Source organism: Paracoccus isoporae (assembly GCF_900101865.1).
In the GTDB taxonomy this organism is placed as follows: domain Bacteria; phylum Pseudomonadota; class Alphaproteobacteria; order Rhodobacterales; family Rhodobacteraceae; genus Paracoccus; species Paracoccus isoporae.
Genome location: NZ_FNAH01000011.1, coordinates 53,109 through 97,519, shown reverse-complemented (window position 1 = coordinate 97,519; position 44,411 = coordinate 53,109). Strand labels below are relative to the sequence as shown.

Sequence of the window (44,411 nt, the reverse complement as noted above, 5' to 3'; positions counted from 1 at the left end):
TCTCTTTCCAAAATCCAACACCTCCGCCGCACGTGTGCGTGCAGAATGCCCAGATCAAATCAGAAATGGCAGGAGGTGGTCGGCGTAGCGCTTACTTCTTTATGAGGAATGGGTTGGCGCTACGTTCCGCAAGGAAGGGTGGAAAGTGGTGGTTCCCTGCGTATTAGTTAAAGTGGCAGAGAAACGCGGAAGCAAACTTGATTATACTGAGATCCCGATACGTTCGAAGAATGCTCGGTTGCGTGACTTAGCGGACTCGAGAACGTCTTTGAAAGACGAGACCTCGATAAAAATCGAATAGGACGCGTCCCACGAATAGTATGTGTTTGAACCCGCCTTTCGGTGGAAGTTCCCGAGAGCCTTCATGACATCACGTAGCTTGGGTGTTATATCCGCGATGATGTGACACATGAACGGCGTAGTTTCTTCGATTGAGCGTATGGGAGTCCCGTCATACTTGATCGCCTCACCAGACTTCCGCATGTCTTCAACATATTTTCGGACTTGCGTGATGGGGTTTTTCTCCAAAGTGTAGTTGTCGATTTTCGGACGCTTGAATTCTACAATAGTGATTGGGGAAGACTTGTCTTCATTTTCAAAGCCAAGGCCAAGGTCGAAAATGGAGACGTCTGGCCTATCTTTTGGGTGAGTGGGATCTGACACTTGCTTTTCCATGCGGGTGTCAGAGTTGAAATATGAGTAGAATGCCAGTCGGTCGTCAACGATCCATAAATTGTGATCGTCGTAATCCAAATCCGAGGAAGTGGATTTCAGAGGGCAGATTATGTCGTGGAGAACGTCCTCATACTCGGAATCTTGATCTGTATTAGGCTTGAATTTCAAGCTCTCTTCGAACACATCGAGAACCAACTTGCGCTTCATGACATATTCAGCAAGCGACGACACCGACTCTTGCTTGAGTTCTGCGACATACTCTTTGGCCTTCGCCTCCACGTCAGGCAACTTCTTCTCAATTGACCGTTTGAAAGCATTCTTACGGCGTTCATATTGACGCAGCGACTGACGGGACATTTCCACAAATATGTCCTCTTTCCGGTTCGTGCCGTAATGGAGCGTTTCCGCGACTTCAGCATCCGTACCTTGAATACTAAGGAAACGAGGATGCTCGATGCGGAGGGCGCTGACAATGCCTGTCTGCTTCTCTCGAATCTCAGCGAGTTCGGGGGCGAGGAACTCCTTGACGCGCTCTTTCGCCTGATCGACGATGCTCTCAATCTCATCTTCTGACAAAGAGAAGTCCGTTCTTGTGTCATTCACAGATTCATCGAGGGCCGCACTTTCAATATACCCAAGGAATGCGAATTTACTATCAATAGCCTTAAGGCCAATCACCCCGTCCATGTCGAACCGTTTTACAGCACGTCCGTTTGCTCCAAGGTAAAGTGCGTTCGTGCTTCTTTCGTCGTCAGAGATTGCTTTGGGAAGCAGAAAACAGTGGCAGACAAAATCTTCGGACCCGCCAGAAGCGGATAAAGTGAACCGATAATCTGCATCGCGCTCAACTGATTCTGAGAATGCCTCGAACAGGTCTATCTCGGCATCAACATCACAGACCGTAATTTTTGGATGACTGATATTGATGAAGTAACTTATGAAATGAGCCAAAAGCCGATTTGTGATCGTGCTTGCCTTCTTCGGTATGTGCAGAGCGTAGTCACGTTTGTAGGGAGTCAACTGAATAATTGAGCCTGGAGTGCTTTGATCCGCTGGCGCAAGGGTCAGATTGTCCGTTGGGTTGGAAACCTTGAAATCAAAAGAAATAGAACGACCGATGGACCCGTCATCGTAAACACTTTGAATACGCACCTCGTCCAGCACCTTGAGCCAAACAAGGCGCCCTACGCCTTTTCCGCCAATCTTTTCTTTGGCACGTGAGTCCATTCGGCGAAAAGACTCGAGATTGCTTTCGTTAAAGCCAATTCCATTGTCAGAAATAGTAAAGCCTTCCATCTCCCCAGATTCAGTGCGGTGCAGTTCGATTGTGACTTCGCCCTTGCTGAGATTATCCTTGCCAAATCTGTCTTCGACGGCGTGAATGGAGTTCATCACAGCTTCAAAAAGTGGGAAAAGTGAGTTCTTGGCATTCGGAGCAAGCGATAAGTTTCGAATGCGCCCTGCGGGGTCGTTGTCCCAGCCGGTTTGAATTCGAACGTCCATGCTATTTGCTACCGCCTGCCCTCAGTGGCACTATGACTGCGTAGCTGCTAGGGCGCAATCCGACACTTTTCCTTGGCCCTGACCTGCGAGCCCACTTGCCGAGCAAGTTCTGGTCCTCTCCACCTCTTCTCTGTTTACGAGAGGAGAGAACAACAACGTGGGCCATTTCCATCTTTCGAGAAGTCACGGCAACCGTTCAGAGCACTTTCTTGGCAAGATCATGAAGCATACGCTGCACCAAACGAGGTCGATCGGCAGCTTAGGCCCGATTGCACTGTTTCAGTTCAGATCGACGCCGCCGAGGCGCGGCGCATGGACATGCGTTCGGATTAGGAACGCAGCGCCCGCGCCCGCGATAGCGCCGAAGAGATGCGCCTCCCACGACACGCCGGGTTGGCCCGGAAGAACGCCCCAGAGAATAGAGCCATAGAGGACACCGACCACCAGCGCCGCGCCCAGCGTGATCGGAGAGCGATCCACAAGACCGCGCGCGATGAGGAAGCCAAACCAGCCGAAGATCAGCCCCGACGCACCGATATGGATCGCCGAGCCGCCGAACAACCACACGAGACCGCCCCCTAGGCCGATCACCACGGCGTTCACCGACAGCAAGCCTCGCGTGGTCGTTGCCACCAGCAGCCCACCCATCACCAGGAGCGGCGGCGTATTGGCCATCAGGTGCGAGAAACTCCCATGCAGGAGGGGCATAGCGATGACACCATCCAACCCGCTGCCGTGCCTGGGGATCAGGCCGAAGGCCGGGTTCAGGCCGTAGCCGGTGATCCAATTGACGACTTGGATCGCCCAGAGCAGCGCGACAAAAGCGGCAAGCGCCGCGGTGCGCCGGAAGAAGACGCGCATGTGATCCCAGTTCATCATGTTGGCGACAGTAGTCGTCCCCACAGCGCCTTCAACGGCTTTCGCGCGCTGCACAGGGTGCCACCTCCGGGAAAGGGGATTCGCGGCGGCCAACCTCGGTAGGGCTCAAGCCAAGAGAATGGCTCCGATCTTACACGGTGTTCCCAGGCCGCAGCGGCATGATTTCACGCTCGGGGCGCTTCAACGCTTCGGCATATTTGCGGGCATTGTCATCGATCGTGCTGTGCCAGAGCTTCGAGACGAACGCCCGGGCGTCTTGCACCGTCATGTCCTTCAGCGAAGAGGACAGCGCCATGAAGAGCTCATCCTCGCTGATCGCGGCGGCATAGTGCATGGCGTCCGCGTAAAATGAAGGGTCGTTCAGGACCTGTTGGCTTAGCGGCATCAGCGCGAGGTTCTCTTCCGGGATCGCCATGAAGATCGTGTCCTGCAGGTCGGTCAGATACGCACGCCGCGAGGTGGACACCGGCTTTCCTGCTGCCTGGGGTCTGCTCCGGCTCAGTGCAAAATCCTACGTTAAGAAATATTTTTCCCTGACGCTGGCACCCTTTGCGGAATTTACATTGAGACACGAGCTGAGATGCACGAGTTCGCTATCTGAGAGCCTATTTTACATCCGTTTTACAAACCTGCGTTTGTGAAAGCCGCCATTCGCTGCGCTGCGCATAAAATCACACAGTGCGGGACTTTTCGGGCTTTCGCTGCGCCGTTCACGAAGGTCCGTTGCCCCCTCTTCTTTAGGGTGGACTAAGCATCGAGTAACGCATCGATCACCGCGCATTCTGGGGCAGCATCGCCGGTGCATCGCGCAACAGTGTCCGACAGGACGCGCTCGATGCGCTGCAGATCGGCAATCTTGGCCTGAACGTCAGTCAGATGATCTTCGGCGATGATCTGCACCTCGGCGCATGTCCGGGATCGGTCATCGACCAGCCCAAGCAGCCCGCGAACCTCTTCGAGAGAAAAGCCTAGATCGCGGGACCGCATGACGAATTTCAGCCGCTTGACGTGGGCATCGTCGTAGCTTCGGTAGCCCTTCGTACTGCGCGGCGGGTCCGGCATGATCCCGATTTTCTCGTAATAGCGAATGGTTTCCAGGTTGCAGCCCGTTGCGCGGGCCAAATCGCCCCGCCGAATTGATCTCACGCTTGTGTTACTCATTGTGCCGAAAAATCCCTTGAGCCTGTATCAACTACAGACCCTAGAACGGTGGAAACATCTGTTCAAGGAAGATTCGATGGAACAACATTTGGCGGAACTTCCGCAATCTCAGTCGCAGAAAATTGGCGACGAAACCACCAAGGGATGGGGCGTGACCGGCCTCGGCGTCCTCGGTGCGCTGGCGATGACTTCTTGCTGCATCCTTCCATTGGTGCTGGTCAGCTTTGGCGTGACAGGCGTGTTCATCGCGCAGCTCGGGGCGCTCTATGCCTACAAATGGTACACCTTCGCGCTGAGCGCCGCGTTTTTGGGATACGGCTTCTACAAGGCTTACAAGCCTGTAGATGCCGAGGCCTGTGCCGATGGCACCTGCGCCCGCCCCATCGACCGCCGCATCATGCGCGCAACCCTCTGGGCCGCTTCCGCGATTGTCGCTGTCGCCATGATCTTTCCCTACATCACCCCCTTCATCCTGAAATTCTGAACGAGGACCATGACCATGAAGCATCTCCTGTTATCCGCCCTGGCCATCGTCGCACTCTCGACCCCGGCCCTCGCTGAAGAGCGCCAGGTCGAGATCGCCGTCAGCGAACTGACATGCCCGTCCTGTTCGTTCATTGTTGCCAGCTCGATGCGCGGTGTTCCGTCGGTCGAGATCGCCGCATTCGAGGACGGCCCCGAATACGGGCAGGGTGTTTACAGCGTGACCTACGATGACGCCGAAACTTCCATCGAAAGCATCATCGGCGCGGTGACGGCCAATGGCTATCCGGCGCAGGTGCTGCCCGACACAGCCTCCTGAGCCGCCTGCAATGCGTGACAATCTGATGGGTGGCCTGCTGGCCTTCGGAATAGCAGCTCCGGTCGTGGTCGTCTGCTGCGGCGGCGGAACTGCCGTGCTTGCAGCGTTGTTCGGCGGCGTTGGGGCTTGGCTCTCTGGAATGAGTGGCATTGCCGTGCTGGTTTTGGCGGGTCTGACCTACCTGATCGTCCGCGCACTGCGTCGTTCGCAAATGAAACGCGCCTCCGGCCCCGACCCATCACAAAGAAAGACGGCTCCTTGACTGACACACCTGAAAATTCCGACCGTCTGCTGAAATGGGGGCTTGGCGGTGCGCTCTTCGCCGCGCTCTGCTGCTTTACACCGCTTCTGGTCGTCATCGTCGCTGGCGTCGGATTGTCGGCCCTCACGGGCTGGCTCGATTACGCCCTGTTCCCGCTGCTGTTTTTCAGCCTCGCCGTGGTGGCACAGGCCCTTTGGCTGCGCGCTGGCAAACCGGGACCGGCCCCGAAACTTTGGGCCACCGGCCTCGCGGTGGCCCTGTCGATCCTGATCATTCTTCTCGAATTCAGGTTCGCAATACGGATCACAATCGGCGTTTTCGCCGCCACAGCACTCTACGCGGTTCTCCTGAACCGTGCGCAAAAGAAAGGATCGCTCTTATGATGATGGGATGTTGCACCGCCACCGGCATGGTCTTCGGCCTCCTCGGCATGTTGACACCGCTGATCGCCATCGGCGCGGTCATATATCTGCTCGCCGCCAGACCAAAAGACCCCGAACATGGCGAGGCGCGCTGAGATGAAAGACCTGAACAAAAACGACGATGAACAGGGCGGCTATGACCTGATCGTTCTTGGGGCCGGATCGGCGGGGTTCTCCGCCGCAATTACCGGCGCGGATGCCGGAAAGCGTGTCGCCCTCGTAGGACATGGCACCATCGGCGGAACTTGCGTCAACGTGGGATGCGTGCCCTCCAAGGCGATGATCCGTGCGGCAGAGGCCGTGCACTGTGCGGGGGCTGCCAAGCGGTTCCCCGGCCTGTCGGGACGGGCACAAGTGGATGATTGGCAGACGCTCGTTCAGTCCAAGGACGATCTGGTCACGACCCTGCGCCAGAAGAAATACGCGGACCTTCTGCCGGAATATGAGGATGTCGATTACATCGACGCCGGTCCCGCGCGGCTGATCGAAGGTGGCGTGACAGTCGGTGAGCGAACCCTGAAAGCACCGAGGACCATCATCGCCACGGGCGGGCGTCCCGTTCGGCCGACCATCGACGGCATCGAGGAAATCGGCGCGCTCAACAGCACCAGTCTTCTGGAACTCGAAGTACTGCCGAAAAGCCTGATCTTCATCGGCGCGGGCTACATCGGCGCGGAGCTGGCCCAGATGATGAGCCGCATGGGCGTGAAGGTCACGCTTGTCGCCCGTTCGCATCTGTTGCCCGGCGCGGAACCAGAGGTCTCGGAGGCATTGGCGGCGGCGTTCGAGGCCGAAGGCATCACCCTTCTGACCGGGTTAAGCTACGACACTGTGCGCCGCGACGACGCGGGCGTGACACTGCGCGTGATCCAGAACGGAAAGCCTGTCGAAGTGACGGCGGATCACCTCGTTTCGACCGCTGGCAGGCGGGCCAATACCAAAGATATGGGCCTGGACGCAATCGGCGTGGAAACCGACGCGCGTGGGTCCATCGTCGTCGGCGAGGACATGCAGACATCGGTGCGCGGCATCTATGCCGCAGGCGATGTGACCGACCGCGACCAGTTCGTCTATATGGCGGCCTATGGTGCAAAGCTCGCGGCCAAAAATGCGGTTCTCGGCGAAGACCATCGCTACGACAACGCCGCGATGCCCTGGGTGGTGTTTTCCGACCCGCAGGTCGCGGGCGTCGGTCTCGGTGAAGCCCAGGCGCGGGACGCGGGCCTCGACGTCAAGACGTCCATCGTACCGCTCGATCAGGTGCCGCGCGCACTGGCCGCACGCGACACGCGCGGATTGATCAAGCTGGTGGCGGACAGAAAGTCCGACCGGCTGCTTGGCGGCCAGATCATCGCGCCCGAGGGGTCCGATACGATCCAGACCCTCGTTATGGCGCTGAAGTTTGGCATGACCACAAAGGCGCTCGGGGAGACGATCTTCCCCTATCTGACGACCGTGGAAGGGCTGAAGCTGGCGGCGCAAACCTTCGATATGGACGTGGCAAAGTTGAGCTGCTGCGCCGGATGAAGATCAGGACAAGGACCGGAGAATGAATGAAGACTACGACCTGATCGTCATCGGGGCGGGCATGGCGGGCGTGGCCGCGGCCAACAAATGTGGCGCGGCAGGATGGCGTGTCGCCATTGTCGATGCGCTGCCCTACGGCGGCACCTGCGCATTGCGCGGCTGCGATCCAAAGAAAATCCTGCGGCGCGGTGCGGAAATCATGGACGCGGCACGGCTCATGCAGGGCAAGGGGATCGATCCCGGTGATCTGTCGATCAACTGGGCCGATCTGATGGCACACAAGCGTGGCTTCACCGATCCCGTGCCGGACAAGATGGAAAAGGGCCTGTCGGGCAACGGCGTCGAAACCCTGCATGGAGCCGCGCGGTTCACGGGAAGCAACACGCTGGAGGTCGATGGAACGGCATATCAGTCGGAACGGTTCCTCGTGGCCGCCGGTGCCATGCCCAGGCCGCTGAGCTTCACAGGGGCCGATCTCGTGATCGACAGCACGGATTTCCTCAACCTGGAGGCCCTTCCCAATCGGGTTCTTTTTATCGGTGGCGGCTTCGTGTCCTTCGAGTTTGCGCATATCGCCGCACGGGCCGGAGCCAACCCGATCATCGTGGATCGTGGCGCCCGGCCCTTACGCGGCTTCGATCCCGATCTGGTCGAAATGCTGATCGACCGCAGCGGCGGTATCGGCGTGGACCTGATGCGCGAAACCGAAATCGTGTCGGTCTCGGAAGCCAGTAGAGCATTCACTGTCGAGGTGAAGTCGGGCGATGAAACCCGAACAATCGAAACCGATCTGGTCGTGCATGGCGCGGGCCGTGTGGCAGCCCTGGCCGATCTGAATCTTGAGGCGGCTGGTGTTGATTACAGCGACAAGGGCATCGTTGTAGCCCCGCATCTGCAAAGCACGACAAACAGCGCGGTCTTTGCCGCCGGAGATTCCGCCGACACCGATGGCATGCCGCTGACGCCAGTCGCAGTGATCGAAGGGAAGGTCGCGGCCTCCAACATGCTCAAAGACACTCAGACCGCACCGGATTATGCCGGTATTCCTACAGCCGTCTTCACAGTCCCGGAAGTGGCGCGTGTCGGCATGTTGGAAAGTGAGGCAAGGGACGCCGGGTATGATGTCGATGTTCGGTTCACCGACACTGGCGATTGGTATTCGAACTACCGGATCGGCGAGACCTCTGCTGCCGCGAAGGTCCTCGTGGACAAGTCGAACGGCAAGATCCTCGGCGCGCACCTGTTCGGCCCGGAATACGGCGAACTGATCAATTTCTTCGGGCTGGCAATCAAGCTGGGCCTGGCGGCCAAGCAACTTAAGTCGATGACGGCGGCCTATCCAAGTGTTGGATCGGATTTGGGCTCGCTTCTCTGAATTTGAAAGATTTTTCGCAATAGACCCGATCCTCCTCGGAACGTATGTCTGGCCCGATGAAGACGGTTCTTATCTACTTCGCCGCTGCGCTGGCCGAAATTGCCGGATGCTTTGCTTTCTGGGCCTGGTTCCGGCTGGACAAGAGCGTGTTTTGGTTGGCACCGGGCATGCTGTCCCTTGCCGCTTTCGCCTGGCTACTGGCGCTCAGCCCCGCCGATCAGGCGGGCCGCGCCTATGCAGTCTACGGTGGCGTTTACATCGTATCGTCCCTGCTGTGGCTATGGGGCGTAGAAGGGCATCGCCCGGATCAATGGGATGTAGTTGGAGCGGTCATTTGCCTTGTCGGTGCGGGTATTATTCTCTGGGCACCGCGCAGTATTTGAGAGGCAGCCGCAGACGGGGTGAAGCGCTGAATCGTTCGATTAGATCGCCTTTTGGTTCACGCGTTCCGACAACTCGGCGCTGCTTTCCCTCCGCATCGCGGCTGCGATCAAGCAGGTTTTCTACCGCCCTCGAAAGCAGCGATACATCCTTTACGCAGCATCGGTCAAAGTGGGCTCTGAACTGCCGTTCGCTGTATCGAGAAGGAACGACCGGTTTTGCTTAACGTAGGATTTAGCACTGAGCCGGAGCAGACCCCTGCCTTGGCGTCCAGATATGCCTGCCTTGTCCTGTCGAGCTTCGACCTTGCATGGGTCATGATGACATCACGCTGTCGTTCAGGCAGCGCAAATCCGGTGCAACGCACGATATGAGCAAGAAGCTCTTCAACCTCGGCGTCTACATCAAAGCTCTCGAACCACGGAGCTTTTCCCAGTCTCGCCACCATGTGCCTACCCTCGTCCTCTCAATAATATATTATCGTATATCATATTCAGCAGATCGCAAGCAGATGTGTGCGTCGTACCGCCAGACATGGAAAAAGGGGAACCGTGGTCCCACGGCTCCCCTTTCGGTTCGTATCGTTTTATCTCGCGCGCCGATTAGGCGACCAACGACAGCCCCGTGCCTGCATCCTGCGGCTGCTCACCGCTGTCGATGAACGGGATGATCGAGAAGGTCTGCCCACCGCGCTGTTCTTCGTTCTGCACGGCGTTCACGCGCAGGTCGCCATCGGGCGTGTTGATCAGCAGCGACAGGTAGTCATTGCCCGTGCGGCTGCTTTTCGCCATCCAGGCCGAGCCGACGCGGATCGGTGTGCCCCGGGGCGAGCTGACCTCGATCCGGTAATCGGGGTGAGTCTCCTCGGATTTATAGCTGTTCTCGATCAGCATGAATTCCAGATCGAACATCATGTTGGCGATGTAGCCGGTGAAGGCGTTGTCGGCGTCCATAGCGGTGAGCTCGCCCGAGATCGAGCCGGATTTCATCAGGCCGTTCGAGACCAGCGGGATGATCTCGAATTCGCCGCTCTGGGCCGCGCGCGCCTCTTTCGTCTGCACCGCATTGACCCGGAACGGGCCCAAGCCGACATCGATCTGCATCGAGATGTAAGGGTTTCCGCTGGTATTGCCGGTCTCGTTCCAGGCCGTGCCGATGCGCACCTTGCGGCCTGATTTGTTGACTGCCGTTACGTCAAAATCCGGGCTGCGTTCGGACATCTTCGGGCGGTTTTCAAGCTGGATGGCGATATCGAAACGTGTCGAATGGATCATGCCGGTGTACTGAGCGGCTGCGGTCTCGACGTTGCGGGTGAGGGTTCCTGCGAACATGGGATGGTTCCTTTTGGATTGGCCGGTGCCTGACGTTTTTGCCAACGCATCCGGGATTGCTTTCTCGACCCCTTGAGGGATCACAAATCAGAAAGCCTGCTTTCCTTTCAGCCCCGCCCACGGGTCAAAGCTGCCGTCCGAGTGGGAATGCCCCCGCGCCTCCGGGTGCTACGCCCCTCCCCTGCCCGTCTGGTCTTGATTGGTTGCCCGGATTTTCTGCGGCGTCCTTCGATTGCGCGACGAAAAACTCCGTTTCTTTTCCGTTCAACCGGTGCCCGCCCCGGTCGGTCAGACCGATGCAGCTACCATTCGGCACATAGGTGATGAGGTACTGACCGAGCCGGTCCTTGTGGACGACGTAGCCGGTATTGGCCCAATGCACGGTCTGGCCCGCATCGACGGCCGCCTTGATATCATTGAGTGTCATGCGATCCTCCTTAAGAAGAATGGTGGGGAAACGACGCAAGAAGCCCGATCTTCCAACCGGGCTTCCATACAGTATTCGTTTGGCAAACGGCCGAGAGCTGTCAGGCGCTTTGCGTGGCCCGCGTCGCGCGCGCCGCCATCCAATCTTTCAGGCCAAGAACCGTTCGTCCGGCGGCGACCTCGGAGGCCCAGGCAACCCTTGGGTCGCCGCAGGGCTCATCGCCGGAATGCCGGTCGATGTGGCCATTGGCCATCCATGGCTCAGGCTGTATCCGTCGCAGCCAGTCCGCCATGCTCGGGATGCGGCCCTGGCAGTCTTCACGGATATGCTGCTCGCCGATCCAGCGCACGGGGATGTCGCGGCCCGCACTATTGGTCAGTGTCAGGCCAAAAACCCGTTCGGCCTCAAAAAGGCCTTGCGCATGGTGACGCATGGCTCTGTGCGTGAAGAGCGCGAGGTGCTCTTTGGAAGCGTCGAACCAGTCGTGGACGGCTTGATAGTCGGACGGCACCCCGCCGAATTTCCGGGCAGAGCTTTCGGCATGATGAAGCGGATGGGCCATCTCACAGCCCCTCGTCATAGCTGTGCGAGCATTCGACATAGCGGTCGGCATGATCCAAGGTGACACTGTCGGCGGTGATGTCCCAGGTCAGCGTGCCGTAGCCGCCCTCGTTGTTTTCGAACCCCGGGTGATGGTGATAGGCGAGCGACCAGGCGAAGTCGCCAACCTCTGTGGCAAGCGGCTCCGGCAGTTGGACCTCTGCAGGCTGCACCGTCACATCCTCGACATTGCCGGAGTCGCCATAGCCTTCGTATTCGACAGCGACCTCGCTGATGCCAAGCGCACGTAGTTGCGCGAGCAGCTCCACTCTGGATGCCTTCAAGGTGGTTTCGCGCTCTGCACGCCACTGAGCCGCCATTGCGGCATAGTCGATCTGGGGATTGGTCATGGGTCTGTCCTCTTATCTGAATTTGGGGGGGCCGGGCCTGGCATTGGTCAGCGCGCGCCCGGAAAGCGCAGATCGGCCAAATCCCATCCACGCCGCCCGACCGGAAGCTCGCTTTGACTTTTCAGGCGGCTTGTTCTGCCACCTTGGCGACTCGCTGCCCCACGATCCGGGCCAGAATGCTTCCCGTGTCGATCCCGTCCCCATGCGGCAGGAACACACGCAACTGGAAGGCGATGATCTCGGTGAAGCAGCCGAGCGCCTTGAGGCCATCGATCATGCCCCGATCCGCACCGCCCAACTCAAGGCGCATCTCGCCTGCGACCCGGCGACGGGTCAGGGTCAGACCCCGGCCCAGATCGACAGGTGCGGTGGTGCCGAGGGCGGCGGTCAACATCTCCTGTGGCGTTTGCGGATTGGAGACGAGGAAGCGGGCGCGCAGCGAGGCCGCCCCTTCCTCACTCAGCGTCCGCCCGATCATGGCCGTCGCCCCGTCTGGCGTGACACGGTAGATCCGCTCATTGGTGGTCGGAATGTCCTTCCAGATCGGCAGCAGCAGCCCGGTCAGCAGGTAGAGCTTGGTCGTGGTGGTTTTTGGCAGGGACGCAGCCTCGGCCTCCCAAATCTGCGCAAATTCGGGCCTGTCGATCTCTTCCCGAGCCGAGGACTCAAACCGTGCCTCTTCGAGATAGCTCGACCCGTTTGGCCGCACCGCCTTGCGCATCAGCGTGACAATGTCCTCGTCATACATCTGCATGGGCCGCGCCGAGATGAGCGCCGCGCGACCGGAGGCGCGATTCACCATCGGCAGCTTGTCGGGATTGCGCGATATGGCCTCTTCGGCGACCAGGACATACACTGGGTCCGTCACCTCAAGTCCGATAATCCGCGTCACGGCGCCGGATTTCGGGCAGGTCCAGAGATCCTCGGTGGAGACCTGCTCGATCTTTTCGCCACGTAGGGTTTCCACGCCGAGATCGAGCGTGCCCGCCGCGCGCGCCCGCTCAGACTGATCGGCAATCCGGCGCATGAACTCGGCAAAGAGCGCGTTCTGCATGTGGATGGGAAGGGCAAGCACCCGGTTGAGAAACCGCTGGATCGGGGGAAGCTCTTCGAGCAGCACCCCGTCCTTGTCGATCAGCCGCAGGGCCGTCCAGTCGGTGAAGCTCTCGTAGCTCATCGCCTCGGCGCGCCCGGCGGCAAGATCGGCGAAATACCCACGCAGCGCCGCTCGCGCGATCGGGCTTTCGAGATTGTCCTCCTCGCGGAACATGCCTTGCGAGCCGGTCTCGCGCTGGCCCTTGGTCAGGGCCCCCAGCTGGTCGAGGCGTTTGGCGATCGTCGAGGTGAAACGTTTCTCGCCATGCACATCGGAGGTGCAGACCCGAAAGAACGGTGCGCTGACCTGGGCCGAGCGATGCGTGCGGCCGAGCCCCTGGATGGCTGCATCCGCGCGCCAGCCGGGCTCCAGAAGATAGTGCCGCCGCCGTTTCTGGTTCTTCGCGGTTTGCGCCGCATGGTAGGACCGGCCCGTACCGCCCGCGTCGGAGAAGATCAGGATATCCTTTTCGCCGTCCATGAAGGCTTGGGTCTCGGACGAATTGCTGCTGGCGCTGCGCTTCTCGATGAAGAGATGGCCATCCTCGGCCTTGAGTGGCCGGATGAACCGCCCCGTGACTTCTGCCACGGCCTCATCGCCAAATGCCCAGAGGATCTGATCGAGCGCCGAGGGGATCGGCGCCAGCGTCATCAATTCCATCATGGCCGCGTCACGCAAAGCGAGCGCCTCGCGCGAGACAACGAGCGCCCCGGTCTCATCCCGCAAGGGTTCCGCCACCATATTGCCGTCGATCTCCACGAGCTTTTGCGCATGGATCGGGAAGGCCTGTTCGAGGTAGCCCAGAACATAGTCGCGCGGCGTCAAGGCACCCTCGACGAGTTCATCCTCCGGGTCCATCGCCTCAAGCCGACGCTTCAGCAGGCTCTCGCCTGTCGAGACAACCTGGATGACGCAAGCATTGCCTGCCGCCAGGTCGTCCTTGATCGCACGGATGATGGTCGGGGCTTTCATGCCCATCAGGAGATGGTTGAAGAAGCGCTGCTTCGTGCTCTCGAAGCGGGACTTGGCCGAGGCGCGTGCGGCCGACGCATTAGTTTCCCCCGAGGCGTCGTTGACGCCGGTCGCAGTCAGCGCCGCTTCGAGATTGTGGTGGATCATCCGAAAAGCACCCGCGTATGCGTCGTAGATCTCGATCTGGGCCGGGGTCAGCGCGTGTTCGAGCACGTCATACTCCACCCCATCAAAACTGAGGGCACGCGCCGTGTAGAGCCCGAGCGTCTTGAGATCGCGCGCGACCACCTCCATGGCAGCCACGCCGCCGGCTTCCATCGCAGAAACGAAGCTCTCGCGGCTTGGGAAGGGGTATTCGGGGCCCTGCCCCCAGAGCCCCAGCCGCGCGGCATAGGCGAGGTTGTGGACGCTCGTCGCACCCGTGGCCGAGATGTAGAAGACGCGAGCGCGGGGTGCTGCCAGTTGCAGCCGGAGGCCAGCAAGGCCCTGCTGGGAGGGTTTGACCCCCCTGCCCTGCTCGGACCCGGCCGCGTTCTGCATGGCATGGGCCTCATCAAAGGCCAGCACGCCTTCAAAGTCTTCGCCCATCCAGGCGAGGATCTGGCTCAGTCGCGTGGTGCCGCATTTGCCCGCGGACCGCAGCGTGGCGTAGGTGACAAATAGGATGCCGTCGCCCATCGGGATGGACTGGTCCGGTTTCCATTTGGAGACCGGCTGGATGTCGGCGGGCGAGCCGCCGAGATCGGTCCAGTCGCGGATGGCGTCCTCGATGAGCGTGGCGGATTTGGAGACCCAGATCGCCTTCCTGCGCCCGGCCAGCCAGTTGACAAGGATGAGCCCCGCGCATTCGCGCCCCTTGCCGCAACCGGTGCCGTCGCCGAGGAAATAGCCAAGGCGATAGGCACGTGCATCCGGGTCATCATCGGCGCGCGTCAGCTTGGTCTGGTCGTCATCGATGGTAAACCGACCGGGCAGGTCGCGCCCATGGGCGTCATGCGCCATGATGATGGTTTCCAGCTGCGCCTCGGAGAGGTGACCCTCCTCGACCAACCGTGCGGGCAGGCGCAAGTCATCACGACCCGTATTTGAGGGCATGGGCGGGGCAACCGAGGCCATGGCGATGCTCTCGACGAGCGGGGTGGGATGTTCCTGCGCACCCGCGATCTCGATCCGTTGCGGACGGTAGCGCGCATAGATGTCCGAGATGGGCGTGTTGTCGCGCGGGATATCAAAGCTCGTGAAAGTTAGCGGGACAACGGCATTGGCCCGAGGCTTGGAGGCGGCGACAGGCGCAGCGGCGGTCTTGCGCGGAGCAGAGGATGGAACGGTCGGCCGAATGTGCGGGATCGCTGCTGCCCGTTGGGCGGGGTGCATCTCAGGCCGGGTTGCGGCCACGGCGTCGACAAAAGGAAGGGCTTCATCCAGATCGCACACAACGGCGCGGATCATCTCGCAATCCTCCTGCACCTTGTCGAAGATCATGAGCTGGGTTTCCACAGTTGTGCCGAGCTTGCGGTAGACCTGCCCCGGCATCGTCAACGCCAGTCGCGGCGTCAGGAGGCTGCAGGCGCGGGACCAATGCGCGGCATCGCGTTCGGGCGTGAACCCCGGCGGCATGATCGCCACCAGGCGCCCACCCGGCGCGAGACGCTTTGCAGCCGCGATGAGATGTTTGGCGGCGATGTGCTTGTCCCGCGACCGATCGACCGAGGCGGCGAAGGGCGGATTCATCACCACGACGTCGGGTAGAACCGGCCTCTGCAGCAGATCATCGATATGCTCGCCGTCATGGCCTGTGACCTCGCCGCCGAAAACCGCGCGCAGGAGGCGCTGGCGAAAGGGGTCGATCTCGTTGAGCAGAAGCGTGGCACCGGCCCGGGCGGCGAAAGCAGCCAGGGCACCGGTGCCAGCCGAGGGCTCCAGCAAAGTCTCGCCCTTGCGAACGGCTGCCGCCCGCACGACCATTGCCGCGAAAGACAACGGCGTGGAAAACTGCTGCAGCCGGATCTGCTGCTCTGACCGGCGGGTTTCCGTCAGCAGCCGCGAGGCAAGCAGCTTTGCAGCGGCGATGTCACCTGCCACGCCGTTCCCACGCAGCAGCACCTGGACAGCCGCGGCCTGCATCAGGTCATATGCCATGCGCCAGTCCCAGGCACCGCCGGCATTGCTGCCAAGAAACGTCTCGCGCATGACGCGCGCGAGCGCTGAGCTGCGCAGGGGTTGGTGGTCGATCTCTGTGCCGATAAGCGCTAGCGCAGAGGCGAGATCGGCTTCGGAGATTGCGAGAGCCGGGTTGGCCGTTCTGGGTTTGGACATGGGGATTTTCCTTTGGATCAGGGTCTGAGTTCCAAAGGACAAAAAGCCCGCTCTACACTTTGAAGGCGTAGAGCGGGCAATTTCTTAGCGGGGGGCCTGCACCCCGATCATGGCCACTGCTGCGCAGCATGAAGAACGCGCAAAATGGTCACCATCTCAGGGCTTTCAGCATAAACCACGATGTAGTTCGGCCGAACAACCATCTCCCTAGTCCCGTCCACACGGCCCGCGCGGTACATCTGAGGGCGTTCTGGAAGGAGGGACGTCTTGTGTTCAATCTCGTCTTTGAGAACTTGGGCGGCATCCGGGTTGTCGTCAGAGATGTAGTCAATGATTGCCAGCAAGTCGGCTATGGCCGTGGCTTTCCATTCAAGATTTGGCAAGGCGCTTCCCGTCAATCAATGCCTGGGCGTCTTGCATCGCCTTGGCATGGGGCGTTGTGGGCCTTGGATCGTCCAGCGCTTCCTGTACCTTCGCCCTGAACCAGGCGTCATAGGCATCCGGATCAGCGGTCAATCCGGCAGGCAAGCCGCCTTCTGCGGCCACGCGGGTCAGAAGAATACGCACCGCGTCGGAGAGCGTCAGACCGACGCCCGCAAGTGCGTCCGAAGCCTGTGCTTTCAGCTGATCGTCAACACGGACATGAAGCATGGATGTTTGGGCAGGCATGGATGGTCCTCCAGTTGATGGAAGTGTTGTATCTCATTTGAGATACGAATTCAAGTCGGCAGTATGTGCGCGCGTGGTCCCGTGGTGTTGTCTCAGCGGGAAACTCAGCCACCCTGCCCCGCCAGGAACTCCGCCAGCACAGGACTGGCCTCGCCTTTTGCGGAGCTGAGCAGCTCCGAGCCCGCAAGCGAGGCCTTCGACAGGCGTACGAGCCCACCGGTTTCCTCGATGCGGTAGCAGCGGCGTTTTTGCCGCCCCCGCTTGTAGTACGTCGCGGTGACGATCTGGCATGTACTGCCATCGGTGAGCGTCACGGGCGTGGCGAGCCTGATCTTGTCGCCTTCCTCGTAGTCCGGGATCGCAGCCCAATTCCGGCAGCGCTGACGCCAGTCCTGGGCGTAGCTGTCCGGGTCTTTCAGGTCGGAGAGAAGCTCGATCAGCCCAAGCGGAGCACGAGATTCGTTCGGGCCAGCACTTTCCTCCATGTCCTTGTAGCCCCAGCAGCCGTCATCGTATCGGGTGAGGAAGACAGCCCCGAAAGTGATGGAGCCATCCGCATCGGTGACATAGGTCGTGTCTTCGACAGGGGTGCCGTCGAGATTGGTGACCTTTGCCGCCGCATACCAGGTTGAGCCGACCTTGCAGGCCTTGACCAGTTCAGTTTTGCGCGTGTCGCCATGAGAGGTGCAGAGCCTGGCGATTTCCGCTTTCTCATCCGCGTAGGTCTGAACGCGGCGATCGGTGTAGAAAAGCCAACCCATCACGCCACCCTCCGGTCATCGAGTTCCATTAGGGCATCAAGCGGCACGCGGTAGGGCTGCATGGCGTCGAAATCCTCGCAATTGCCGCAGTTCTGCACGATCGCGAAGGTGTCGCAGGCATCCTTGAGGATAACCCGGAAGGTGCCGCCGAGGCCCGAGGGCACTTCGTAGGTTCCGCCGATGAGATAATCCGAGGCCCGGCGCACGAAGACGCGGATGCTGTGGCCATCGGTGGCGAGCCGGATGGCCCCTCGCCCCCGGTCGATGAGCACCTGCACGTCATCCAGGATGTCGGTGTAGAACTGGCCGGTCAGATCACGAAACGCCATGCGGCGCTGCGCCATCCAGTCGGTGTCCCGAAACGGGTTCATGCCGTCGGCGAAGGCGAAGGAAGGATCGGCCTGCTCGGTGGTAACGATACGGGTGGTCGTGCCATCGATGCCGTTCGAGCGCAGATGCACACCATTGCCGACGATGAGGATCAGGGCGGGCCTGTCCACGGGCCCGTTCCAGTTGGGCAGGAAGGTCTTGCAGGCGCGCGCATGCGCGATTTGCGCCGCAACAGCGGAGGCAGAGAACTTGAGAATAGCCATGGGGATGTCTTTCCGTTGGGTGTGGGAGGGGTCGACCCGCGCGGGGAATGCCTCGCGCGGGTCGCGTGAGGACTCAGGCCGCTTGCGCGACCTCGCTGTCAGGCTCCGGAGATTCCTCGATGGGCTCCGCCTCATCACAGGCGACACCGGCCGTCTGCATCATCGGCGGGCACCAGGCGACCACGGCAGCGCGCTGCGCGTCCGTGAGCGTGGCGAAGGGCTCGGCGAAGAGCTTGTCGCAGAAGGCGACGATCTCTTTCTTGCTCGACGAGGCCAGCGTCACCGCCTCCTGGGCCAATCCCAGATCCTCGCCGAGGATCTTCAGGAGCCAAGCCTTCTTGAAGCGGTTGAAGAGCGCCGCATTCGGCGTCCAGTGGGCGCGGATGTCGGGCATGATCTCGATCTCGAACGCATGCATCAGGCTGTCGCGCTGGCGGTCCCGCGCGAAGCAGGACTGCGTGGTGCTGGCCGTGGCATAGGCCACGAGCTTGGCCTTCTCGCCGGCCTCCAGCGCGCGAAACGCCGCGAACTGATCGGCGGGCGCGCGGGTGTCATCGAGCCAGGAGAGATCAAGCGCATCATGCGCCGCCGCCACCTGCTCGAGCGAGGTCTCGTCGATCTCGTCCATCTTGGCATGGCTGCGGTATTCCTTGCGGGCATCGATCTTGATCGCCTGCGTCACGGCCATGCCGCTGGCCAGAACGTCGCTCACCAGCTTGAAGAGCGTCAGATCGAGCGTGGCTTCCGGATGCAGCGCCATCGCGGCCCCCAATGCCATGGCCCGCTCGGTCTTGAGATCGTCGGCCAGCGAGGCCGGGTAGGTGATTTCGCCGGCGTCGGGGGCTTCCTCCCCGGTCGTGTTGGCTGAGGCGGCGCGCGCGCCCTCTTCTTTCACGATGTCCTCCGGGCGCAAGAGGCCCACATGGAGCGTCACCTGCCCGCCCGACCAGGACGCGATCACGCCTGCACGGGCGAGATCCTCGGCGCTATAGGCCTCCTGCAGGTCGCGGGCTTCCTCTTCCAGAGCGTCGACGCGGTCGTAAAGGGCGTTGTAGGCACCGTCGTCGAGCCCCTCATCTTCCATCTCGAGTTGCAGTTGCTCAAGCTCGGCGGTGATCTCATCGATGCGCTTCTGGGCAGCCTCATCCGGCTCGATCGGGCCGGGATAGACCCGGCCATAGTCCGCCATGGTCGCGTAATCGTAGCGGACCATCGCATCCGCCCAGGCAAAGCCCAGTTTCGCGCGAGCCTCCTCGGCAGCGACCCCGAGCTTCTCGAGCAGGATGGTCTCGACCAGCGCCGCATCCTCGAGCACGGAATGCTCTTCCAGAAGGTCAGCCGCGACGGCACCGCCACGCGCCTCGTAGTCCGCGCGCACGAAGGCTCCGATATCGTCGCTGACCTGCACGCCGCGGGATTTGAGCGCTTGCCGGACGGTATAGGCCTGCAGATAGCTGTCTTCCTTGGTGAGCGCCTCGTAGACCTCGCGCTGAACCTCCTGGCTCGGGTGCTCGGCAAAGGCCTTCATCGTGTCGAGCGTGATCGTCTTCGCCCGAGCGGCGGCGCGGATATCGGGGTGGATCAGCCCGTAGCGCAACCGGCCTTTCACGGCGGCAACGGTCGTGCCGAAAGTCTTTGCGATGGTCTCAGGCGTCTGACCGTCGACCTCCATCATCCGCGCGAAGGCCTCGAACTCGTCAATCGCATTCATGGGGGCCTGCGTGATGTTCTCGGCGAGCGACAGCGCCGTGGTGACGTCGCAATCGTCCGGCACGAGGCGGCAGTCGATCTTGGTTTTCGCGGTGAACCCCTTCGCGACCTTGTCGGCGACCAGCTCCTTCAGCGCGGCATGGCGCCGGCCACCAGCGAGGACGGCGTATTTGCCGTCAAGCTTCTGGACCAGGAGCGGCTGGAGCAGGCCCAGAACGGCGATGCTGGCTTTGAGATGCGCGATGTTCTCGGGGTCATAGGTTTCCGGGGAGTTGCTGCGCACGTTGGCGGGATGGGCGGTCAGATCGCCGATAGCGACGGAGACGGGTTTGAAACTTGCGGTCATAGGATGTCCTTTTCGATGGGTATGGTGCGGCCCGCGCTCGCGCGCGACCAATCCCCGGCTTCGGGGATCAAAACGACAGAAGGCCCGCTTTGCCTTTTGAGGGGCAGCGGGCCTTCATCGTCTGAGATGTCAGGGGGGGGGGCGTCCCCTGCCCCTTTACCAGTCGCGCGCCAGCATGATGGTCAGCACGCGCATGGTGGTGGCGGGGTTGTCCGGGGTCTCGGCCCCGTAGCGGAAATCCGAGCCTGCTTCATACAGATCCAGTTTCCAGAACACGGTCTCGCCCCGGATCTCGACCGCCCCGAAATCGTGCCAGCCTTCCGGGTCATTCTCAGGCTCGAACGTGGCAAACTCACCGGTTGCCTTCACCGCCTCGGCCATGAAGCCGTCACCGGCCTCCATGAGCGAGCGAGTCACATGCATGCGGCCTTGTATGGGCGCCTCTGGCGCTATCCCGAGGCAGGCGAGCTTGCGGAAGGCATCGTTCTGATCGGCGATTACGGCGGGGTCTGGGCGGTCTGTCAGAGGGTGTGCTACGGAGGTCATGGGTCTGTCCTTTGAGAAGTTTGAAATACCCTTCCCAAAGCCTGCTTTCCCTTTGCCGAGACACATTCCCTCAAGCGGCCTGGTCGACCTCCCCTGCCCTGCCCGCCTCCGATCTGGCGATCAGATAATCACAGGCGCGCTGCGCATCGGCGGCGTGCCGGAAGATCGCGCCCTTGTCGGAGCGCAGGACACGCAACCAGTTGTGGAGGTAGGCGGCATTCATCTCGAGCGTATGCGCCGTGAAGCCGAGCGTCTGCCCCAGAAACACCGAGGTCAGTTCCGCGACGATCTCCTCGCGCGCATAGGACGTGTTGCCAAACTTCGAGAACCCGAAATCACGGTTCAATCGATGGGGGGCTTTCGTCGCATGGGCCAACTCATGCGCCCAGACCCCGTAGAAATTGCGCGGGTCCTGGAACCGCGTGATGGATGGCATGTAAACCTTGTCCACGGGGGGCAGATAGTACGCTTCCGTTCCCGTGAAGACGGTTGTGATGTCGATGGCATCGAAAAACGCCTGCATGTGCGGGATGGGCTCGGACGGCGGATGCTCGGGCTCGGGCTCCGGATCGGGGAAGAAGCTGTCGGGCAAGCCCTCGATCTGGCAGGCATTGAATACGCGGTAGGATTTCTGGAAGCGGTAGATGCCGGCCTCCTCGGACCGATCATCGCTCTCCTCCTGATCATCCTCGCCGCCGGCGTCTTTCCGGCTTTGGCCGTAGTAGACAACGACAGAGGACTTCTCGCCTTTGCGCACCTTCGCGTCCAAGGCATTGGCCTGAGGCAGCGTCATCCAGAAGGGCGAGCTATGGCCCGCCATCACGGTGCGCATGGTCAGCATGAAGTTGTTGACCCCCTGGTACGGCTCTCCTCCAACGCGCAGAGGACGCGAGCTGCCACCTGCGGTCCATGGCTTGCGCCACGGCAGTACACCGCGCTCGATGATGCGAATGATTTCGCTTGTGATGACCTCGGAGGCATCGAATTTGGGCGTGCGGGATCGGGCCATGGCTGGCGTCCTTTCGTGTGTTGGTGAGAAGTTTGGGGATCAGGTTGACCGACAGGGCCGCGGATCGTTGGTGATGCTCGCGCCGAGCTTTTCGACCATGTCGATGTAGGTGGTCAGCGAGACAGACTGGCCGGCACTTGAATGGTCAGCGTCGACCGATCCGCCTCGCGCCACCCGCGGCACGTTCGCGAAGGCGATGACGTCACTGATGGGTCGGATATCGATGAACGGCGTCCCTCGCGCGACCGTAAGCGCGGCCAAGGGAAAGCGCTCGATCGGCGCGAAACTCGACACGGTGGTCCAACCGAGATGGAGGAATGTCCCACCCTCGCCGCAGATCACACGCGCGTTTGGCAATGACGCCGCCTGCTTCAGATAGCCGAGATCACGCAGGACGGTCTGGCGTTCGAGCCGCTGTGCCAGCGCCGTCTGGCCAGTTCGGCGCAGCTCTCTATGTCGCCACCAGGAGGCGGCGGTTGCGCGGAGCACGCGCAAGACACCTGTTTGCATGGGAATGCCCTTCATCCGGAACGGCAGACCGGAACCCGGCCCGGACCCATCTGAGGGACCCCAAAGGCCCTCATCCGTCAGTCACAAAACCCGAAGAACACTTTCACTTTTCGTGGACCAAACCCATGAAACACCCAATCGCCACCGAACTGTACTGGTACGACGGGATCAGAACTTCCACAGGGCCCATCGGCTAGACCTGTGGCGGCTCCTTCTTCACGAGATAGCCCAAACCGTTCAATCGGCCCGCAACTGCCAACTTCTTCATAAAGCGTGCTGATGCTTTGGCTTCCCGCCGATGTAGCGGATCGGCACCCTGGAAAGGGAAACCATGTCGATGATGGCTGTTATGGGCATAATTTCTCATCGCGAACACTAAAACACAATAACCCATTGTTATTAAATCGCTTTCATCCACCGGGTGGATCAGATCATTCCGCAGCCAACATCAAAGCACTCTTTTGAAGAGTTCGGGTGTCATGAAATCAAGAGATCAAGTTGCACCCGCTGTTCTTCGATGTCGTCGCCGTCCACTACGACCAAATCAGTGGAACGCGGGACCGCTGGCAACCAGCTGCTGCGCTTGAGGAACCGATTGCCTCGCTGGCCATGTCGCCATTATCGAAGTGACTGAGAAGTTACCGGCTCCCCGCGCGCGGGAATTCGAGGATCGAGCCCTTGGTCAAACGGTTTTGGCAACCATCGATCGTCTGCTCCTTGTGCGCTACGGCCCGTAGCCACGATATCATGCAACAGACATCCACAACCTACCTCTCAGGCATTAGCACCGATGAAGGCCAAGGGAATATCCGAGGCCAGGACCCAAATCGCCGTCAGCAGGCGCCGGATAGCGTTGAGCCAATTGTTGAGGGTATTCATCATCAGATCTCAGACATCGAAAAGGGCAGGGGCCGCGGAGGCGCGCAACTGCTAGGTTGGCTACAGCGCAACGCTCTGTATGTTCTTCGCTAGCCGCCTTTGCGCTACTAAGAGCGATGGTCACCAGCTGAGGTTTTACCATGATGATCGGGATGCCCTCGTCATCAGATCTTCGCCGCGACGAAGACGAAAGCCACTTTCACGATCTCAAATACCGCCACACCTCAACCCCCTAACTTTTCTCTCTCGAACACCGTTTGTGTGCCGAGAGCCTACTTAACAGCTGTTAAGTTATGCCATGCCAGCCGCACGAGATCGGAGTTTAACAGCTGTTAAGCCGCGTTCCGCCGGCCAATCAATGCCATGACCATTGGGCCACAGGAAAACTCGCCTGCCGCAGCTTTGGCAGTCAGAGCTCGCAAGTATCCACCAGGCGATCTTATGTCGGCGAAGCGTTCCAGCATGGCAGCAACGACGATCGACGCTTGCTCCGGACCCATGAAACGCTGTGCTTCTTCCCATGCAGACGCACTGATGCCCATGGCTGGCCGCACATGGCACGCCGCATCGAAAAGCTGATGCCAATGCCGGATCTCACCTTGGTAGAAGGTCTTGAGCGAGGGACATGCCGCGATCACTAGGTGCAGCGGGATCTTTGGCAGGTGTCTTGTGTCCTGTTCATCAACGTCAGCCACCGGCTCATTCGTATCCACATCTGGCACACCCGCCGCCGCCCCGCTTTTTTCTAAAGCAGGTTCAAGATCTATAGATTCTTTATTTGAATTATGATGGTGACGCTCAGATTGGGCATCATTGGTGTTCATTTCTTCTGTTTCAGGGCCATCAATGATGTTGCGTGCCTGGTCAAGGAGAGCTTCAAGGTCGGCTCGATAGGCCGCGAGGTCCTCAACTGAAAGCTTGCGGCGAAGCGCGCGGGCTGTGAGGGCAGCCCTGTCGCGAAGCTGATCCCAGAAGCCTAGGCCTGGCTGCATCTCGTCTCCGAACTCGGCGAGGGCCGCGAGATCGCGGCGCATGAGGCTTACGACCTCTCTCAGGCGCCTGACGCGCTCCTCAGCCTCACGTACGGCCTCTGCGGCCCGTGCTATCTCCTCGGACTGACAGTAGAGCGGGGAAAGATCGAAGCCAAAGGCAACGCGGTCTTCGCCGTGCTTACGGACGTAGCGCTTCCCATTGGGGCTATCGCGCCGCTGGAGCAAGCCAGCCTCGACAAGACGCGCGAGGTGACGACGCATCGTGGAGCAGGGCATACCATTCAGGCGCTCACAGATCGCCTTGTTCGAGGGGAAGACGACCATCTCGGCGTTCCCGCCAAGCGCATCGTCCGGAAAGAAGCTGAGGAGCCCCTGCAAAACCGTCAGATCACGTTCCGAGACCCCAAAGGCCGCTTGCGCCTTGGAGAGCTCGCGCAGGAGTTCCCACTTGTTAACGGGTCTGGCTGGAACAGATGCCTCGGGTCGCTCAATGACGCGCAAATGGGCGTGCGAAATCGGCCGCATAAACGGCGAGATTGGTGTGTACTCCATGAAAATGTCCACGAAGACAAAAATTCTAGGGCCCGCGAATCGCTTTGCGCTTGCGGGGTAGGGGCCAGAACGCTACATTCAGAAGTGCGAAAACTGAGATTTTGTAGCGGGCTGATCCCGGTGCGAAACCTTACAAAGGTCTCGTGAAGCTAGCTTCTCGGGGCCTTTTTCTTTTTGCCTGTATCGTGCCTCCTTCTTGTTGGTTGCTCTTCCTCAGTCTCCTGAACGCTTCCAGCGCTCATGAAGCTCGGTAATCAGCTTTGGGGCGTTGCCCTCCAACCAGCTGATAAAATCAGGTTCATCCGTAGTTAGATCAAGTTTGAGCTGCTTGCCTTGGCGGCTAGTCTTGACCGTCGCAGCTCCAACACCGGGGATCGCCAAAGCAGGCACACCCTTTCTAGACGGGCTTGCTTTCTTCTCTGCGCTCTTCGCAGCTGCCAGAACTGCGAGAAACGCACGCTCAGAAACCTCATCGGCCGAGCCGGAACTTCCGGACTTGGCTGCATGAGCTATGGCTAGCAGTTGGTCCCGATCACCGTCGTAGGCACCCAAAGCCTTTTTGAGCTCTTCCCATCTCGGGCGACCAATCCCAGGAGCTGCACCAATTGCCTGGATGAGATCCTCGCCGACCGTCCGAACGACACTCAAGAGCTGTGAAACCCCAGCTTCGTGGAGGTTAAGGACTTCGGCGACACCACGATTGGTGCGCTCAGCCCCTTCCAAATGGTCGCCGTCTAGAAGCGCCGTCGCTACAAGCGCACGTTCAATAAAGCTCAGATCACGACGCTCTTGGTTCTCGAGAAGCTGATCTCGAAGCGCTTGATCACCTTCAACCTCTGTGACGATGGCTCGAACTTTGATACCGAGTTCGCGACATGCTTCCAAGCGTCTGCGGCCATAGATCAGGTTGTAGCGATCGCCTTCCAGTGGGCGGACCAAGACAGGCACACGCTGACCGTTCTTGGAAATAGAGTTCTTCAGGCCCTCAACTTCAATCTGAAGCCTGTCATCCAACCGTCCTTCGGTAACAATCTGCACCGGATCGATCTCAAAAACACCGCCACGCAGTCGGCGCCCTTCAAGAGCGTCAGGAGCGTTGCGAAGGGTCTGCAGCGGCAGGCCAAGTTTAGGCTTTCTTGCCATTCCGCCCCCATGTGTTCTGGATGATTTCAGCGATCTCATCGTTCACTGCGTTCATAGATTCGATCGCACGATCAAACGTCTGACGCGTGAAGTCCTTCTTGTCAGCTTCGTAGAGCGTTTGCTTGGTCAAGCCGGCATCAGAAATTGCGGTCGACTCAACCATGTGATTGGTCAGGACCGACCTCCCAAAGAGCCCGCGAATGAAGGCGATGACTTCGGTCTGTGGCGCGTCGCCGACTTTGTATCGCGTTGGCAAGAAGCGAAGCCAATCGAAGCGCAGATTTGCGCCTGCATCCCTGATTACTCCAAGGAGATCCGCAGTCATTCGCAGGAATTGGGACATCGACATAAGGTCAAGCATCTGCGGGTGAACCGTCACGAGCACACCCGAGGACGCGGAAAGTGCTGACATTGTCAAGAAACCAAGTTGCGGCGGACAGTCGATCACAACAACGTCGTAGTTCGCTTCAACACTATCGAGTGCGTCATGAACTCTCGCGAAGAACGCCTTCGCTCCGCCTCGCTGGATCGCAGCAGGCGTCTCGTGCTCGAACTCCATGAGTTCAAGGTTGCCCGGGATAAGATCAAGGCCGCGGATGTAGGTCTTGCGGATCACTTCGGCGATCGGAACCGGATCGTCATAGCGAACGGCATCATAGAGGGTTCCGCCCTCCATGAGGTCGAGTTCTGGCTGGATTCCGTGAAGAGCCGAAAGAGATGCTTGGGGGTCGAGATCGATCGCAAGAACCCTGTACCCCTTGAGCGCCAAGCGCTGAGCGAGGTGAGCAGACGTCGTCGTTTTGCCGGACCCGCCCTTGAAGTTCACCACTGAAATGACTTGAAGCTCGTCACCGTCGCGACGTCCAGGCACGTAAGTTCCAGACTTTTTTGCGTTTCCTTCAAGCGTCTGTCGGATTTCCCAGATATCGTCGAGCGTATAGCGGCGATGACTTCCAGCCGTCGTCTCGACGTCAACGATCTTTCCTTCTCGATGAAGCTTCCGAAGATAGGTATGGTCGACGCCAAGGAGCTCAGCAGCTTCGCCGCTGGTCAAAGTGCGCATCTCCTTCTTTGCATCTGGTGGGAAGTGTGCAGCGCGCTGAGCATGCAGGTTCGACGCGAGAAGTTCCGCGTAGTGCCCGATGGCGATATCTAGATCCTGTTCTGCTTCGCTCATGTCTGCCCCGATCCGTGGGCGCGTTTTTTATGTGACCGCGCGTTATTTTTCGAGACTATTGCCCGAGCAGCCAGATTCGTGCAAGCACTTTCTAGATTTAGTGGCAATCTGTTAGGCCAACACAAGTGTCGTGTTCAGAGGAGCCCCAACTTTTCCGCACGCTCAAGCAGCATTTTGACCGAAGACGGCTGCCAGCTGGTGCGCCCTCGAGGGGTGCGCTCACGCATCGATTCCAGCCGGTCGCAGATCGCCTGCAGTGTTATTTCGGGGTCCGAGCCTTTGATGGCAGCCACGATAGCCGGCAGGCGGTCATCGGTTTCGCGGCGTCCGGCGCGGCCAAGCACAGCATCTGGTAGAAACCCGTCGCGGACATAGGCTTTCACAGCACGGAGTAGGCGGCTTTGGGTCCAGTGCCGGTCGTGGGGCAGGGGGCCATTAATGATTCGCAAAACATCTTCCCAGGCCATATCCGGCCGCAGGCGTCGCACGTGGGGCACCCAATCCTGCGCGGTTTCGTTCAGGCGCTCCATGTAGCCGTCCTGTCGTGCCAGCCACACCTTGCGCAGCGCGGCGGGGTCTTTGGTGCGAAGCCCAGGATTGCCACCAACGCGGCCCTTGGCGCGCGCAGAGACAAGCCCGGCCTTCGTGCGCTCACGTATCAGCGCGCGTTCGAACTCCGCCGCGGCGCCCAGAACCTGCAATGTGAATTTTCCTTGAGGGGAGGCGGTGTCGATGGGGTCCTGCAGCGAGCGGAAGAAAGCTCCCTTGGCCTCCAGACGCTCGATCACCTCCAGTAAGTGCGACAGAGACCGCGCAAGCCGGTCGATCCGCACGACGACCAGCGTATCGCCGCTCTGGACGCGTTCGAGCACCCGCGTGAGCACAGGACGCGCGCGATTGCCGCCTGAGGCGTGCTCTTCAAAGATCTCGGCACAGCCCGCCGATTGCAGCGCCTCGGACTGGGGCAGGGGGGTCTGATCCTCTGTGGAAACGCGGGCATAGCCTATCAGGGGCATGAAATCTGGCCGTTTGCAATTTTATGTATCACTAATAAACGACCGTTTGTAAGTGAATGCAAGTGCGGGCTCTGTGGGGCTGTTCAGTACAAAGCCCTTGGTTCCCTTACGCTGAGCGCGATCAGCGAGCTCTCGCAGACCATTGCGCGCGCGTGCTATATAAAGTGTGCAGGCGCACCCTGACAAAACCCTTGGATAAAACGCGAAAGTATCATATTTTGCACATATGGAGCCTCAAGCATTTATAAAGTATAGTGTTTTTGATGATCGTCTTGAGGATGCGGAGGAGCTTGAAGAGACTTCTGAGGGCGACCTGTGGTTCCTGCCCGGTCCGATGGAAGAGGAGCCGCATTTTCTGCCGCCCGGACCTAGGGCCGAAGTGCGTGAGACCGCTGTTCTCGACGATTGGCGACATGCCGAGGCGGGCCATGCTGCCCGCCTTGCCCGTGTGGCCGGCCGGATCGGGGCGTTAGACGACCGTCTGAAGCGTGGCCCGGAAGGCTGGCGGCACAGGCTTGCGTTGATCGAGGCGGCAGACCTCAGCTGGTTTGCAGGCGACCGAATTGGCCCGGATCGGCTGGCGCTCTGGATATCCATGCGCTTGTCCGGCGTGCAGGACGACACCGCAGCGCTTGCGCGTGTCGGATGGGCGGTGCGGCGTCTTACAGGCGGTCCCGGCCCAGAGGTGGACCTGTCCGCCTTCCTCGATCGCCGTGACCCCGAGAACATGGTGGATGAAGCCGAGCCCTTCGCGGATCGCGCGGGCGGGTGGCTTGACCTGATGGCGCAAGCCGCCGACCTGCACCCGATCACGCGTGCCTGCATGGGGTTTCACCTCTGGAGCCTCGCGGGCCTCGGACAGCAGAGCAACCGAATGGAAGCGGCGGTCACGGCGTCGCGCATTGCCGCGCATGAGGGCGAGGGGGCAATATTCGCACCCCTGGCCATGGGTGGGGCGGGGGCGCTGCGCGCCGGCGGCCCCCCGGCTGAACGTTTGGCGCGCTGGCTCGAGAAAATGGAAACGGCCTGCCTGACCGCGATGCGGCACCTCGACGATATCGAGACATGGTCGGCGCTGGCGGAAGCCGAGATGACCCCGCTCTCGGGCAAGACGCCGCCAGCGCTGCGCGGAGTGCTGACCGAATGGCCCCTGGTCTCTGCCCCTATGGCCGAGGCCCTGACCGGAGCCAGCCGCGCTGCTGTCCAGCGCAACCTCGCCTGGATGGAAGCGCGGGATCTGGTCCGCGAGCTAACAGGGCAAGGACGGTTTCGAATGTGGCGCGCCACAAACTGATGGTCGAACCGATCTGTGCGGCGGCCATGTTGCGTCTATCCGCAGCGCAGCTGAAACGGTGAGGAGCGCCGTTTTCCAGAGTCAAAGAGTTCGGCTGATCGGCTGAGACAATTCGGCTTTCGCCGCGTCCCCAACTACCATGAAAGCATTGTCGACTGGGTCGTGACCGGTCTGCGGGTATAAACCGGACAGACCATACAACGCTCCAAGCGACGAACGTGCCGTTGTCGTAACGGCCTGTCTAATGATGTCTTTTTGAAAATCGCCGTCGGATAGAGCAGGGGCAGGACATGAAGCTGCAGAATCTCGAACGCCATCAAGCTTGGATCTATCTCGCTGCCATCCTCTCCGGTCTGGTCTTGGGCGCGCTCGCGCCCAGTATCGCGGGGGTGTTAGAAGCGCTGCTGTGGCCCGTGCTGGGATTTATGCTTTTCACTACCTTCGCTCAGATGCCGCTCGCGCACTTGCCGCGCGCGACGCGCGACCGGCGTTTCATCGGCACCCTGCTGATCGGCAACTTCGTCCTGGTGCCGCTGCTGATCTGGGGGCTGATCGCGTTCCTGCCTGACGATCCTGCGCTTCGGCTCGGGGTGCTTGTCGTGCTGCTGGTGCCCTGCACCGACTGGTTCATCACATTCACCCATCTCGGTCGCGGCGATGCGGTGCGTGCCGCGACCGCGACACCGATCCTCCTCGCGGTTCAGTTCGCCTGTCTGCCGCTCTTCCTCTGGCTCTTTCTGGGCAACGCATACCTTGAGCTTCTCGCCGCCGATCGCATTGCCGCCGTCTTTGCGGCGCTTATCCTGCTGCCGCTCACAGCGGCTTTCCTGCTGGAGCGTTGGGCAGAGGCGCGCCCGGAGCGGGCCACGATAGTAAATCGCCTCGCCTGGCTGCCGGTTCCGCTTCTGGCTGTCGTGGTGTTCCTGATCGCGGCCTCGCAAGTCGACGTGGTACGGGATGCGCTGCCGGTTCTGGCGCAGGTGGCGGGCGTTTACGTCGCCTACCTCGTCGCCGCAGCACTTCTGGGTGCGGCGACCGGGCGGGCGGCCAGATTGCCCACTAGCGGGCGACGAACGGTCATCTTCTCGCTCGGAACCCGCAACTCCTTCGTCGTACTTCCGCTGGTGCTGGCGCTCGGACCGGAGTGGAACGTGGCGGCCGTGGTCATCGTCTTCCAGTCGCTCTTCGAGCTCTTCGGCATGGTCGCCTATCTGTGGATCGTGCCGCGCTATCTGGTCCCCGAACATGCGGCGAACACGCAGGACTCCGCGGCGAACGAATGATCGCAAACAACGGCGCTGGCACCATTGTACGCTTGGCTGACATGCGTGGGCGTCCTCAACTATGGCCTTTCAGGTCACCTCCGTCAGCGCGTCGATCACAGGGCATTCAGGGACATCGTCACCGGTGCATTGCGCTACGGTGGAAGACAGCACGCGTTCGATGCGTTTGAGATCGTCGATCTTGGCGCGGACCGAGGCGAGATGCGAATTTGCCAGACCCTGCACCTCGCCGCAGGTCTGGGCCCCACCATCGACCAAGGCGAGCAGATCGCGGACTTCGTCGAGCGTGAACCCAAGCTCGCGCGCGCGCATGATGAAGCGCAAGCGCGCGACATGCCGATCATCGTAGACGCGATAGTTTTTGCTGGAGCGCGGCGGCTCGGGCATGACGCCGATGTTCTCGTAGTAGCGAATGGTCTCGAGATTGCAGCCGGTCAGCCTGGCCAGATCTCCGCGCCTGAGGACCTTCACCGATCTGTGATGATTTATCACGTTTGACCCTCTTGAGCCTGTACCTGCTACAGACCCTGGATTGAGGTCATCACTGAGGCAAGGATGATTCGAACCATGACTGAAACCACATCCGCCGGCCGGCAGACGGCAATGGACGAAACAGGGGCTGCCGACAAAAAGGCATGGGCGACAACCTGGCTTGGCGCGCTTGGCGCGCTTGCCATGACCTCGTGCTGCGTCCTTCCGCTGGTGCTGGTCAGCTTCGGCGTTACCGGCGTTTTCATTGCGCAGCTGGGCGTTCTCTACCAGTACAAATGGATCACCTTCGCACTGAGTGCCGCCTGCATCGGCTATGGATTTTACAAGGCCTACCGTCCGATCCCGACTGAGGCCTGCGCGGATGGCACCTGCGCGCGCCCCATAAATCGGAAACTCATGCGATCCATTCTTTGGATTGCCACCGCCATCGTCACCGTCGCGATGATCTTTCCCTATCTCACCCCATACCTTCTGTCCTATTGAAAGGCTGAACCCATGAAGTCACTCCATCTTGCCCTTGCGGTCGTTGGAACTCTCGCAGCTTTCCCCGCCAGCGCCGCCGAACAGCGCATCAATATCGGGGTCGGCGAACTGACATGCCCGACCTGCTCCTACACGGTGGCGGCGGCCATGCGCGGCGTGCCCACGGTCGAGATCATCGACTTCACGGAGGGAGAGGAATTCGGCTCCGGCACCTACATCGTCGCCTTTGATAACGAGGCCGCCGATCAGGACATGATCGTCGAAGCAATCCGCGCCACCGGCTATTCGGCGGACATCGTCGAGTCCGGCGATTTCTGATCGCATTCACCGATCCGCACTCGGAGCTGGAGACAGCATGACAGACATGAACAATAACAATGAACCCACGACCCTTTTGCGGCGCGGCCTCATCGGCAGCGTATTTGCGGCGATCTGTTGCTTCACGCCGTTCCTGGTGCTGATCGTCGCCGGGGTCGGACTTTCTGCCGTTGTTGGTTGGCTCGACTACGCGCTTTTCCCGATGCTCTTCGCCTCGCTGAGTGCGGTTGCATATGCCCTGTGGCAGCAAGCCGGCAGACCAGGGCACAGTCCGAAAGCCCTTCTCATCGGCTTGGCGGTTGTTCTTTCGGCTCTGCTGTTCTGGCTGGAGTTCCGCTTTGCTCTGCGGATTTCGGTTGCCGCCGCTTTGGCGGTAGCGGGATATGCGCTCTGGCTCAGAAAATCGGGCAGTTCAGCAGTGAGCCGGATCAAGAGAAACTGGCACAAGGAAAGGAACAGGTATGACCAAGACGTATGACCTCATCGTGATCGGCGGCGGCACCGCTGGAAATGGCGTCGCCCGGATGGCCGCGGATGCAAGCTGGAGCGTCGCCAGCATCGACAGCGAACCCCATGGCGGCACCTGCGCCCTGCGCGGCTGCGACCCCAAGAAAATGCTGGTCGCGGTCACCGAGGGTGTCGAATGGGCCGAAAACATGGAAGGCAAGGGGCTGGAGGCGCAACCTTCGGTCAACTGGCCCGACATGATCGCCTTCAAGCGCAGCTTCACCGACGATATGCCGCCGCGCATCGAAGGCGGAATGGAGAAGGCGGGGATTGACGTCCAGCACGGAGAGGTACGGTTCACCGGCTCCGATACGATCGAGTTGAACGGCGAAACCCTGACGGCGAAGCATTTCCACATCGCCACCGGCGCGCGGCCGATGACGCTGAACATTCCCGGCGAAGAGCATCTGACCACCAGCACCGAGTTTCTTGAACTCCCCGACCGGCCTGACCGCATCGCCTTTGTCGGCGGTGGCTTCATCGCGATGGAATTCGCACATATCGTCAGGCGCGCCGGGTCCAGCGAAGTGACCGTGCTGGAGATGGCGGATCGCCCCCTTGGCAACTTCGACCCCGACCTGGTCGAAATGCTGGTCGAAGGCACCGAGGAACTTGGCATCGACCTGCGCACCAAGGCGAAGGTCACGAAGATCGAGAAACAGGGCGATGAATTCACCGTCACAGTGGAACGCGCCGACGGCACCGAAATCGTGACCTGCGACCTGGTGGTGCATGGCACAGGCCGGGTTCCGAATATCGACGGGCTGAACCTCGAAGCCGCAGGCGTCGAATACTCGCGCCGCGGCATCAATGTGAGCGACGCGATGCGCACCACCAATCCGGCGATCTTCGCCGCGGGCGACTGCGCTGCCAGTGGGCCCAAGCTGACCCCGGTGTCCGCCTTCGAAGGGCGTGTGGCAGGCAAGAACCTGCTGGCTGGAGAAGACGAGCGTACCGTGGATTATCCGCCGATCCCGTCGGTAGTCTTCACCCTCCCGATGGTGGCCACCGTGGGCTTGTCGGAAGCGGTGGCCAGGGAACAGGGGCTGAAGTTCGACACCCATTTCGAAAAGACAGGGGACTGGTATTCGTCGCTGCGCGTCGGCGCGAAACATACCGGATTCAAGGTTCTTGTCGAAGAGGGCAGCGGACAGATCCTCGGCGCGCATCTGATCGGACCGGGCTCTGAGGAGCAGATCAATCTCTTCGCCATGGCCATGGGTGCCGGGCAGACCGCCAACCAGATCAAGGCGATGATCTTCGCCTATCCGAGCTATGCCTCCGACATCGGGTCGATGGTGTAATTTCAGAATTTTGGCCGGGCGACCGTCGCGATGTCCGGTCGCAGGCCAAGGAAGAAGACATGGACCAGACCGTCAAGAAAAAGGATTGCTGCTCATCGAAAGAGGTGAGCGGCGACCAATATGACCTCATCGTCGTGGGAGCCGGCTCAGCCGGGTTCTCTGCCTCGATCACGGCAGCCGAGGCCGGAAAGCGGGTGGCGCTTGTCGGGCACGGCACCATCGGCGGCACCTGCGTGAACGTCGGCTGCGTACCGTCCAAGGCGATGATCCGCGCCGCAGAGGCGGCCCATGGTGGCGCGTCCGCTGCCCGGTTCCCGGGCATTGCGTCCTGCCAACATGCGGTGGATTGGCCAGCCGTTGTGAAAGGCACGACCGATCTGGTCGCGGAGATGCGGCACAAGAAATATATCGACCTGCTGCCCGCCTATGAGAACGTCACCTATATCGAGGACGGCCCGGCGCGATTGGTCGAGGGTGGCGTCGCTGTCGGCGGGCGGGTGATATCCGCCCCGCGCATCCTGATCGCCACCGGCTCGCGCCCCCATCAACCTGCCATCAAAGGCATCGACACCGTGGAGACCCTCGATTCCACCGGTCTGCTGACCCTGCCCGACCGGCCCGAAAGCATCATTGTGCTGGGCGGCGGCTATATCGGCTGCGAGTTGGCGCAGATGGCCTCAAGGCTGGGGGTGAAAGTCACGCTTGTGACCCGCTCGCGCCTTCTGCCCGGCGCCGAGCCGGAGGTGGCCCAGGCGCTGACGCAAGCGCTGAAGACCGAAGGCATCACGGTCGAGACCGGTCTTGCTTACGTCTCGGTCGCGAAAGCTGCGGGCGGCGTCAGTCTGACTGTCGAACGGGGTGGCAAGACCGAGGATCTGACCGCCGAACGGCTGGTTGTGACCACCGGCCGGATCGCCAATTCTGAGAACCTTGAATTGGAAGAGCTTGGCATCGAGACCGACGCACGCGGCTCTATCAAGGTCGGTCAGGACATGGCGACCACGCGTGCCGGCGTCTGGGCCGCAGGCGATGTCACTGACCGTGACCAGTTCGTCTACATGGCGGCCTATGGTGCCAGGGTGGCGATCAATAATGCCCTTGGATTGGAGCAGATGCGCTATGACAACGCGGCGATGCCGTGGGTCGTGTTTACCGACCCGCAAGTGGCCGGCGTCGGCCTTTCGGAGGCCGAGGCCAAGACGGCGGGGTACGACGTCAAGACCAGCGTGATCACGCTCGACAACGTCCCGCGCGCCGCCGCTGCACGCGATACCCGCGGCGTGATCAAGCTGGTGGCCGACGCCAAGACCGACTGCCTGCTGGGCGGTCAGATCGCAGCACCCGAGGGCTCTGACACCATCCAGACGCTTGCCATGACCCTCAAGTTCGGCATGACCGCAGGGGCGCTCGGCGCAACGATTTTCCCATATCTGACCACGGTTGAAGGACTGAAACTGGCCGCACAAACCTTTGACAAGGATATGGCAAAGCTCAGCTGCTGCGCGGGGTGAGACCATGGCATCAGGCGATAGATCGGACTTCTTGTCGACGCTTCCCGGGGGGCTGATCGGCTGGGGCTTGCCAATCGCCGCGATGCTCCTGGCGATCGGCGTCCCGCATCCGGTCAAGACCTGGGTCTGGGTCATAGCGCTGATCTGGATGGGAGCAGCTTGTCTTTGGAACGCGCACCGGTGCAAGCGGCGGCATTGCTTCTGGACCGGACCGTTTTTCTTTGTGATGGGGCTGGCCGTATTGGCTTACGGGTACGGTTTCGTGGATCTTGGCGGCCAAGGCTGGAAGTGGCTGGGTGCGGTGATCGGGATTGGCGCGTGGGCTATCGCGGCTATCACGGAGCGCGAGGGCAGGTATCGTTGATAAGCCGTGCGGAACGACGACTTTTGACCGTCGCTGTCGGCGTCGCCTACAATTTTGCAGAACACTCGGTCAATCGACAGGAGAGTTCTGTATCCGCGCGATGGATTATTGGACCCGGGAGCTTGATGCAGGTCATAACCGGACCGTACGCAACCTGAGAGCATTTCCAATTACCGAAACAGAAGAAAGGCTCATCGCAGCGGCTGCAAACATCGGAGAGATCAATAACCCGAAGAATGGATACAGGATTCCCGCAGCGATCGGAACGCCGGCCGTGTTGTAGATCATCGCGAAGAAGAGGTTCTGCCGGATGTTTCGCATCGTCGCCAGCGAAAGACGCCGCGCGCGGACAAGTCCATTCAAATCGCCCTTCAACAGCGTGAAGCCGGCACTCTCGATGGCCACATCTGCACCGGTTCCCATTGCGATCCCGACGTCCGCCTGTGCCAGGGCAGGCGCGTCATTCACGCCGTCGCCAGCCATCGCGACCTTGCGACCCTCGGCCTGAAGCTCGCGGATGATGCGCGCCTTGTCTTCGGGCAAGACATCGGCCCGGACATCATCGATCCCAAGCCGTGACGCGACGGCACGCGCCGTGCGTTCGTTGTCACCTGTCGCCATGACAATCCGGAAGCCCAGTTCATGCAGCGCCTTCAATGCGGCGGGCGTCGTTTCCTTGACCGGATCGGCGACACTGACAAGGCCCGCCACGGCGCCGTCGATGATGACGAACATCACCGTTTCTCCTTCGTCGCGACGTGCGTTAGCAACTTGGGTCGCGGCAGGCGCGTCGATTCCAAGCTCACCAAGCATTCGCGCGTTCCCGAGAGCGACGGACTTACCGTCCACGCTTCCCTTGACCCCCATGCCGGTGACCGCCTCGAAGTCATGCGCGCTGGCAAGTTCTATCCCGCGCGCCTCGGCCCTGCGAACAATGGCCTCGGCCAGTGGGTGCTCCGACCCGCGTTCAAGGCTGGCGGCCAGCCGCAGGACCTCTTCCTCGTCATGGCCGTCCTCGGGAAGGACGGCGGCAAGCTCCGGCTTGCCCATGGTCAATGTGCCGGTCTTGTCGACGATCAGGGTGTCGACCTTCTCGAACGCTTCCAGGGCTTCGGCATTCTTGATGAGAACGCCCGCCTGGGCCCCACGTCCGGTTGCCGTCATGATCGACATCGGTGTCGCGAGCCCCAGCGCACAGGGACAGGCGATGATGAGCACCGCAATGGCGGAAACGAGACCATAGGCGAGGGCAGGGGTGGGCCCCCAGATCGACCAGGCAATGAATGAAACGATGGCCACGGCGATCACGGCCGGCACGAAATACCCGGCCACGGCGTCGGCGAGCTTCTGGATGGGCGCGCGCGACCGTTGTGCGGCTGCAACCATCTCGACGATCTGCGCGAGCATCGTGTCCTCGCCGACGCGTTTCGCTTCGATGATTATACTGCCAGTGCCGTTGATCGTGGCGCCGGTAACGGCATCGCCTGTCACCTTTTCGACCGGCACGGGTTCGCCGGTGAGCATCGACTCGTCGACAGAGGACCGCCCGTCGATCACCTCGCCATCCACCGGCACTTTCTCGCCCGGTCGTACCCGGATGTGATCGCCGATCTGGACATCCTCAAGCGCCACTTCCTCCTCACTTCCATCGGCACGGATAATTCGGGCGCTCTTGGCTGCAAGGTCGAGCAGGGCCCGGATGGCGGAGCCGGTTCGCTCACGTGCGCGCAGCTCCAGGATTTGGCCGAGCAGGACCAGCACGACAATCACTGCCCCTGCCTCGAAATAGATGCCGACATTGCCCTGGTCGTCGCGGAAGCCTGCGGGGAAAAGGCCTGGTGCGATCACCGCGACGGTGCTGAAGGTCCAGGCCGCGAAGACGCCCATGGCGATCAGGCTGAACATGTTGAGGTTCAGCGTGCGGAAGCTCTTCCAGCCTCGCACGAGGAACGGCCAGCCGGCCCAGAGAATGACCGGCGTCGCCAGGATCAGCTCCAGCAAGTGAGCAAGCCTTTCCCCCGTCCAGTCGCGAATGGGCATGCCGACATAGCCGCCCATCGCGAGCAGCACGACCGGGATGGTCAGCGCCGCGCCGATCCAGAAGCGGCGGGTGAAATCAACGAGTTCGGGATTCGGGCCTTCGTCACCAGTGGGCACGCCCTTGGGTTCCAAAGCCATCCCGCAGATCGGGCAATCACCCGGTCCGACCTGCTCGATCTCGGGATGCATCGGGCAGGTGAAAATCGTTCCCTCGGGCATCGGCTCCGGCGCCGGCCCTGCACCCAAATACGTCTCGGGCTCGGCGTCGAACTTGTCCTTGCATCGTGACGAGCAGAACAGAAACTCTTCGCCCGCGTGAGTTGATAGGTGTTTGGCCGTCGCGTGATCGACCTTCATCCCGCAGACGGGATCAGTGACTTCGCGTGTTTCTGCTTTTGTAGTGTCCATGTCAGGTTCCTTCGGCAGGCAGCTGACAATTCACTTAATGCTTCTAGTTGCTGGAAGGTCAATAGAAGCCTGCACCCTTTCAAATGTTCGATCCCAGACGCGGCCTCCAACCTTCCAGCGCTGGAAATTGAAACCAAATGCCAATGACTTAGTTGAACCGGTAGCAACTGAAAGAAGGAAGAAGATCATGATGGATGGTGGAATGATGGGTGGCGGCATGATGCTCGGCATGGGAATCGTCTGGCTTCTTGTCATCGTGGTGCTGGTTCTCGCGATCATTGCGCTGGTGAAATACCTGCGCACATAGCGGAAGGCCGGAGCGTCACCATGGCGGATGAAAGCAAGCCGGTCGTCATTGTCACGGGGTCGAGCGGGTATCTCGGGGCCGCGGTGGTGCGACGGCTGCACGGGTCCTACCGCGTCGTCGGACTTGATCGGTATTCGCCGCCCCATCCGCCGCATCAGGCCGAGTGCGTCTGCTTCGACATCACCGATCAGGCAAGTATCGACACCGCGCTTGATCGTGTGCGGCTGGCTTACGGCGACAGGATTGCCGCCTGCATTCACCTTGCGGGCTATTTCGATCTCAGCGGCGAGGATGATCCGGCGTATGATGCCGTGACGGTCGAAGGCTCAAAACGGCTGATGAAGGGTCTTCAGGGGTTTGAGCTTGAACAGTTCGTCTTCGCTTCCACCATGCTTGCCCATGCGCCGACCGAGCCGGGGGAGCCGATAGACGAGGATCATCCTCTCGATCCCAGGTTTCCTTACCGCGCATCGAAGGTGCGCACGGAGAAGGTACTGCGCGAGGTAAGGGGCGACGAGAAACTCGTGCTGATGCGCCCCGCCGGTATCTACGATGACAACGGGCAGTCGACTTTTCTGACCCACCAGATCGCCCGCATTCACGAACGACGATTCAGCGGCAAGGTTTATCCTGGCGATCTGTCGCGCGGGCAGGCGTTCCTGCATCTCGACGATTTTCTCGACGCGGTGGAACGTATCGTTGATCGGCGCGTCAAGCTGCCGGACGTTTTTCCGGTGCTACTGGGCGAGGCCGACCCGATACCCTTCGGCGAGTTGCAGCGCCTGATCGGGCGCGAGCTGCATGGCGAGGACTGGATCACCTGGAACGTGCCGTCCCAACTGGCCAAGCTCGGCGCCTGGACGGAAAACAAGGTATTTGGCGAGGATGCTTTCATCCGGGCGTGGATGGTCGATATTTCCAGCGATCATTATGAACTCGACCTGTCCGCCGCGAAGAAGCTTTTGGGCTGGGCTCCTCAGCACAGCCTGCGCGAGGACATGCCGGGCATCCTTCAGCGCCTGAAGGACGATCCCTACGAATGGTACGAAGCGAACGGGTTGAACGCGGCGCGGGTCTCGGCGGCCAAGGTCGAGAACGCCGTGGCTGAAGAGGCTGCCGAGAAGGCACCGACCGAGGCCGAAGCGAACGCGAACAGGCGCGAGCACGATCAACACATGCGGCAGATGCATTTCTCGATGCTCTGGGTGCATTGGCTGGTCATGGCGCTCGGCCTGTGGCTGGCCACCGCGCCATCGGTTTTCGGCACCTTCGATCAGGCCGAATTCAGCGCGGCGGTCCAGCGCGTGACGGAGGATCGCGGGCTGTGGTCCGCTGCCACGCGCAGTTGGCTGACCGCGTGGAACAATGTCTTCACCGGACTTGCCATCATGGTTTTTGCCGCCCTGTCGCTGCGCCATGGTAACGGCTGGGCGCAATGGGCGAATGCCGCGCTCGGCGTCTGGCTGCTGGCCGCGCCGCTGGTGTTCTGGACGCCGGACGCGGCCGTCTATGCCAACGACACGCTGATCGGCGCGCTGGTGGTCGCACTGACGATCCTGATTCCGATGATGCCGGGCATGTCACGCGAAGGGATGATGGACGATACCGATATCCCGCCCGGTTGGACCTACTGCCCTTCCACCTACGTCCAGCGCCTGCCGATCATCGCGCTCGGTGTCGTGGGCTTTATCCTGTCGCGCGTCCTGTCGGCCTATCAGCTCGGCCATGTAGACGGCGTGTGGGAGCCGTTCTTTTCCTCGCCCTCGGCGCTGAATGGCACCGAATACATCATCACCTCCGATGTCTCAAAAGCCTGGCCCATTGCCGACGGTGGCCTTGGCGCGATGAGTTACATGTTCGAAATCATGATGGGCGTGATGGGCAGCCGCCTGCGCTGGCGCACGATGCCCTGGATGGTCGCACTTTTCGGCATCGTTGTCGGGCCGCTTGGCGTGATCAGCATCTATTTCATCATCATTCAGCCGATTGCCATTGGCACCTATTGCACGATCTGCCTGATGGCGGCGCTGGCCATGCTGATCATGATCCCATTCTCACTCGATGAAATCGTCGCGATGGTGCAGTTCATGGTCTGGAATATGCGCCGGGGCAGACCGTTCTGGCGCGCGTTCTTCAGAGGCGATGCTCTGCCCGGTGGCACAACGGGGGGCGAAATGAGCTTCGACGCGCGACCTATGCAGATCTTTCGACAAAGCGCACGTGGGGTTACCGTCCCATGGACACTCGGGCTGAGTGCAGCGATTGGCGCCTTCCTGATGTTGTCGCGCGCGATTTTCGGTAACGAAGCGGCAATGGCGAACAGCGATCACCTGCTGGGCGCACTGGTTCTGACCACAGCGGTCATCGCCTGGGCCGAGGTCGCGCGGCCATTGAGGTTCCTTAACATCCTCTTCGGCCTCTGGCTGGTCATCGCGCCCTGGCTTCTGGGCGGAGGCACGGTGGCAGGCAGCCTTGTCGGTATCCTCGCCGGGATCGCTCTCATCGCGCTCAGCCTGCCGCGTGGGAAGCGCAGCGAGGAACACTATGGGAGTTGGGACAGATTCATTTTTTGAAAGGGCGTCAGAAAATGATTGCCAAGCGCCCTTGACCTTCCAGTAGGTGGAAGGACTATCTGGTGTTTCAAGGAGAGGATTGCCAGCCATGAACATCGGAAATGTTTCGGAACAGAGCGGATTGCCGGCGAAAACGATCCGGTATTACGAGGATATCGGACTCGTGCAACCGTCGCGGCGTGAAAACGGGTACCGCGATTTCACTGTTCAGGAGCTGCACAAGCTGACGTTTCTCGGCCGGGCGCGATCGTTGGGTTTCAGCATTGAGGAGTGTCGCACATTATTGTCGCTGTACGAGGATCACGAGCGGTCCAGCGCCGACGTCAAGGCGATCGCCCAAAGCCACCTCGCGCGGGTGGACCAAAAAATCGAGGAGTTGCAGGCGCTGAGCGCAACGCTTGGTGATCTCGTTGTTCGGTGTCATGGCGATGATCGTCCTGACTGCCCGATAATGGATGACCTGACAGATTCCGACCTCGCGGAGACACGAAACTATCCTACTGGCACAACCCTCGGAACACTGGTAAATTAACCGCATGCACTTTGTCGCCCGCCTCATCATGATAACTGTCCTTGCCGCCTTCGCGGTAAGCTCGGTTGCGCATGCGGCCGGTTCGGCCAGGATGGCATCTGAAATGATCGCAGCCGGAGCTGAAATGGCAGGTGCTGGCTGCGAGGCATGTGATGACGATACGGCGGGAACCTTGGGCGTCGCATGCGATTTTGTGTGCAACTCGGCGACCGCCGTCGCGCTGGTGGGAGCCTCGGCGGAATTTGGTTCAATTGCAGTTTCGAGCGCTCATGGACTGCCGATCGCGCGGGATTTTCGCGGTCTGAGCAGTCCGCCTGCCAAACAGCCTCCAAGATTCCTTCTCTGATCTGACACGCGCCGCGGTTTCGCGGTCGCAGTGTCATGCCGTGACAGTGGAGCCATGCCGCTCCGTGTTGCGGGTATTCCAAACCGCAGTTGCCGCTTTGGCTCCGGCGGAGGACCCCATTATTATCAGAGAGCCCCTGTCCGATGTCTTTGAAGTGCAAACCTAACGTCACGCGCCGCGCCTTTGTCGCGTCGTCGCTCGCGGGTGTGATGTCCACCACCCTGCCTTTTCCGGGGATGGCGGAAGCCGCGATCCGCAAATTCTCGCTCCGGGCCACTCCGGGAAGGACACGGCTTGTTCCTGAGCCACATCCCGACACCGCGGCCTGGTGCTACAACGGTAAGGTTCCGGGCCCGGAGATCCGCCTTCGGCAAGGTGATCGCCTTCAGGTCGAGGTTATCAACGACCTTGCGGAGGAAACCACCGTGCATTGGCATGGTATCCGGCTTCCCAACGCAATGGACGGGGTGCCGCATCTGACACAGGCTCCGATCGCTCCGGGCGACAGGTTCGTTTACGAATTCAATGCAGTCGATGCCGGCACCTTCTGGTATCACCCGCACCAGCGCAGCTTCGAGCAGGTCGGGCGCGGTCTCTACGGTCCCCTTATCGTCGAGGAGGCCAATCCGCCTCGTGTCGACCGCGAAGTTACCTGGGTGCTGGACGACTGGCGACTGACCGACGACGCATCGATTTCTGACGATTTCGGCAATGCCCATGACGTGAGTCACGCGGGCCGCCTCGGCAACACCGTGACGATCAACGGTCTTGTGCCGGAGACATTCGAGGTGGCATCAGGGGAGCGGATCCGCCTCCGCCTGATCAACGCCGCGAATGCCCGGATCTTCGCGCTCGATTTCGGGGACCATACACCGCGCATCATCGCGCTCGACGGCCAACCCGTCACGCCACATGACCCGCCGGGCGGTCTTGTCGTTCTTGGACCCGCAATGCGCGCCGACGTAATCCTGGATTGCATCGGTGTGCCCGGCGCGCAATCCCAGCTTGTCGACCGTGCCTATCGCGGGAACGATTTTCGAGTCCTCGATTTCACCTACGCTGATACCGCCCTGCGCGAGGCTACACCGGACTGGCTGATCACACTGCCAGTCAACCCTATTCCCGAACCAGACCTGAGTTCTGCGCAGCGTCATGAGGTGACGTTCACCGGCGGGATGATGGGCATGATGGTGGAGCGGGAGATGGGCCTGGAGCCGCGTGGAGGCATGATGGGCGGCGGGATGATGGGCATGATGCATGACGGACGCGGCATCTGGTTCGTCAACGGAAAAGCCGCCGAGGGGCATGTGCTCGACCCGTTCCTGACGCTTAAACGCGACGCAAGTCACATTCTGGAAATGACCAACGCGACCGCTTTTGATCACCCGATTCATCTGCACGGCCACTCATTCCGCGTAATCAGCCGAAACGGTGCGCCGACGCCGCATCGGGAATGGCAGGACACGGTGCTCATGGCGCCCCGCGAACGGGTCGAGATCGCCTTCGTCGCCGACAACCTCGGCGACTGGATGTTCCACTGCCACATTCTCGAACACCAGGCTGCGGGAATGATGGGCGTGATCCGCGTCGCATGAGCTCCGGAGGAGGACAAGATATGACTAACAGTACCTTGATTTTTGAGCCGGACAGACGCCACTTCCTGGCACTGGGTATGGGTGCAGCCACAGTGCTCGTATTGCCCGGCGCGGTGCGCGCGGCCGACCGGGCGGCCGATATTCGAACGCTCGCCTTCGACGGCGACACGCTGCTGATCGCAGGCGCAACACTGAGGGCCAGCCTCGACGGCGGTCGCAGCTGGCATGTGAGACCGACACCTTCCCCGGTCTCCTCGATCGCCACGCATCCTGCGCGTCCCGGACGTCTCCTTGCCGGACTGGCGCGGGGAGGGGTGGCCGTGTCCGGCGATGGCGGATCGTCATGGACTACCCGAAGCGACGGGCTTGCCTCCGGTGAGGTCACGGCGCTGGCTGTGGCCGCCGGAAACCCCGACATGATCTATGCCGCGATCCGCGGCGACGGCCTCTGGAAGAGCGAGGATGCAGGCGCAACCTGGGCCCTGGCCATGGACCGGCCCTGGCTCGACGCGGCCGAGCGCGACCCGCTGACGCTGGCATCGGTTGATCTCGAAACCGGGATGGGCGGCATCTGGATCTATGCCGGAACCGAGAAAGGCCTGACCCGTGTTCCAGACTGTTTCTGCCGCTGGCAGGAAGTTCAGCCCGGCAATGCGATGGACGCGCTGGTGACGGGCGATGCGCCACCTGCCGAGGCACCGCTGCCGACGGATGAGCCGGTCCTGTCACTGGCCAGCGCCCCTTCGGCACCTTCGACACTATATGCGGCGCTGCCGTCGGGGGTGTGGGCGTCGCAGAACGGCGGCGTGGTTTGGACCCAGAAGGCAAAAGGGCAGGGGAGGGCCGTCGCGGTCCACCCTAGGGACGAAAATCACGTAGCCGCCCTCCTCGACGGCACCCTGAACCTCAGCCGCGATGGCGGCGCTACCTGGGCCGCGCTCGCGGTCGCATGATGGAGAACCCCATGAACAGAAGATATGTCCTGGCTTCGCTTGCTGCACTTGGCGTCGGCGGAACCTTCACTTTCACGACGCTGACTTCAGCACAAAGCACCGAAGACGCGACCGGTCCC

The 44,411-nt window shown here is 60.9% G+C and carries 44 protein-coding genes (1 of these 44 only partly in view); 21 read left to right on the top strand and 23 right to left on the bottom strand.

The window, feature by feature from the left end:
- Positions 1-201: 201 nt before the first annotated feature.
- The 4 genes from BLT73_RS14905 to BLT73_RS14890 all read right to left on the bottom strand — a co-directional run bounded on the left by BLT73_RS14905 (position 202) and on the right by BLT73_RS14890 (position 4,218).
- Entirely contained in the window at positions 202-2,178 is a 1,977-nt protein-coding gene (locus tag BLT73_RS14905; RefSeq protein WP_072702316.1) for an ATP-binding protein, read from the bottom strand.
- A 279-nt stretch (positions 2,179-2,457) separates the two neighbouring features.
- Complete coding sequence (locus tag BLT73_RS14900; protein ID WP_017468205.1) at positions 2,458-3,057, bottom strand: rhomboid family intramembrane serine protease; 600 nt, start codon at positions 3,055-3,057, stop codon at positions 2,458-2,460.
- A gap of 130 nt (positions 3,058-3,187) precedes the next feature.
- Entirely contained in the window at positions 3,188-3,523 is a 336-nt protein-coding gene (locus tag BLT73_RS14895) for a hypothetical protein (protein WP_234994812.1), read from the bottom strand.
- 281 nt (positions 3,524-3,804) lie between these two features.
- The gene (locus tag BLT73_RS14890) at positions 3,805-4,218 is read right to left on the bottom strand and encodes a MerR family transcriptional regulator (protein ID WP_153218054.1); all 414 of its coding nucleotides are present in this window, start codon (positions 4,216-4,218) and stop codon (positions 3,805-3,807) included.
- Positions 4,219-4,306: 88 nt separating this feature from the next.
- Here BLT73_RS14890 and BLT73_RS14885 point away from each other — a divergent pair, with 88 nt between their 5' ends.
- The 8 genes from BLT73_RS14885 to BLT73_RS14860 are packed head-to-tail and all read left to right on the top strand — an operon-like array spanning position 4,307 to position 8,989.
- Positions 4,307-4,702, top strand: coding sequence for a mercuric transporter MerT family protein (locus BLT73_RS14885; RefSeq protein ID WP_425427228.1), 396 nt, complete (start codon positions 4,307-4,309; stop codon positions 4,700-4,702).
- A gap of 15 nt (positions 4,703-4,717) precedes the next feature.
- The gene (locus BLT73_RS14880; protein WP_040545980.1) at positions 4,718-5,020 is read left to right on the top strand and encodes a heavy-metal-associated domain-containing protein; all 303 of its coding nucleotides are present in this window, start codon (positions 4,718-4,720) and stop codon (positions 5,018-5,020) included.
- 10 nt (positions 5,021-5,030) lie between these two features.
- Positions 5,031-5,282, top strand: coding sequence for a hypothetical protein (locus BLT73_RS17090; RefSeq protein WP_072629817.1), 252 nt, complete (start codon positions 5,031-5,033; stop codon positions 5,280-5,282).
- Positions 5,279-5,665 (top strand): mercury resistance system transport protein MerF, encoded by a 387-nt coding sequence (gene merF / locus BLT73_RS14875; RefSeq protein ID WP_007803570.1) that lies wholly within the window; start codon positions 5,279-5,281, stop codon positions 5,663-5,665. The genes BLT73_RS17090 and merF (BLT73_RS14875) overlap by 4 nt, the downstream gene beginning before the upstream one ends.
- Positions 5,662-5,799 carry a hypothetical protein gene (locus BLT73_RS17375; RefSeq protein ID WP_007803572.1) on the top strand — a complete coding sequence of 46 codons (138 nt, stop codon included), beginning with the start codon at positions 5,662-5,664 and terminating at the stop codon, positions 5,797-5,799. Before merF (BLT73_RS14875) ends, BLT73_RS17375 begins: the two co-directional genes overlap by 4 nt.
- Position 5,800: 1 nt before the next feature.
- Entirely contained in the window at positions 5,801-7,231 is a 1,431-nt protein-coding gene (gene merA / locus BLT73_RS14870; RefSeq protein ID WP_245727355.1) for a mercury(II) reductase, read from the top strand.
- Between the two features lie 22 nt (positions 7,232-7,253).
- Entirely contained in the window at positions 7,254-8,606 is a 1,353-nt protein-coding gene (locus BLT73_RS14865) for a dihydrolipoyl dehydrogenase family protein (RefSeq protein WP_017467591.1), read from the top strand.
- 56 nt (positions 8,607-8,662) lie between these two features.
- Positions 8,663-8,989 carry a YnfA family protein gene (locus BLT73_RS14860; RefSeq protein WP_040546036.1) on the top strand — a complete coding sequence of 109 codons (327 nt, stop codon included), beginning with the start codon at positions 8,663-8,665 and terminating at the stop codon, positions 8,987-8,989.
- A 600-nt stretch (positions 8,990-9,589) separates the two neighbouring features.
- Here BLT73_RS14860 and BLT73_RS14850 read toward each other — a convergent pair.
- From BLT73_RS14850 to BLT73_RS14770, 17 genes are all read right to left on the bottom strand, one after another.
- Entirely contained in the window at positions 9,590-10,318 is a 729-nt protein-coding gene (locus BLT73_RS14850; RefSeq protein ID WP_090525093.1) for a DUF736 family protein, read from the bottom strand.
- A gap of 124 nt (positions 10,319-10,442) precedes the next feature.
- Complete coding sequence (locus BLT73_RS14845; protein WP_090525091.1) at positions 10,443-10,745, bottom strand: hypothetical protein; 303 nt, start codon at positions 10,743-10,745, stop codon at positions 10,443-10,445.
- A gap of 100 nt (positions 10,746-10,845) precedes the next feature.
- Positions 10,846-11,307 (bottom strand): DUF6915 family protein, encoded by a 462-nt coding sequence (locus BLT73_RS14840; protein ID WP_090525089.1) that lies wholly within the window; start codon positions 11,305-11,307, stop codon positions 10,846-10,848.
- A gap of 1 nt (position 11,308) precedes the next feature.
- The gene (locus BLT73_RS14835; protein WP_090525086.1) at positions 11,309-11,695 is read right to left on the bottom strand and encodes a DUF6878 family protein; all 387 of its coding nucleotides are present in this window, start codon (positions 11,693-11,695) and stop codon (positions 11,309-11,311) included.
- A 121-nt stretch (positions 11,696-11,816) separates the two neighbouring features.
- Positions 11,817-16,079 carry a strawberry notch family protein gene (locus BLT73_RS14830; RefSeq protein WP_090525083.1) on the bottom strand — a complete coding sequence of 1,421 codons (4,263 nt, stop codon included), beginning with the start codon at positions 16,077-16,079 and terminating at the stop codon, positions 11,817-11,819.
- A 107-nt stretch (positions 16,080-16,186) separates the two neighbouring features.
- A complete protein-coding gene (locus tag BLT73_RS14825; protein WP_071974127.1) occupies positions 16,187-16,462 on the bottom strand; it encodes a type II toxin-antitoxin system RelE/ParE family toxin in 276 nt (91 codons plus the stop codon).
- Entirely contained in the window at positions 16,449-16,748 is a 300-nt protein-coding gene (locus BLT73_RS14820; RefSeq protein WP_044353023.1) for a type II toxin-antitoxin system RelB/DinJ family antitoxin, read from the bottom strand. The genes BLT73_RS14825 and BLT73_RS14820 overlap by 14 nt, the downstream gene beginning before the upstream one ends.
- 104 nt (positions 16,749-16,852) lie before the next feature.
- On the bottom strand, positions 16,853-17,509 hold the full coding sequence (locus BLT73_RS14815) for a DUF6927 domain-containing protein (RefSeq protein WP_090525082.1): 657 nt from the start codon (positions 17,507-17,509) through the stop codon (positions 16,853-16,855).
- On the bottom strand, positions 17,509-18,102 hold the full coding sequence (locus BLT73_RS14810; RefSeq protein WP_090525080.1) for a regulator: 594 nt from the start codon (positions 18,100-18,102) through the stop codon (positions 17,509-17,511). Before BLT73_RS14810 ends, BLT73_RS14815 begins: the two co-directional genes overlap by 1 nt.
- 73 nt (positions 18,103-18,175) lie before the next feature.
- Complete coding sequence (locus BLT73_RS14805) at positions 18,176-20,158, bottom strand: ParB/RepB/Spo0J family partition protein (RefSeq protein WP_090525078.1); 1,983 nt, start codon at positions 20,156-20,158, stop codon at positions 18,176-18,178.
- Positions 20,159-20,314: 156 nt separating this feature from the next.
- Positions 20,315-20,704, bottom strand: coding sequence for a DUF3768 domain-containing protein (locus BLT73_RS14800; RefSeq protein ID WP_090525076.1), 390 nt, complete (start codon positions 20,702-20,704; stop codon positions 20,315-20,317).
- 70 nt (positions 20,705-20,774) lie between these two features.
- Positions 20,775-21,713, bottom strand: coding sequence for an ArdC family protein (locus BLT73_RS14795; protein WP_090525075.1), 939 nt, complete (start codon positions 21,711-21,713; stop codon positions 20,775-20,777).
- 39 nt (positions 21,714-21,752) lie between these two features.
- Positions 21,753-22,223 (bottom strand): hypothetical protein, encoded by a 471-nt coding sequence (locus BLT73_RS14790; protein ID WP_172975811.1) that lies wholly within the window; start codon positions 22,221-22,223, stop codon positions 21,753-21,755.
- Positions 22,224-23,434: 1,211 nt separating this feature from the next.
- Positions 23,435-24,646, bottom strand: coding sequence for a plasmid replication protein RepC (gene repC, locus BLT73_RS14785; protein WP_089963197.1), 1,212 nt, complete (start codon positions 24,644-24,646; stop codon positions 23,435-23,437).
- Positions 24,647-24,859: 213 nt separating this feature from the next.
- Positions 24,860-25,789 (bottom strand): plasmid partitioning protein RepB, encoded by a 930-nt coding sequence (gene repB, locus BLT73_RS14780; RefSeq protein WP_090525071.1) that lies wholly within the window; start codon positions 25,787-25,789, stop codon positions 24,860-24,862.
- Positions 25,773-26,966 carry a plasmid partitioning protein RepA gene (repA, locus tag BLT73_RS14775; protein WP_090525069.1) on the bottom strand — a complete coding sequence of 398 codons (1,194 nt, stop codon included), beginning with the start codon at positions 26,964-26,966 and terminating at the stop codon, positions 25,773-25,775. Before repA ends, repB begins: the two co-directional genes overlap by 17 nt.
- 134 nt (positions 26,967-27,100) lie before the next feature.
- Positions 27,101-27,982 (bottom strand): recombinase family protein, encoded by an 882-nt coding sequence (locus BLT73_RS14770; protein WP_090525067.1) that lies wholly within the window; start codon positions 27,980-27,982, stop codon positions 27,101-27,103.
- Positions 27,983-28,208: 226 nt separating this feature from the next.
- Between BLT73_RS14770 and BLT73_RS14765 the strand changes: the two genes are divergently transcribed.
- Positions 28,209-29,276, top strand: coding sequence for a hypothetical protein (locus BLT73_RS14765; protein ID WP_176805120.1), 1,068 nt, complete (start codon positions 28,209-28,211; stop codon positions 29,274-29,276).
- Positions 29,277-29,566: 290 nt separating this feature from the next.
- The gene (locus BLT73_RS14760) at positions 29,567-30,559 is read left to right on the top strand and encodes an arsenic resistance protein (protein ID WP_090525065.1); all 993 of its coding nucleotides are present in this window, start codon (positions 29,567-29,569) and stop codon (positions 30,557-30,559) included.
- Between the two features lie 69 nt (positions 30,560-30,628).
- Here BLT73_RS14760 and BLT73_RS14755 read toward each other — a convergent pair whose 3' ends face one another.
- Positions 30,629-31,030 (bottom strand): MerR family transcriptional regulator, encoded by a 402-nt coding sequence (locus BLT73_RS14755; RefSeq protein ID WP_090525063.1) that lies wholly within the window; start codon positions 31,028-31,030, stop codon positions 30,629-30,631.
- Positions 31,031-31,126: 96 nt separating this feature from the next.
- On the opposite strand from BLT73_RS14755, the gene BLT73_RS14750 reads away from it, so the two are divergent.
- From BLT73_RS14750 to BLT73_RS14725, 6 genes are read left to right on the top strand one after another with little or no spacing between them, the layout of a single operon-like run.
- Positions 31,127-31,534, top strand: a complete 408-nt coding sequence (locus BLT73_RS14750; RefSeq protein ID WP_176805118.1) for a mercuric transporter MerT family protein — start codon at positions 31,127-31,129, stop codon at positions 31,532-31,534.
- 12 nt (positions 31,535-31,546) lie between these two features.
- Positions 31,547-31,852, top strand: a complete 306-nt coding sequence (locus BLT73_RS14745) for a heavy-metal-associated domain-containing protein (protein WP_090525059.1) — start codon at positions 31,547-31,549, stop codon at positions 31,850-31,852.
- A gap of 37 nt (positions 31,853-31,889) precedes the next feature.
- Positions 31,890-32,330 carry a mercury resistance system transport protein MerF gene (merF, locus tag BLT73_RS14740; RefSeq protein WP_082154699.1) on the top strand — a complete coding sequence of 147 codons (441 nt, stop codon included), beginning with the start codon at positions 31,890-31,892 and terminating at the stop codon, positions 32,328-32,330.
- Positions 32,314-33,663, top strand: coding sequence for a dihydrolipoyl dehydrogenase family protein (locus BLT73_RS14735; RefSeq protein WP_090525057.1), 1,350 nt, complete (start codon positions 32,314-32,316; stop codon positions 33,661-33,663). The genes merF (BLT73_RS14740) and BLT73_RS14735 overlap by 17 nt, the downstream gene beginning before the upstream one ends.
- A 59-nt stretch (positions 33,664-33,722) precedes the next feature.
- Positions 33,723-35,174: a mercury(II) reductase gene (gene merA / locus BLT73_RS14730; protein WP_090525055.1), complete on the top strand. Its 1,452-nt coding sequence runs from the start codon at positions 33,723-33,725 to the stop codon at positions 35,172-35,174.
- A gap of 4 nt (positions 35,175-35,178) precedes the next feature.
- The gene (locus BLT73_RS14725; RefSeq protein WP_090525053.1) at positions 35,179-35,538 is read left to right on the top strand and encodes a hypothetical protein; all 360 of its coding nucleotides are present in this window, start codon (positions 35,179-35,181) and stop codon (positions 35,536-35,538) included.
- Positions 35,539-35,670: 132 nt separating this feature from the next.
- On the opposite strand, the gene BLT73_RS14720 is transcribed toward BLT73_RS14725, so the two are convergent.
- A complete protein-coding gene (locus tag BLT73_RS14720) occupies positions 35,671-37,986 on the bottom strand; it encodes a heavy metal translocating P-type ATPase (RefSeq protein WP_090525051.1) in 2,316 nt (771 codons plus the stop codon).
- Positions 37,987-38,313: 327 nt separating this feature from the next.
- Between BLT73_RS14720 and BLT73_RS14710 the strand changes: the two genes are divergently transcribed.
- The 5 genes from BLT73_RS14710 to BLT73_RS14685 all read left to right on the top strand — a co-directional run.
- Entirely contained in the window at positions 38,314-40,866 is a 2,553-nt protein-coding gene (locus tag BLT73_RS14710; RefSeq protein ID WP_090525047.1) for an NAD-dependent epimerase/dehydratase family protein, read from the top strand.
- Positions 40,867-40,954: 88 nt separating this feature from the next.
- Entirely contained in the window at positions 40,955-41,398 is a 444-nt protein-coding gene (gene cueR / locus BLT73_RS14705) for a Cu(I)-responsive transcriptional regulator (protein WP_090525045.1), read from the top strand.
- 555 nt (positions 41,399-41,953) lie between these two features.
- Positions 41,954-43,339 (top strand): multicopper oxidase family protein, encoded by a 1,386-nt coding sequence (locus BLT73_RS14695; protein ID WP_245727354.1) that lies wholly within the window; start codon positions 41,954-41,956, stop codon positions 43,337-43,339.
- Between the two features lie 20 nt (positions 43,340-43,359).
- Positions 43,360-44,292: a beta propeller repeat protein gene (locus BLT73_RS14690; protein WP_245727353.1), complete on the top strand. Its 933-nt coding sequence runs from the start codon at positions 43,360-43,362 to the stop codon at positions 44,290-44,292.
- A gap of 11 nt (positions 44,293-44,303) precedes the next feature.
- On the top strand, positions 44,304-44,411 hold the start of the coding sequence (locus BLT73_RS14685; RefSeq protein ID WP_090525103.1) for a DUF411 domain-containing protein. 390 nt of this gene lie beyond the right edge of the window; 108 of the gene's 498 nt are visible here — the first part of the coding sequence; its start codon is at positions 44,304-44,306; its stop codon lies beyond the right edge, outside the window.

Excerpts from the sequence above, each read along its gene's own strand:
- BLT73_RS14905 (WP_072702316.1), bottom strand. The coding sequence starts at position 2,178 with ATGGACGTTCGAATTCAAACCGGCTGGGACAACGACCCCGCAGGGCGC.
- BLT73_RS14900 (WP_017468205.1), bottom strand. The coding sequence starts at position 3,057 with ATGATGAACTGGGATCACATGCGCGTCTTCTTCCGGCGCACCGCGGCG.
- BLT73_RS14890 (WP_153218054.1), bottom strand. The coding sequence starts at position 4,218 with ATGAGTAACACAAGCGTGAGATCAATTCGGCGGGGCGATTTGGCCCGC.
- BLT73_RS14880 (WP_040545980.1), top strand. The coding sequence starts at position 4,718 with ATGAAGCATCTCCTGTTATCCGCCCTGGCCATCGTCGCACTCTCGACC.
- BLT73_RS17090 (WP_072629817.1), top strand. The coding sequence starts at position 5,031 with ATGCGTGACAATCTGATGGGTGGCCTGCTGGCCTTCGGAATAGCAGCT.
- BLT73_RS17375 (WP_007803572.1), top strand. The coding sequence starts at position 5,662 with ATGATGATGGGATGTTGCACCGCCACCGGCATGGTCTTCGGCCTCCTC.
- merA (WP_245727355.1), top strand. The coding sequence starts at position 5,801 with ATGAAAGACCTGAACAAAAACGACGATGAACAGGGCGGCTATGACCTG.
- BLT73_RS14865 (WP_017467591.1), top strand. The coding sequence starts at position 7,254 with ATGAATGAAGACTACGACCTGATCGTCATCGGGGCGGGCATGGCGGGC.
- BLT73_RS14860 (WP_040546036.1), top strand. The coding sequence starts at position 8,663 with ATGAAGACGGTTCTTATCTACTTCGCCGCTGCGCTGGCCGAAATTGCC.
- BLT73_RS14850 (WP_090525093.1), bottom strand. The coding sequence starts at position 10,318 with ATGTTCGCAGGAACCCTCACCCGCAACGTCGAGACCGCAGCCGCTCAG.
- BLT73_RS14845 (WP_090525091.1), bottom strand. The coding sequence starts at position 10,745 with ATGACACTCAATGATATCAAGGCGGCCGTCGATGCGGGCCAGACCGTG.
- BLT73_RS14840 (WP_090525089.1), bottom strand. The coding sequence starts at position 11,307 with ATGGCCCATCCGCTTCATCATGCCGAAAGCTCTGCCCGGAAATTCGGC.
- BLT73_RS14835 (WP_090525086.1), bottom strand. The coding sequence starts at position 11,695 with ATGACCAATCCCCAGATCGACTATGCCGCAATGGCGGCTCAGTGGCGT.
- BLT73_RS14830 (WP_090525083.1), bottom strand. The coding sequence starts at position 16,079 with ATGTCCAAACCCAGAACGGCCAACCCGGCTCTCGCAATCTCCGAAGCC.
- BLT73_RS14820 (WP_044353023.1), bottom strand. The coding sequence starts at position 16,748 with ATGCCTGCCCAAACATCCATGCTTCATGTCCGTGTTGACGATCAGCTG.
- BLT73_RS14815 (WP_090525082.1), bottom strand. The coding sequence starts at position 17,509 with ATGGGTTGGCTTTTCTACACCGATCGCCGCGTTCAGACCTACGCGGAT.
- BLT73_RS14810 (WP_090525080.1), bottom strand. The coding sequence starts at position 18,102 with ATGGCTATTCTCAAGTTCTCTGCCTCCGCTGTTGCGGCGCAAATCGCG.
- BLT73_RS14805 (WP_090525078.1), bottom strand. The coding sequence starts at position 20,158 with ATGACCGCAAGTTTCAAACCCGTCTCCGTCGCTATCGGCGATCTGACC.
- BLT73_RS14800 (WP_090525076.1), bottom strand. The coding sequence starts at position 20,704 with ATGACCTCCGTAGCACACCCTCTGACAGACCGCCCAGACCCCGCCGTA.
- BLT73_RS14795 (WP_090525075.1), bottom strand. The coding sequence starts at position 21,713 with ATGGCCCGATCCCGCACGCCCAAATTCGATGCCTCCGAGGTCATCACA.
- BLT73_RS14790 (WP_172975811.1), bottom strand. The coding sequence starts at position 22,223 with ATGCAAACAGGTGTCTTGCGCGTGCTCCGCGCAACCGCCGCCTCCTGG.
- repC (WP_089963197.1), bottom strand. The coding sequence starts at position 24,646 with ATGGAGTACACACCAATCTCGCCGTTTATGCGGCCGATTTCGCACGCC.
- repB (WP_090525071.1), bottom strand. The coding sequence starts at position 25,789 with ATGGCAAGAAAGCCTAAACTTGGCCTGCCGCTGCAGACCCTTCGCAAC.
- repA (WP_090525069.1), bottom strand. The coding sequence starts at position 26,966 with ATGAGCGAAGCAGAACAGGATCTAGATATCGCCATCGGGCACTACGCG.
- BLT73_RS14770 (WP_090525067.1), bottom strand. The coding sequence starts at position 27,982 with ATGCCCCTGATAGGCTATGCCCGCGTTTCCACAGAGGATCAGACCCCC.
- BLT73_RS14765 (WP_176805120.1), top strand. The coding sequence starts at position 28,209 with ATGGAGCCTCAAGCATTTATAAAGTATAGTGTTTTTGATGATCGTCTT.
- BLT73_RS14760 (WP_090525065.1), top strand. The coding sequence starts at position 29,567 with ATGAAGCTGCAGAATCTCGAACGCCATCAAGCTTGGATCTATCTCGCT.
- BLT73_RS14750 (WP_176805118.1), top strand. The coding sequence starts at position 31,127 with ATGACTGAAACCACATCCGCCGGCCGGCAGACGGCAATGGACGAAACA.
- BLT73_RS14745 (WP_090525059.1), top strand. The coding sequence starts at position 31,547 with ATGAAGTCACTCCATCTTGCCCTTGCGGTCGTTGGAACTCTCGCAGCT.
- merF (WP_082154699.1), top strand. The coding sequence starts at position 31,890 with ATGACAGACATGAACAATAACAATGAACCCACGACCCTTTTGCGGCGC.
- BLT73_RS14735 (WP_090525057.1), top strand. The coding sequence starts at position 32,314 with ATGACCAAGACGTATGACCTCATCGTGATCGGCGGCGGCACCGCTGGA.
- merA (WP_090525055.1), top strand. The coding sequence starts at position 33,723 with ATGGACCAGACCGTCAAGAAAAAGGATTGCTGCTCATCGAAAGAGGTG.
- BLT73_RS14725 (WP_090525053.1), top strand. The coding sequence starts at position 35,179 with ATGGCATCAGGCGATAGATCGGACTTCTTGTCGACGCTTCCCGGGGGG.
- BLT73_RS14720 (WP_090525051.1), bottom strand. The coding sequence starts at position 37,986 with ATGGACACTACAAAAGCAGAAACACGCGAAGTCACTGATCCCGTCTGC.
- BLT73_RS14710 (WP_090525047.1), top strand. The coding sequence starts at position 38,314 with ATGGCGGATGAAAGCAAGCCGGTCGTCATTGTCACGGGGTCGAGCGGG.
- cueR (WP_090525045.1), top strand. The coding sequence starts at position 40,955 with ATGAACATCGGAAATGTTTCGGAACAGAGCGGATTGCCGGCGAAAACG.
- BLT73_RS14695 (WP_245727354.1), top strand. The coding sequence starts at position 41,954 with ATGTCCACCACCCTGCCTTTTCCGGGGATGGCGGAAGCCGCGATCCGC.
- BLT73_RS14690 (WP_245727353.1), top strand. The coding sequence starts at position 43,360 with ATGACTAACAGTACCTTGATTTTTGAGCCGGACAGACGCCACTTCCTG.